This is a genomic window from Kitasatospora sp. NPDC048298, from assembly GCF_043201465.1.
In the GTDB taxonomy this organism is placed as follows: Bacteria; Actinomycetota; Actinomycetes; order Streptomycetales; family Streptomycetaceae; genus Kitasatospora.
Genome location: NZ_JBICYZ010000014.1, coordinates 54,806 through 110,692, shown reverse-complemented (window position 1 = coordinate 110,692; position 55,887 = coordinate 54,806). Strand labels below are relative to the sequence as shown.

General features: G+C 72.7%; 52 protein-coding genes (2 of these 52 only partly in view). 25 read left to right on the top strand and 27 right to left on the bottom strand.

Annotated elements, in window-relative coordinates:
• Positions 1-820, top strand: partial view of an ABC transporter substrate-binding protein gene (locus ACGF0D_RS14295; protein WP_392882357.1) — the 3' portion only. It extends 311 nt beyond the left edge of the window; 820 of the gene's 1,131 nt are visible here — the last part of the coding sequence; the start codon falls outside the window, past its left edge; the stop codon is at positions 818-820.
• A gap of 74 nt (positions 821-894) precedes the next feature.
• On the opposite strand, the gene ACGF0D_RS14290 is transcribed toward ACGF0D_RS14295, so the two are convergent.
• Together ACGF0D_RS14290 and ACGF0D_RS14285 are read right to left on the bottom strand one after the other, a co-directional pair.
• A complete protein-coding gene (locus ACGF0D_RS14290) occupies positions 895-2,067 on the bottom strand; it encodes a hypothetical protein (RefSeq protein WP_392915929.1) in 1,173 nt (390 codons plus the stop codon).
• A 229-nt stretch (positions 2,068-2,296) separates the two neighbouring features.
• Positions 2,297-3,673 (bottom strand): transcriptional regulator, encoded by a 1,377-nt coding sequence (locus ACGF0D_RS14285; RefSeq protein ID WP_392882361.1) that lies wholly within the window; start codon positions 3,671-3,673, stop codon positions 2,297-2,299.
• Between the two features lie 306 nt (positions 3,674-3,979).
• Here ACGF0D_RS14285 and ACGF0D_RS14280 point away from each other — a divergent pair, with 306 nt between their 5' ends.
• On the top strand, positions 3,980-4,693 hold the full coding sequence (locus tag ACGF0D_RS14280) for a bifunctional DNA primase/polymerase (RefSeq protein ID WP_392915927.1): 714 nt from the start codon (positions 3,980-3,982) through the stop codon (positions 4,691-4,693).
• 397 nt (positions 4,694-5,090) lie between these two features.
• Here the strand turns inward: ACGF0D_RS14280 and ACGF0D_RS14275 are convergent, their stop codons facing one another.
• Positions 5,091-5,783, bottom strand: coding sequence for a metal-dependent transcriptional regulator (locus ACGF0D_RS14275; RefSeq protein ID WP_392882365.1), 693 nt, complete (start codon positions 5,781-5,783; stop codon positions 5,091-5,093).
• A gap of 221 nt (positions 5,784-6,004) precedes the next feature.
• Between ACGF0D_RS14275 and ACGF0D_RS14270 the strand changes: the two genes are divergently transcribed.
• From ACGF0D_RS14270 to ACGF0D_RS14260, 3 genes are all read left to right on the top strand, one after another.
• Complete coding sequence (locus ACGF0D_RS14270) at positions 6,005-6,769, top strand: sugar isomerase domain-containing protein (protein ID WP_392882367.1); 765 nt, start codon at positions 6,005-6,007, stop codon at positions 6,767-6,769.
• A 243-nt stretch (positions 6,770-7,012) separates the two neighbouring features.
• Complete coding sequence (locus ACGF0D_RS14265; protein ID WP_392915924.1) at positions 7,013-7,960, top strand: DUF4231 domain-containing protein; 948 nt, start codon at positions 7,013-7,015, stop codon at positions 7,958-7,960.
• Between the two features lie 11 nt (positions 7,961-7,971).
• A complete protein-coding gene (locus ACGF0D_RS14260; RefSeq protein WP_392882372.1) occupies positions 7,972-8,838 on the top strand; it encodes an alpha/beta fold hydrolase in 867 nt (288 codons plus the stop codon).
• A 78-nt stretch (positions 8,839-8,916) separates the two neighbouring features.
• Here the strand turns inward: ACGF0D_RS14260 and ACGF0D_RS14255 are convergent, their stop codons facing one another.
• Genes ACGF0D_RS14255 through ACGF0D_RS14245 form a run of 3 tightly spaced genes read right to left on the bottom strand, consistent with a single transcriptional unit; the run spans position 8,917 to position 15,402 of the window.
• The gene (locus ACGF0D_RS14255; RefSeq protein ID WP_392915921.1) at positions 8,917-9,879 is read right to left on the bottom strand and encodes a 2-hydroxyacid dehydrogenase; all 963 of its coding nucleotides are present in this window, start codon (positions 9,877-9,879) and stop codon (positions 8,917-8,919) included.
• 40 nt (positions 9,880-9,919) lie between these two features.
• On the bottom strand, positions 9,920-13,930 hold the full coding sequence (gene fxsT, locus ACGF0D_RS14250; RefSeq protein WP_392915918.1) for an FxSxx-COOH system tetratricopeptide repeat protein: 4,011 nt from the start codon (positions 13,928-13,930) through the stop codon (positions 9,920-9,922).
• Positions 13,927-15,402 (bottom strand): TIR-like protein FxsC, encoded by a 1,476-nt coding sequence (locus ACGF0D_RS14245; RefSeq protein ID WP_392882378.1) that lies wholly within the window; start codon positions 15,400-15,402, stop codon positions 13,927-13,929. Before ACGF0D_RS14245 ends, fxsT (ACGF0D_RS14250) begins: the two co-directional genes overlap by 4 nt.
• A 201-nt stretch (positions 15,403-15,603) precedes the next feature.
• Between ACGF0D_RS14245 and ACGF0D_RS14240 the strand changes: the two genes are divergently transcribed.
• Positions 15,604-15,798, top strand: coding sequence for a DUF397 domain-containing protein (locus ACGF0D_RS14240; protein ID WP_392882380.1), 195 nt, complete (start codon positions 15,604-15,606; stop codon positions 15,796-15,798).
• A gap of 59 nt (positions 15,799-15,857) precedes the next feature.
• Here the strand turns inward: ACGF0D_RS14240 and ACGF0D_RS14235 are convergent, their stop codons facing one another.
• Positions 15,858-16,796, bottom strand: a complete 939-nt coding sequence (locus ACGF0D_RS14235) for a helix-turn-helix transcriptional regulator (RefSeq protein WP_392915915.1) — start codon at positions 16,794-16,796, stop codon at positions 15,858-15,860.
• 162 nt (positions 16,797-16,958) lie between these two features.
• On the opposite strand from ACGF0D_RS14235, the gene ACGF0D_RS14230 reads away from it, so the two are divergent.
• Complete coding sequence (locus ACGF0D_RS14230) at positions 16,959-17,513, top strand: NIPSNAP family protein (protein ID WP_392915913.1); 555 nt, start codon at positions 16,959-16,961, stop codon at positions 17,511-17,513.
• Between the two features lie 59 nt (positions 17,514-17,572).
• On the opposite strand, the gene ACGF0D_RS14225 is transcribed toward ACGF0D_RS14230, so the two are convergent.
• Entirely contained in the window at positions 17,573-19,066 is a 1,494-nt protein-coding gene (locus ACGF0D_RS14225; protein ID WP_392915911.1) for an MBL fold metallo-hydrolase, read from the bottom strand.
• 78 nt (positions 19,067-19,144) lie between these two features.
• On the opposite strand from ACGF0D_RS14225, the gene ACGF0D_RS14220 reads away from it, so the two are divergent.
• A complete protein-coding gene (locus tag ACGF0D_RS14220; RefSeq protein ID WP_392915908.1) occupies positions 19,145-19,717 on the top strand; it encodes a TetR/AcrR family transcriptional regulator in 573 nt (190 codons plus the stop codon).
• A 51-nt stretch (positions 19,718-19,768) separates the two neighbouring features.
• Here ACGF0D_RS14220 and ACGF0D_RS14215 read toward each other — a convergent pair whose 3' ends face one another.
• Positions 19,769-20,011 carry a hypothetical protein gene (locus ACGF0D_RS14215; RefSeq protein ID WP_392915905.1) on the bottom strand — a complete coding sequence of 81 codons (243 nt, stop codon included), beginning with the start codon at positions 20,009-20,011 and terminating at the stop codon, positions 19,769-19,771.
• Positions 20,012-20,050: 39 nt separating this feature from the next.
• Here ACGF0D_RS14215 and ACGF0D_RS14210 point away from each other — a divergent pair, with 39 nt between their 5' ends.
• The 3 genes from ACGF0D_RS14210 to ACGF0D_RS14200 all read left to right on the top strand — a co-directional run bounded on the left by ACGF0D_RS14210 (position 20,051) and on the right by ACGF0D_RS14200 (position 21,169).
• Positions 20,051-20,683: a DUF5753 domain-containing protein gene (locus tag ACGF0D_RS14210; protein WP_392915902.1), complete on the top strand. Its 633-nt coding sequence runs from the start codon at positions 20,051-20,053 to the stop codon at positions 20,681-20,683.
• A gap of 2 nt (positions 20,684-20,685) precedes the next feature.
• A complete protein-coding gene (locus tag ACGF0D_RS14205; protein ID WP_392915900.1) occupies positions 20,686-20,883 on the top strand; it encodes a DUF397 domain-containing protein in 198 nt (65 codons plus the stop codon).
• 88 nt (positions 20,884-20,971) lie between these two features.
• Positions 20,972-21,169, top strand: a complete 198-nt coding sequence (locus tag ACGF0D_RS14200; protein WP_392915897.1) for a DUF397 domain-containing protein — start codon at positions 20,972-20,974, stop codon at positions 21,167-21,169.
• 47 nt (positions 21,170-21,216) lie between these two features.
• Here the strand turns inward: ACGF0D_RS14200 and ACGF0D_RS14195 are convergent, their stop codons facing one another.
• Both ACGF0D_RS14195 and ACGF0D_RS14190 read right to left on the bottom strand, forming a co-directional pair.
• Positions 21,217-21,720, bottom strand: a complete 504-nt coding sequence (locus ACGF0D_RS14195) for an N-acetyltransferase (protein ID WP_392915895.1) — start codon at positions 21,718-21,720, stop codon at positions 21,217-21,219.
• A gap of 64 nt (positions 21,721-21,784) precedes the next feature.
• Positions 21,785-22,603, bottom strand: a complete 819-nt coding sequence (locus ACGF0D_RS14190; protein WP_392915893.1) for a GNAT family N-acetyltransferase — start codon at positions 22,601-22,603, stop codon at positions 21,785-21,787.
• Between the two features lie 292 nt (positions 22,604-22,895).
• On the opposite strand from ACGF0D_RS14190, the gene ACGF0D_RS14185 reads away from it, so the two are divergent.
• From ACGF0D_RS14185 to ACGF0D_RS14150, 8 genes are all read left to right on the top strand, one after another.
• Positions 22,896-23,090, top strand: coding sequence for a hypothetical protein (locus tag ACGF0D_RS14185; RefSeq protein ID WP_392915890.1), 195 nt, complete (start codon positions 22,896-22,898; stop codon positions 23,088-23,090).
• On the top strand, positions 23,087-23,608 hold the full coding sequence (locus tag ACGF0D_RS14180; RefSeq protein ID WP_392915887.1) for a DUF6879 family protein: 522 nt from the start codon (positions 23,087-23,089) through the stop codon (positions 23,606-23,608). The genes ACGF0D_RS14185 and ACGF0D_RS14180 overlap by 4 nt, the downstream gene beginning before the upstream one ends.
• Positions 23,605-24,438 (top strand): helix-turn-helix domain-containing protein, encoded by an 834-nt coding sequence (locus tag ACGF0D_RS14175; protein ID WP_392915884.1) that lies wholly within the window; start codon positions 23,605-23,607, stop codon positions 24,436-24,438. Before ACGF0D_RS14180 ends, ACGF0D_RS14175 begins: the two co-directional genes overlap by 4 nt.
• Positions 24,439-24,502: 64 nt before the next feature.
• Positions 24,503-25,405, top strand: a complete 903-nt coding sequence (locus ACGF0D_RS14170) for a phosphotransferase (RefSeq protein WP_392915881.1) — start codon at positions 24,503-24,505, stop codon at positions 25,403-25,405.
• 4 nt (positions 25,406-25,409) lie between these two features.
• Positions 25,410-26,435, top strand: coding sequence for a nucleotidyltransferase domain-containing protein (locus ACGF0D_RS14165; RefSeq protein ID WP_392915878.1), 1,026 nt, complete (start codon positions 25,410-25,412; stop codon positions 26,433-26,435).
• A 13-nt stretch (positions 26,436-26,448) separates the two neighbouring features.
• On the top strand, positions 26,449-27,120 hold the full coding sequence (locus ACGF0D_RS14160; RefSeq protein WP_392915876.1) for a histidine phosphatase family protein: 672 nt from the start codon (positions 26,449-26,451) through the stop codon (positions 27,118-27,120).
• Between the two features lie 9 nt (positions 27,121-27,129).
• Entirely contained in the window at positions 27,130-28,251 is a 1,122-nt protein-coding gene (locus ACGF0D_RS14155) for a hypothetical protein (protein WP_392915873.1), read from the top strand.
• A 231-nt stretch (positions 28,252-28,482) separates the two neighbouring features.
• Positions 28,483-28,998 carry a DUF6879 family protein gene (locus ACGF0D_RS14150; RefSeq protein WP_392915870.1) on the top strand — a complete coding sequence of 172 codons (516 nt, stop codon included), beginning with the start codon at positions 28,483-28,485 and terminating at the stop codon, positions 28,996-28,998.
• Positions 28,999-29,091: 93 nt separating this feature from the next.
• On the opposite strand, the gene ACGF0D_RS14145 is transcribed toward ACGF0D_RS14150, so the two are convergent.
• Entirely contained in the window at positions 29,092-29,877 is a 786-nt protein-coding gene (locus ACGF0D_RS14145; RefSeq protein ID WP_392915868.1) for a helix-turn-helix domain-containing protein, read from the bottom strand.
• A 320-nt stretch (positions 29,878-30,197) separates the two neighbouring features.
• Here ACGF0D_RS14145 and ACGF0D_RS14140 point away from each other — a divergent pair, with 320 nt between their 5' ends.
• Entirely contained in the window at positions 30,198-30,560 is a 363-nt protein-coding gene (locus ACGF0D_RS14140; RefSeq protein WP_392915865.1) for a hypothetical protein, read from the top strand.
• A 291-nt stretch (positions 30,561-30,851) separates the two neighbouring features.
• Here the strand turns inward: ACGF0D_RS14140 and ACGF0D_RS14135 are convergent, their stop codons facing one another.
• The 9 genes from ACGF0D_RS14135 to pdxH all read right to left on the bottom strand — a co-directional run bounded on the left by ACGF0D_RS14135 (position 30,852) and on the right by pdxH (position 43,988).
• Positions 30,852-31,565 carry an aminoglycoside N(3)-acetyltransferase gene (locus tag ACGF0D_RS14135; RefSeq protein ID WP_392915862.1) on the bottom strand — a complete coding sequence of 238 codons (714 nt, stop codon included), beginning with the start codon at positions 31,563-31,565 and terminating at the stop codon, positions 30,852-30,854.
• A 158-nt stretch (positions 31,566-31,723) separates the two neighbouring features.
• Positions 31,724-34,144: an FxsB family cyclophane-forming radical SAM/SPASM peptide maturase gene (locus ACGF0D_RS14130; RefSeq protein WP_392915860.1), complete on the bottom strand. Its 2,421-nt coding sequence runs from the start codon at positions 34,142-34,144 to the stop codon at positions 31,724-31,726.
• A 57-nt stretch (positions 34,145-34,201) separates the two neighbouring features.
• Complete coding sequence (locus tag ACGF0D_RS14125) at positions 34,202-34,387, bottom strand: hypothetical protein (RefSeq protein ID WP_359913873.1); 186 nt, start codon at positions 34,385-34,387, stop codon at positions 34,202-34,204.
• A 363-nt stretch (positions 34,388-34,750) separates the two neighbouring features.
• Positions 34,751-35,845, bottom strand: coding sequence for an aKG-HExxH-type peptide beta-hydroxylase (locus ACGF0D_RS14120; protein WP_392915858.1), 1,095 nt, complete (start codon positions 35,843-35,845; stop codon positions 34,751-34,753).
• Between the two features lie 173 nt (positions 35,846-36,018).
• Positions 36,019-37,242, bottom strand: a complete 1,224-nt coding sequence (locus ACGF0D_RS14115) for an FxsB family cyclophane-forming radical SAM/SPASM peptide maturase (RefSeq protein ID WP_392915856.1) — start codon at positions 37,240-37,242, stop codon at positions 36,019-36,021.
• Positions 37,243-37,302: 60 nt separating this feature from the next.
• Positions 37,303-41,316, bottom strand: coding sequence for an FxSxx-COOH system tetratricopeptide repeat protein (gene fxsT / locus ACGF0D_RS14110; protein WP_392915854.1), 4,014 nt, complete (start codon positions 41,314-41,316; stop codon positions 37,303-37,305).
• Positions 41,306-42,736: a TIR-like protein FxsC gene (locus ACGF0D_RS14105; RefSeq protein WP_392915852.1), complete on the bottom strand. Its 1,431-nt coding sequence runs from the start codon at positions 42,734-42,736 to the stop codon at positions 41,306-41,308. The genes fxsT (ACGF0D_RS14110) and ACGF0D_RS14105 overlap by 11 nt, the downstream gene beginning before the upstream one ends.
• 283 nt (positions 42,737-43,019) lie before the next feature.
• Entirely contained in the window at positions 43,020-43,211 is a 192-nt protein-coding gene (gene fxsA, locus ACGF0D_RS14100; protein ID WP_392882446.1) for an FxSxx-COOH cyclophane-containing RiPP peptide, read from the bottom strand.
• A 144-nt stretch (positions 43,212-43,355) separates the two neighbouring features.
• Positions 43,356-43,988 (bottom strand): pyridoxamine 5'-phosphate oxidase, encoded by a 633-nt coding sequence (gene pdxH, locus ACGF0D_RS14095; RefSeq protein ID WP_392882691.1) that lies wholly within the window; start codon positions 43,986-43,988, stop codon positions 43,356-43,358.
• 416 nt (positions 43,989-44,404) lie between these two features.
• On the opposite strand from pdxH, the gene ACGF0D_RS14090 reads away from it, so the two are divergent.
• Together ACGF0D_RS14090 and serC are read left to right on the top strand one after the other, a co-directional pair.
• Positions 44,405-45,505 (top strand): citrate synthase 2, encoded by a 1,101-nt coding sequence (locus ACGF0D_RS14090; RefSeq protein WP_360348291.1) that lies wholly within the window; start codon positions 44,405-44,407, stop codon positions 45,503-45,505.
• Positions 45,506-45,679: 174 nt separating this feature from the next.
• On the top strand, positions 45,680-46,798 hold the full coding sequence (serC, locus tag ACGF0D_RS14085) for a phosphoserine transaminase (protein ID WP_392882449.1): 1,119 nt from the start codon (positions 45,680-45,682) through the stop codon (positions 46,796-46,798).
• 244 nt (positions 46,799-47,042) lie between these two features.
• Here the strand turns inward: serC and thpR are convergent, their stop codons facing one another.
• Positions 47,043-47,630, bottom strand: a complete 588-nt coding sequence (gene thpR, locus ACGF0D_RS14080; RefSeq protein WP_392882451.1) for an RNA 2',3'-cyclic phosphodiesterase — start codon at positions 47,628-47,630, stop codon at positions 47,043-47,045.
• Between the two features lie 46 nt (positions 47,631-47,676).
• Between thpR and ACGF0D_RS14075 the strand changes: the two genes are divergently transcribed.
• Positions 47,677-48,195, top strand: coding sequence for a GNAT family N-acetyltransferase (locus tag ACGF0D_RS14075; protein ID WP_392915850.1), 519 nt, complete (start codon positions 47,677-47,679; stop codon positions 48,193-48,195).
• 43 nt (positions 48,196-48,238) lie between these two features.
• Here the strand turns inward: ACGF0D_RS14075 and ACGF0D_RS14070 are convergent, their stop codons facing one another.
• Positions 48,239-49,810 (bottom strand): MFS transporter, encoded by a 1,572-nt coding sequence (locus tag ACGF0D_RS14070; protein ID WP_392915848.1) that lies wholly within the window; start codon positions 49,808-49,810, stop codon positions 48,239-48,241.
• Positions 49,811-50,018: 208 nt separating this feature from the next.
• The gene (locus ACGF0D_RS14065; RefSeq protein ID WP_030235202.1) at positions 50,019-50,453 is read right to left on the bottom strand and encodes a MarR family winged helix-turn-helix transcriptional regulator; all 435 of its coding nucleotides are present in this window, start codon (positions 50,451-50,453) and stop codon (positions 50,019-50,021) included.
• A 120-nt stretch (positions 50,454-50,573) separates the two neighbouring features.
• Here ACGF0D_RS14065 and ACGF0D_RS14060 point away from each other — a divergent pair, with 120 nt between their 5' ends.
• Together ACGF0D_RS14060 and ACGF0D_RS14055 are read left to right on the top strand one after the other, a co-directional pair.
• Positions 50,574-51,041, top strand: a complete 468-nt coding sequence (locus ACGF0D_RS14060) for a VOC family protein (protein ID WP_392882458.1) — start codon at positions 50,574-50,576, stop codon at positions 51,039-51,041.
• 304 nt (positions 51,042-51,345) lie between these two features.
• Complete coding sequence (locus ACGF0D_RS14055; RefSeq protein WP_392915845.1) at positions 51,346-52,410, top strand: MHYT domain-containing protein; 1,065 nt, start codon at positions 51,346-51,348, stop codon at positions 52,408-52,410.
• Positions 52,411-52,506: 96 nt separating this feature from the next.
• On the opposite strand, the gene ACGF0D_RS14050 is transcribed toward ACGF0D_RS14055, so the two are convergent.
• The 3 genes from ACGF0D_RS14050 to ACGF0D_RS14040 all read right to left on the bottom strand — a co-directional run.
• On the bottom strand, positions 52,507-54,225 hold the full coding sequence (locus ACGF0D_RS14050; RefSeq protein ID WP_392915843.1) for a hydrogenase maturation protein: 1,719 nt from the start codon (positions 54,223-54,225) through the stop codon (positions 52,507-52,509).
• A 189-nt stretch (positions 54,226-54,414) separates the two neighbouring features.
• Positions 54,415-55,338 (bottom strand): DUF4231 domain-containing protein, encoded by a 924-nt coding sequence (locus ACGF0D_RS14045; protein ID WP_392915840.1) that lies wholly within the window; start codon positions 55,336-55,338, stop codon positions 54,415-54,417.
• Between the two features lie 220 nt (positions 55,339-55,558).
• A protein-coding gene (locus ACGF0D_RS14040; protein ID WP_392915838.1) for an NCS2 family permease crosses the window boundary here: on the bottom strand, positions 55,559-55,887 show its 3' portion. 1,132 nt of this gene lie beyond the right edge of the window; 329 of the gene's 1,461 nt are visible here — the last part of the coding sequence; its start codon lies beyond the right edge, outside the window; its stop codon occupies positions 55,559-55,561.

Sequence of the window (55,887 nt, the reverse complement as noted above, 5' to 3'; positions counted from 1 at the left end):
GTCCTACCCGGTGGACGGCGGCATGCCGGCGCTGATCGCGGGCAACGGCCGCCAGCTGGTCGACGCCGGCTGCAAGGCCGTCTCCCTGATCCGCCCGGACACCCCGGCCGGCGACAACCTGCTCGGCTACCTGGGCACCGCGCTGCGGCCGGCCGGGATCAAGCTGACGGACGTCAAGGCGCCCGAGCAGTCCTCCGACTACACCCCGGTGATCCGCAAGGCGATCGGCAAGGACGAACAGGGCAACTGCATCACCAGCGCCCTGGCCGCCGAACCGACCGGCAACCTGCTGGACGCCTACCGGCGGGTCAGCGTGAAGAACACCCGGATCGCCTCGGTGATCGGCAGCGTCCAGCAGTCGGTGGTGGACTCCACCGGCGGCGACACCGGCCCGCTCGGCGGCGCCTACGTCACCAGCTGGTACCCGCCGGAGTCCGCGAAGATCTGGGACGGGCTGCGCGCGGTGGTGCGCACCGACACCACCGGCGGGCACCCCATCGACGTCTCCGACCCCGGCGTGCAGACCACCTGGGTCGCGTACGAGGTGTTCCGGACGGCGGCGCAGAAGCTGGCGGAGGCCGGGAAGCCGGTCACCTCGAAGGCCGTCTCCTCGCTGCTGGACAGCGGCGAGGGCATCGACGTCGGGATCACCCCGCCGCTGAACTGGGGCACCACCAACATGCTGCCCAGCAGCGGGTCGCCGCGGCTGGTGAACACCTGGGTCACCTACCAGGTGGTCAAGAACGGCCGGATGACCCTGCAGCAGCCGGGCTTCGTGGACATCCGCTGGGCGCTCACCGGGGGCCGTCCGCCGGCCTGACGCGGACCGCGCCGGAGCGGGAGGGGGACGGGCCTTCGGGCCCGTCCCCCTCGTCGTTCACAGGCCCCGGTCGCTCACAGGTCCCCGTCGCTCCGGTTGGGCAGTCCGGTCTGGGCGGCGATCGCGTTCCAGAGCGTGGCGGCCTGCTTCTTCGCGGTGGTCGCGGTGCCGCTGGCCTGGACGGCGTTCTTGTAGTGCTGGTTGTCCTGCTTCTTCGCGTCGCAGGAGCCCTGCGCGTCCTGCGCCCAGGCCGCGTACTCGTCGTCGGCCTGGGCCGAGGCCGTCCAGGCCGCGTTGAGCTGGTCGGCCAGCTGCTGGCCGCCGGGCAGCTTGTCGGTCTTCAGCTGGCCGAGCTTGCTCTGCAGTTCGCGCCGCTTGCCGGCCGCGCCGGACAGCGCCTGCTGGGACTCGGGCAGCTTGTCGCACTTCTGCACCGAGGCGACCGCGGACACCACCGCGCTGCGGCTGTCGCTCGCGGTGCCCAGCAGGTCCGACAGCGGCTGCGCCTGGGCCTTGACGTCCGGGTCGACGGCCGCGCCGGAGCCGCTCGTGCTCGGCGTCCCGGCCGTGGGGGCGGTACTGGCGGTGGCGGCCACCGGGGTGGACTTCTTGTCGTCCTTGGCGTCGCCGTCGCCGCCGCCCATCAGCACCGCGACCAGGATGCCGGCCACCGCGCAGCCCGCCACCACGCCACCGATGATCAGCTTGTTGGACGGGCGGCCGCCGCGCCCCTGAGCGCCCGCCGGGGTCGCGTCGAAGCCCTGCTCGAAGCCCTGGCCGTAGCTCTGCCCCTGCTCGGGGGCGTAGCCCTGGTGGTAGTCCTGGGCCGGGTAGCCCGGCTGCGGCTGCGCGGCCGGCGGGTAGGCCTGGTAGCCGGGCGCGGGCTGCGGCTGCGGGTAGCCGGGCTGGGCCTGCGCCGCCGGGTAGCCGGCCTGCGGGTCGCCGGCCGGGTACGGCGGCAGGTACTGGGTCTCCGGGGCCGGATCGGGCTGCGGGGCACCGTAACCGGGCTGCTGCCCGCCCCACGAGGCACCCGGCCCGGGCATCGGCTGCGCGGGCATGGCCTGGGTCGGCAGCGCGTGCGCACCCTCGCCGAGGTACTCCGGCTGCCCGGAAGGCTGCCCCACCGGCGGCACGGCCGAGTGGGCCTGCGGCTGCCCCGGCTGCCCCGGCTGGCCGGGCTCGGGGCGGAACAGGTCGTCCAGGTTGAAGTCACCGGAGTTCGGGTACGAGCGGCGCTGACTCAACGCGATTCCTCACCTGTGCAGGACCGCGCACTGATGGCGGACCACATCTCGTCGGTTCTTGGGAGCATCACAGTTCCTTGGACGTCGCGCCCACGCTACCGGTTCGCCTCACCGGGTGACCACGTGGGCGGGACATCCATCACGCTCCCTGCACAGACGATCCGCGACCGCCCCGGGCACGGGCCGACGCCCGGGCCCCGGGGACGGGGAGGAGCCGCGGAGGCGGACGCTACGCCGCCTCGGCATCCGCCCGGGCGTGGAACTCGCGGACCACCCGCTGCTCCCGGTACGGCTCCAGCCGGCGCCGGAACTCGTCCAGGTACTCCACGCCCCGGTTGGAGCGCAGCCCGCTGAGCAGCCGGACCGCCTGGGCACCCGTCTCGCAGGCGCGTTCCAGGTCCCGCTGCTGGAGCTGGGCGGTGGCCAGCAGGACGAGATCCACCGCGCGGCGCCGGACCCTGGTCGGCGGGTGCAGGTCGAGCGCCCGGCGGGCGTAGTGCTCGGCCTGGCCCGCCTGCTCCAGGTCCCGGTGGCAGTGGGCCAGTTCGTCCGCGAGGTAGGCGTCGTCGAAGTGGGCGATCCAGTCCGGGTCGTCCTCCGGGCGGCGCTTCTCCATCATCTCCAGCGCCCTGGCCGACACCGCCTCGCAGGAGCGGGCGTCACCGAGCAGGGCGTGGCCGCGGGCCTCGGCAGCGTAGAACATCGCCATCGCCGTCGGGGTGGCCACCGAGCGGGCGCCCTCCTGTGCGGCGCGGGCGAGTTGGGCGATCTCCCGCGGGTTGCCGAGGGTCGCCGCCAGGTGGCTCATCGAGGCGGCCAGCACGTAGCCGCCGTAGCCGCGGTCGTCGGCGGCCTGGGCCAGCCGCAGCGCCTGGATGTAGTAGCGCTGGGCGAGCCCGGGCTGCCCGGTGTCCACCGCCATGTAGCCGGCCAGTTCGGTCAACCGGGCCACCGCGGCGAAGAGTTGGCGCCCGGTCTCCTCCCGGTAGGCGCCGCCGAGCAGGCCGGAGACCACCGAGTTGAGGTAGTGCACCACCACCGGGCGCACATGGCCGCTGCCGAAGCGGTGGTCGAGGTCGACCAGCATCGCGGTGGTCGCCTTGACCGCGGCCACGTCGGTCGGGCCGACCCGGGGGCCGCCGGCCCGCGCCACCACCGGGTCCGGCGGGGTGATCAGCCAGTCCCGGCTGGGCTCCACCAGCGCGGAGGCGGCGACCGTCGCACCGGTCAGGAAGTCCCGCCGGCCGACGTCGCTGCGCCACAGCTCGCAGACCTGCTCCAGGGCGGCACCGATGGTCGGCGCGAACTGGAGCCCGATGCCGGAGCTCAGGTTCTTGCCGTCCGCCATGCCGATCTCCTCGACCGACACGCTGCGGCCGAGCTTGCGGCCCAGGGCCTCGGCGATCACGGCCGGCGCCTGCCCGCGCGGCTGCTGGCCGCGCAGCCAGCGGGCCACGGAGGTCTTGTCGTACCGAAGGTCCAGCCCGTGTTCGGCGCCGCAGAGGTTGACCCTCCGGGCCAGGCCGGCGTTGGAACAGCTGGCCTCCTGGATCAGTTGCTGCAGACGCTCGTTGGGCTGTCGTGCGACGAGTGGTCTCGCGGCCATTGGGCTTCGCCTCCCCACACCCTCCGGTCCCGGCCGGCGGGCGACGCTTCTGCTGATCTGTTGCCGACTGTCCGACCATCCAAGGAATCTGACACAAGGTTAGCGATCAGCAACGCCAGCGGGATACCCACGGTGACGAACCGCACCCCCCTTGCGCCCCGGGAAATGCTCCTGTGCGCCCCCGCTGCGCCTGCCCTCAGCCCCTTCAACTCGGCCGACTAACCGGAACGGGTGACATTGCCGGGATACACCCAACCGGGCGCCATCGGGCCGTAACCAGCCTCACACACGGTAGTTGAGCACCCCGTGGAAGACATCCCCGACGCCCAGGACCGGAACGAGAGCACCGACCCGCCCCTCTTACTCGTGGAAGCCGTCGGCTACGCCGAGACCCGCCACTGGGAGGTGGCCCCGGGCGCCTGGCTGGTCGACGACGGCGACGGCGCAGTCCGCTGCTCCTGCGCCGACCGGCGCTGCACCCTGCCGGGCGCCCACCCGCTGGACCCGGACTGGGCGAGGCAGGCGAGCGCCGGCCCCGGTGCGGTGCGGAGCTGGTGGACCGAGCGGCCCGACGCGTCGGTCCTGCTGCCCACCGGGCGTTCCTTCGACGTCCTGGACGTCCCGGAGACGGCCGGCTGCCTGGCGCTCGCCCGGATGGAGCGGATGGACCTCCAGCTCGGCCCGGTGGTGGTCCAGCCCGCCGCGCCCGGGCGGATCGGGCGGCGGCTGCACTTCCTGGTGCTGCCCGGAGGCGCGGCCAGGCTCCCGGAGATGCTCCGCCGGCTCGGCTGGCCGCCCGGTCGGCTGGACCTGGTCGCCCGCGGCGAGGGGGACTGGACGGTCGCCCCGCCGTCCAGGATCGGCTCCCTGGGGTACGCCCAGTGGGCCCGCTCCCCCTCCGCGCTCAACCGCTGGCTGCCGGACGCCGCCGAACTGATCAGCCCGCTCGCGTACGCCTGCGGCCGCGAGACGCCCTCGGCCCGGACCGCCCGGGCCGCCCAGCCGGCGCCGGTGGGCTGAACACCGCTCACCCCGGAACGGCCGCCCTCTGCCGATCGGGTGAGGGCGCGCACCGCGCGACACAACGCGCGCACGTGACGGGCCTTGTCTCCCACCGGGGACGGGGCCCGTCATACGCATGTCCGGATAAGGCTTCCGTGTACCCGCTGGTCAACCCACGAAGCCCCTCGTACGAGTGACAGCGCTCAAGGATTGCCATGATCGGCCGAGGGGAGGAATTGCGATGTGTGGGGACGCCGGCAGGGGCGCTCGGACGGGGAAGCCGGGCGGCGGCGGTGGAGGTGGAGGGGAACGGGAGGGGCCGGGAGGGGCGGAGGGGAGAGGGAGGGAACGGGGAGGGCGAAGGGGCCCGCTGCCTGGAGAGCAGCGGGCCCCTTCTCGGTACGACGGATGCGGCTCAGGCCTGGGCGACGAAGACGTGCTGGGCGATCTCCTTGCCCAGCTCCGCCGCGTTGTCCCCGGTGCCGACCAGCACGCCGCCGACGCCGGCGCTCACCTTGACCGTGGAACCCGGCCGCACGCCGGCCCGGCGCAGGGTGCTCATCAGGGCGCTGTCGGTCTGGATCGGCTCGCCGATCCGACGGACCACCACGTCGGCCCCGGCCTCGCCCGGCTTGACGGTGTCCAGCGGGACGAGCCCGGCGTCGAAGCCCTCGCCCTCGGCCTTGGTGTCGCCCAGCTCGTCCAGGCCCGGGATCGGGTTGCCGTACGGGGACTGGGTGGGGTGGCCGAGCATGGCGAGCACCTTGCGCTCGACCGTCTCGCTCATCACGTGCTCCCAGCGGCAGGCCTCCTCGTGCACCTGCTCCCACTCCAGGCCGATCACGTCGACGAGCAGGCACTCGGCGATGCGGTGCTTGCGCATGACGCGCACCGCGAGCCGGCGCCCCTCCTCGGTCAGTTCGAGGTGGCGGTCCCCGGCGACCTGGAGCAGCCCGTCGCGCTCCATCCGGCCGACCGTCTGGCTGACCGTGGGGCCGCTCTGTTCCAGGCGCTCCGCGATCCGGGCGCGCATCGGGACGATGCCTTCCTCCTCCAGCTCCAGGATGGTGCGAAGGTACATCTCAGTGGTGTCGATCAGCCCAGACATCGCCGCTGGCTCCGTTCTTCGGTGTCCTCACCGCCAATTCTGACGTACGGGACCGACAACCGGGCCCGCCCCGGGGCTCCGGAGGCCCGTTTCGTTCCTGTTGACAACGGTGCCGCCGGGGCGCGACCGTGCTCGCCGAAGCTTTCTCCACCGGCGGTCTGGACCACCCGGACCACCCCACCCGGCCGGATCCCCCACCCGGCAGAGAGCGAAGGCACCAGATGAACGACCTGGTCGACCGGTACTTCGACGCCGCGATCGCCCACCTCCAGCGGGTCCGCGTGGAGGAGGCCGACACCATCGAGGCCGCCGCCGCGCTGCTGGCGGAGGCGATGACCGAGGGTCGCCGGGTCTTCACCTTCGGTGCCGGGCACTCCGCGCTGGCGGCCCAGGACGTGGTCTACCGGGCCGGCGGGCTGGTCCCGATGAACCTGCTGAACGTGCCCGGGATGGCCGGGGTGACGGTGATGCCCGCACCGCTGTCCAGCGCGCTGGAGCGGGTCTCCGGGCTGGCCACCGCCACCCTGGACCTCACCCCGGCCACCACCGGGGACCTGCTGTTCGTGATCTCGCTCTCCGGCCGCCAGGTGATGCCGGTCGAGCTGGCCCGGTACGCCCGGGACCGCGGCCTCAAGGTGGTCGGCGTGACCTCGCTGGCGTACCCGGCGGAGGTGTCCTCGGCGCACCCGACCGGCACCTACCTGAAGGACCACTGCGACGTGGTGCTGGACAGCAAGATCGCGGTCGGCGACGGCGAGCTGACCCACCCCGGCGCCGAGACCACCTTCGGCCCGGTGTCCACCATCGTGACCAGCGCGCTGATGCAGGCCGTGGTCGCCTCGGCGGTCGGCCGGCTGGCCGACCGGGCGGCCGCCGGGGAGTGCCCCGCGCCGCCGCTGTTCCGCTCCGGCAACGTCCCCGGCGGCACCGAGTGGAACGCCAAGCAGATGGCCGAGAACGCCGACCGGGTCTTCTACACCTACTGAGCCCCTCCCGCACCCGCCGGACCGCCCCGCCCACCCCCGGCCGGTCGCCCGCGCACGCCCGCCGACCGCCGCGCGCCCCCACCACCTCCCCGCACGCTGGGTGCAGGACCGAACACGAGGAGTACCGGACAAAGCAGCGGGCCTTCCCGGCCACATCCGGCCGCACCGGCCGTCACCAGGCGTACCGGTCGGCCCCCCGGGGCAGGAGAGCGGTGCGACCGGAGCGACTGGTGGGGGCCGAACATGGCGTCTGTTGCGGGACGGACCGGGTGGGTGCGCGAGCGGGACCTGCTACCCGAGTTCTTCTGGGCCGCCGACGCGGCCTCGCTGCGCGGGCAGCGGCGTTCGGTGCTGCTCTGCGCCTGGGAGCTGGTCCTGCTGGTGGCCGCCGCGGCGACCGGCTCGGCCGACGGCGAGCCCTGGGCGTGGCCGGCGGCGGCGGCCTACCTCGGCGCGATCGCGCTGGCGGTGGTGGTCAGCCGGCAGAACCCCCAGGGCCTCTGGTACGAGGGCCGGGCGGCCGCCGAGTCGGTGAAGACGCTGGCCTGGAAGTACGCCGTCCGGGCCGACGCCTACCAGCCCCCGCCGCGCGCCCTGCCGGACGCCGAGGGCCTGTACCGCTTCCAGCTCGCCCGGGTGCTCGGCGCGTTCCGGGACAGCCCGGTCGCCGTCCCGGACGGCGGGGCGGAGATCACCCCGGCGATGCACGACCTGCGCGGACAGCCGCTGGCGGTACGCCGCGAGGTGTACCTGGCCGAGCGGATCCAGCTGCAGCACGACTGGTACCGCGCCAAGGCCCGCTACTGCGCCCGCGCCGGGCACTGGGCCGGGGTGCTGGGCGTGCTGCTGCCCGCGCTCGGCCTGGTGCTCGCCCTGCTGCGGGCGCTCGGCGCCTTCAGCTACGACGCGCTGGGCACGGTCTCGGCGGTGGCCGCCTCGGTCGCCGCCTGGGCGCAGCTGCGCCAGTACCGGCCGCTCGCGGCCGCGTACGCCCTGGCCGCCGAGGAGCTGGCGCAGATCCAGCGCCAACTCGCCGAGCTGGACCTGGAGTCGATGGAGGCCGAGGAGGTCTGGGCCCGCCTGGCCCGGGACGCCGAGGACGCGATCTCCCGCGAGCACACCACCTGGCAGGCCCGCCGGGAGGTGCGCACCACCACCGACCGGGAGCACGCAACCGACCCGGAGCACTGAGGAGGCCGCAGGTGTCGTTACGGACGGTCAAAACGGCGGACGACCGCGCCCTCGCCGTCGAGTCCCTCGGCGACCCGCGCGGCCGTCCGGTGTTCCTGCTGCACGGCATGCCCGGCAGCCGGGTCGGCCCGCACCCGCGCAGCACCGTGCTGTACCGGCTGGGCGTCCGGCTGATCTCGTTCGACCGGCCCGGCTACGGCGACTCGACCCGGCTGTTCGGCCGCCGGGTGAGCGCGGCGGCCACCGACGTGCGCACCATCGCGGACGAGTTCGGGCTGGACCGCTTCGCGGTGCTCGGCCGCTCCGGCGGCGGTCCGCACGCGCTGGCCTGCGCGGCGCTGCTGCCGGACCGGGTCAGCCGGGCCGCGGTGCTGGTCGGCTTGGCCCCGCGCACCGCGGCCGGCCTGGACTGGTACGCGGGGATGACCCCGTCCAACGTCCGCGCCTACAAGGAGGCCGAGCGCGGACACGGCCGGATCGCCGACGCGATGGAGTTCCGCTCCCGGCAGATCAAGGACGACCCGGTCCGGCTGCTGAACGGGCTGCGCACCGAACTCTCCGCCGCCGACCGGGAGGTGGTGGCCGACAGCGGGCTGCGCCGGATGCTCCAGAGCAACTACCGGGAGGCGTTCCGGCACGGCGCGGACGGCTGGATCGACGACGTGCTGGCCTTCACCGCCGACTGGGGGTTCGAGGTCGGGTCGATCCGGGTGCCGACCTGGCTCTGGCACGGCGCGGACGACCAGTTCTCGCCGGTCGAACACTCCCGCTGGCTGGCCGACCACATCCCGGACGCCCAACTGTTCCTGGAGCCCGGCGCCGCCCACTTCGGGGCGTTCCGGGTGATGACCACCGCCCTGGCCTGGGCGGCGGGCTAGGAACCAGGGCTCAGGCCCGCACCGACGTCAGGCCCGCACCGACGTCAGGCCCGCACCGACGTCAGGGGCGCACCGACGTCAGCCCCGCACCGGCGTCAGGGGCGCCGAACCGCCGAGCACCGCCAGCACGTTGTCCACCGCCAGGCCGCCCATCGCCTGGCGGGTACGGACGGTGGCGCTTCCCAGGTGCGGGGCGAGCACCGCGCGCTCCTGGGCGAGCAGCGCGGACGGGACGGCCGGCTCGCGCTCGAAGTTGTCCACGGCGGCGGCGAACAGCGCGCCGGACTCCAGCGCGGCGGCCAGCGCCTCCTCGTCCACCACCCCGGCGGTCATGCTGACCACCACCGCGCCGCGCGGCAGCAGGGCGAGCCGGCGGGCGTCCAGCAGGTGCCGGGTCGCGGCGGTGAACGGGCAGGTGACGACCAGCACGGTGGAGGTGGCGAGCAGGTCCTCCAGCGGCTTCCAGTCGGCGCCCTCGGCCTGCTCGGGGGGCAGTTCGCGGCGGTTGTGGTAGCTGACGGGCATGTCGAAGGCGCGGGCCCGGCGGGCCACCGCCTGCCCGATCCGGCCCATGCCGAGCACACCCAGCGGGGTGCCGGCCAGCTCCAGGCCGAGCAGGAAGTTCGGCGCCCAGGTCCAGGGCGCGCCGGAGCGCAGCAGCCGCTCGCCCTCGCCGAGGCGGCGGGTGGCGGCCAGCAGCAGCGCCCAGGCCATGTCGGCGGTGGCGGTGGTGAGCACGCCGGGGGTGTTGGTGACCAGCACGCCGCGTTCGGCGCAGGCGGCCACGTCCACGTTGTGGTAGCCGACGGCGTGGTTGGCGACGACGGCCAGCCGCGGGCCGGCCGCGTCGAGGAACTCGGCGTCCACCCGGTCGTCCAGGGTGGTGATCACGGCCCGGCGCCCGCGGACGGCGGCCAGCAGTGCGGCCCGGTCCATCGCCAGGTCGGAGTCGTGGCAGGTGACGGCGTGGTGCGCGGTGAGCCGCTCGACGACGCCGGGGGCGAGGCGCCGGGTGACCAGGACCGGGGGCGGGGTGCTCATGATCTGGGAGCGTACCCCGCCCCCTTCCCGGTCCTCCCGATCAGACCGGCTGCGGCTCCAGGTCCCGGTTGATCCGCTTCCAGCCGCGCGCGGAGACCGTGTTGGGGTGCTCCTCGCCGACCTGCCGGATCAGCTCGGAGATCGCCCGCGCCCGCAGCTCGGCCGCCTGGGTGTGCCGGCCGCCCGCCCGCAGGGTGATCGCCAGGTTGGCCTCGCAGGCCACCGCGTCCGGGTGCTGGGCGCTGTAGCGGTCGCACAGCCCCTGGTACGCGGCCCGGCCGAGCCGCTCGGCGCGATCCAGCTGCCCGTCGTCGCCGTAGGCGTTGGCCAGGTTGATCATCGCGTTGAGGGTGTACGGGTGCTCCGGTCCGACCGAGCGGGTCAGCCCCTCGACGGTGAGCCGGCCGCGCTCGATGGCGCCCTGGACGTCGCCGCTGCCCCGCAGGTAGATGCCGAGGTTGTTGGCGCAGGCCAGGGTGAACGGGTGCTCGTCGCCGAACAGCCGCCGGTGGCCCTCGAAGACGGTGGAGCAGAGGTCGCGGGCGGCCTCCTTGTCGCCGGAGGCGCTGTGGTCGGCGGCCAGGTTGAGCGCGCAGGCGAGCGCGTCGGGGGCGTCGGCGCCGTAGCGCTCCAGGTAGCGCTCGTAGGTCTCCTTGGTGATCCGGCGGGCCTCGGCGAGTTGGCCGATCCGGCGCAGCGAGACGGCCAGCGACTTGGCGTTGCGCAGGTTCTCCGGCAGGTCCGGGTCGAGCACGTCGCCGAGGTCGGAGGTGACCTCCTGGAGCAGGTCCACCGAGCCGCGGTAGTCGCCGAGTTCGCGCAGGTCGCGGGCCAGGTTGGACTTGGTGGACAGGGTGTAGGGGTGCTTGGGGCCGAGGACGGCGGTGCGCCGGTCGAGGGTCTCCTGGTCGAGTTCGCGGGCCGCCTCGCTGTCGCCGACCAGCCGGTAGTCGATCGCCAGGTTGTTCGCCATGGAGAGCGTGCGCGGGTTGTCGTCGCCGAACAACTCGCGGAACTGGTCGAGGATCTCACGGTCGAGGTCGAGGGCGGCCTGGAACCGGCCGAGCGCCCTGCGGTCGGCGCCGAGCGAGCCGGCCGTCATCAGGGTGTACGGGTGGTGCTCGCCGAGCAGGGCCCGCTGGCGCTCCAGGGTGTCCTCGTCCAGGGCCAGCGCCTCGCCGTAGTTGCCCTGGGAGCGCAGCACGTTGGCGAGCTGGAAGCGCAGCAGCAGGGTCTGCCGGTCGTCCTCGCCGAGCTTGCCGGTCCACTCCACGTCCAGGGCGTGGCCAAGGTCGCGGGCGCGGTCGAGTTCGCCGCGCTTCCACAGGTAGCGGACCCGGTCGATGAGCAGCTGGCGGGTGTCCGCCTCGTCGCAGTTGTGCGCCTTGGACGGCGACAGGTGCGGCCAGATCTCGTCGAAGGCGGGCCAGTTGGCCGGGTCGTCGGTGTCGCCGAGGACGGGCCGGGCGCCGGTGAGGATGCGGTGCACCTCGTGGACGGCGATCTCCTGCTCGTCGGCGGTCATCCCGGCCCGGATCACCGCCTGGACGAGCCGGTGCACCTGGAAGCTGTTGCTGCCGGCGTCGACCTTGGCCAGCGCGTACCGGCCGATCGCCTGGATCACCTTGCCCAGCATGAACTTGTCGCTGAGGTCGGCGTCGAACTTCACCAGCGCCCGGATCATCTGGTCGCTGTAGAAGAGGTTCATCGAGATCGGCTCGGGCGCGAAGAACGCGCAGAGCTGGAGCAGCCGGACGGCCGCCGGGGACTGCTGGCGCAGCCGTCCGATCGACACGTTCCAGGTCGCGGCGACCGGGGTCGGGTAGTCGGCCGGGCGGCCGACGGCCAGGGCGCGGGCGGCCTCGGCGTGCAGCTGGGAGACGTAGGTGTCGACCGGGGTGCCGGTGGTGTCCAGCCAGGCGGCGGCCACCTCGACGGCCAGCGGCAGGTCTCCGACCGCCTCGGCGACCCGGTCGGCGTCCGGGCGGGAGAGGCTGCGGGCGCGCCGGCACAGGTGCTCGACGCTCTCGCCGCGGGTGAAGACGTCGACCTCCAGCGCCTCGGCGTGCCCGGTCCAGGCCTGGTTGCGGGAGGTGACCAGGATGTGGCCGGAGCCGCCGGGGAAGAACCGGCGGATCTCGGCGGGCTCGTCGGCGTTGTCGAAGATCAGCAGCCAGCGCGAGGTGGGCACGCCGCGCCGCAGCGCCTCCCTGGCCGCCTCGGCGGCCTCGGTCACCGAGTCGCCGACCCGCAGCCCCAGCCGGCGGGCGAGTTCGGCGAGCGCCGGGGCGACCAGCTCGGTCTGCTCGGCGTCGATCCACCAGACCAGGTCGTAGTCGGACATGAAGCGGTGGGCGTACTCCAGCGCCACCTGGGTCTTGCCGACACCGCCGAGCCCGTACAGCGTCTGCGGGGTGGGCAGCACGGCCGCCATGCCGCCGCGCAGCTGGTTGCGCAGCTGCTCCAGCACGGCGGCGCGGCCGGTGAAGGACGGGTTGCGCGGCGGGACGTCCCACACCGAGGGCTTGCTGCCGGGGAAGCGCGGCCCGCCGCTGGGCGCGTCGCCGAGCGGGGTGTCGCCGCGGCCGAGCGCGCGCAGCAGGCTCTGGATCGACTGCATCTCGTCGCGGCCGACCAGGTCGACCGGGTTGCGGTTGCTGAACGGCGCGGTGAGCCGGACGTCGCCGACGCGGACCGGCAGCAGCTGGCGCCGGGTGCCGGAGGGGTCGGAGCTGACCACCGACTCCCACAGCGCCCGCGCCTGCGGGGATCGCTGGTAGGCGGGCGAGAGCACCGCGACCGTCCGGTACGCGGAGTCGATGCCGCGCTCGGTCTCCTCGCGCGGGTCGGTGCCGGCGCTGAGGTCGCGCGGCAGCACCCGGAAGCCGGCCCTGGTCAGGACGGACTCGATCCAGTCCGCCCACATCCGGTCCTCGGGGACGTAGGAGAGGTAGAGGTCGGCGGGCACGGACGGGCGGCGGCGGGTGAACGCGTCCACGTAGCGCAGCCGCACCTCCTCGTCCATCGGCGGCAGGCCGGCCGCCCGCCCCTCGGTGATCATGGAGGTGAGCCGCTCGCAGGCGGCCAGCATCGAGGTGGGCGTGCCGGTCTGGTCGCCGAAGGTGGCGAGGATCTCCTCGTAGGCGTAGAACGGCCGGTACGGGATCTCCACCGAGCCCCAGTACTGGGCGAGTTCCTCGCCGTCCAGGCCGACCGGCAGTCCGTCGAAGCGGACCCGGGCGAGGGCGCGGCCGGCGTCCGCCTTCTCCTTCTCGCCCTCGTCGATGCGCATCGGGACGGGCAGGATGCGGATGCCGCGCTCGCGGTAGCGGTCGTGGATGTGCTGGGCGATCCGGGAGGCGCCGTCGATGGACTGGTCGCTGAGGGTGAAGCAGACCACCAGGTCGTCGGGCATCTGGACGGTGCAGATCTCGGCGATGTCGGACAGGCCGGTGCGGGAGTCGATCAGCACGTAGTCGTAGCGCTTGGCCATGTCGGCCTTGAGGGCGTCGAAGAACTGCCCGCCGTCGAACCGGTCGTAGAAGATGTCCCAGTCGAGGTGGGTGACGGCCTCGGAGTAGTCGCGGTTGAACTGGCCCGCGGAGAGGAAGTCCAGGCTGCCGCCGCCCGGGAAGTGCGGCCAGGTGAGCGAGAGCGCGTGCGGGTGCACCCGGGCGAAGTCCAGGTGCCAGCCCTCGGCGTGCTCGACCGGGCGCAACGCCTCCTCGCGGTACTCCGCGATCAGGTCCATCATGCCGGTGGTGCCGGCCAGCGAGGCCTGGTCGAGGAACGGGTGGAAGAACTTGGCGAGGCCGGGCGCCTCCAGGTCCCAGTCCACGGTGAGGACGCGGAAGCCGTTGGCGGCCAGGATCCAGGCGGTGTTGGCGAGCGCCATGGTGCGCCCGGTGCCGCCCTTGTACGAGTAGAAGGTGATGATCCGGCCGTTGCGGTCCCGTTCCGCCGCCTGCCGCTCGGCCTCCCGCTGGGCGGCCAGGTCGGCGGCGGTGAGCCCGCCGAGGCGGAGGTTCCTGGTGCGGTTGTCGTCGTTCATCGCGGTCCTCGTCCTCCCAAGGGCGCCATCCCGTCATCGGGTTCATCGCCGTCGTCGCGGTACGGGTCGTGCGCGCGGTGCGGGTCGTTGCCGTTGGTCCGACTTCGACGGGTGGTGCGGCCGTTGCCGCGGTCGTTGCCGTTGCCGTAGTTGGTGCTGTCGTCGTCGCCCTGGTCCTCCTCGAAGGGGTCCACCGGGGACCCGTCCGGTCCGTACCCGCCTCCCCCGCGCCGGAACGCGTCCCGCAGGCTCGGCCGGGGCGGCGGCGGTTCCTCCGGTTCGGCCCGGGTGCGGCCCTCGAACGCGTACTTGGCCTTCATCGCCGCCCGGGGCAGGGCGTCGTCGAAGTCCTCCAGGGTGTGCAGCCCGGTCGGGCCGGTCGCGCCGAGGAAGCTCGGCCGGCTCGCCCGCCGGGTGATGCGCAGCGTCTCGTCGCTGAGGTCGCCGAGTTCCTCCGCGCGGTCGGCGCACTCCGGGTCGTCGCCGTTGAACGGCTCCAGGATGCTCACCCAGGCGGCGTCCGAGCGGTCGAAGCGCCGGACCAGTTCGCGCCGGCGCGGGTCGCGCAGCGCCCAGCGGTCGAGCAGCAGCAGGCCGGGCGCCTCGGCGTTGCCCTCGATGATCGACTCGACCTCGTCGTCGAACTCGTGCACGGTCGGCTGGAACCCCAACTGCCTGGCCAGCCGGGCCGCGTGCTGCGCGATCGGCGAGCCGACCGGTCGGTACGGGTGCCAGTCGGTGCGCCGCTCGCCGTAGTAGTCGGAGCTGCGGTCGGCGGGCAACTCGTTCTGGTGGTAGGCGAGCACGGAGATCCGCAGCTGCTTGGTCGGGGCGGTGACGTTGAAGGCGCTCGGGAGGCCGTTGAACTCCAGCCGCCGACCGACCGGGATCACCGTCTCCTCCGCGACCTGGACGATCCGGGCCGCCAGCCGGTGCACGGCCAGCTCGTAGGCGGAGCGGAAGTAGCTGAGCTTCATGAGCGCGTAGAGGCCCTCGGTGGCGTACTCGGGGCCGAAACTCGCGTGGTTGAACTGGAGTTCACTGGCCACGTTCGGCAGCCGGTAGCGGCTCATCGGGGCCCACAGCACCGGCACGATGCCGCTGGTGCGCTCGGAGTCGAGGTTCGCCGGATAGACCGGCCGGCGAGTGAAGGCGTGCCATTCCTGGCCGCACGGAACGCTGTTGAAGTACCTCGGGGAGTAGAGGGGCACGAAGACCCGGCACGTCGCCAACTCGTCGGACAGCCGTTCGGCCCACAACTCGCCCTGGTGCATGGACTCGTCCATGAAGCCCACCGCGGCTCCGTCCGGGACGGTGGTCAGCTGGAGCACAGCCTCGCAGAGATCCCGGTACAACTGCCTGACCCAGTGGTTCGGGTCGCTCGCGCCCCGCGCACCGGCCTTGGGGGTGTGCGCGTAGGAGAGGAAGAAGTACGGCCGGGCGTCGTCCTCGTCCCAGCCCCGGTCAGTCACACGCGCCTCCCCCGGGCCCGTCGGCAAACCTGCCTCCCGCAGCCCCCGTGCGGCGGGGCTTCAGTGTAGGAACGACTGACACCCCAATGGAATAGCACAACGTCTCGCACGAATTGACATGACCGAAACGATGCCGCCACCCGTGCACTGGGAGCAGTACCCTCGTTCCGGCCGTCGCGCACCACCACCAGGAGGGAACTCGTGGAACACCTCGACTGGCAGAGGGCCAGCACCAGCATCGGCAAGGACGAGTGGATCGAGATCGCCTCCGAGGGCGACCACGTCTACATCCGGCAGTCCGACGACCCCACCCTCGTCGTCACCACCACCCGCATCAAGTTCAACGCCTGGGTCCGCGGCGCCAAGGCCGGCGAGTTCGACCACTTCGTCGCCTGATCCTCTCGGGCCGGGCTGACGCCGACGGCCTGCCTGGCCTGCTCTGCAGGCCGTCGGCGTCAGCCCGGGTAGCGGGCGGCCAGGGTCCGTACCGTCGCGGCGATGCGGTCGCGGAGTTCGGCCGGTTCCAGCACCTCGACGTCGGCGCCGAGCCGCAGGAACTCCCCGTGGGCGTGGTCGATCGACTCGATCGGCACCCGGGCCTCCGTCCAGCCGTCGCCCCCGGCGGCCACACCGAGGCGTCGGGCGCCCTCCGGGGTGAGCCGGACCAGCGCCTCGCCGGTGTGCAGCCGGGCCCGGAAGTCGGCGAGGTAGCCGGTCCAGTACGTGCCCAGGTCGAAGTCGGCCGGCACGGCGAACTCCGTTGCCTCGACTGCCGGATCGCACAGTCCGATGATCTGATCGACCCGGTACGTACGCATCCCGGTCGGTCCGGCGGCGACCAGGTACCAACGTCCGGCCTTGAGCACCAGCCCGTACGGCTCCACCCGCCGCTCGATCTCCTCCGGCGCCCGCCAGCGCCGGTAGCGCAGCACCAGCGGCCGCCGCTCCCACACCGCGGCGGCGACGGCGGCCAGGTGCGGGGTGTCGTCCGGGGCGCCGTACCAGCCGGGCGCGTCGAGCAGGAAGCGCTCCTGGATCCGCCCGGCCCGCTCGCGCAGCTCCGCCGGAAGGGCCGCCCGCAACTTCAGCCGGGCGGCGGCCAGCGCACCGCCGAGGCCCAACTGGTCGGCGGCGCCCGGGAGCGCGGCGAGGAATGCGGCCTGGGCCTCGTCGGCGGTCAGCCCGGTGAGGCGGGTCCGGTAGCCGTCGACCAGCCGGTAACCACCGTCGTGCCCGGCGTCGCCGTACAGCGGGACACCGGCGGCGGCGAGCGCCTGAACGTCCCGGTAGACGGTGCGGACGGAGACCTCCAGCTCCCCCGCCAGCTGCTCGGCGGTCATCCGGCCCCGGTTCTGGAGCAGCAGGAGCAGGGTGACCAGCCGACTCGCGCGCATGCCGGCCAGTATCCCGGTCGTCCCTGCCTTCTTGGCCTTCCCGGTCGTCCCGGTCGTCCCGGTCGTCCCGGCCTTCCCGGTCTCCACTGACAGGAGGTGTCAGGGGAACACCCCTAACCTGCGGCACATGACGCACTTCACCCGCCCCGGAGCAGCCGCCGCATGAGCCTCGTCGTCGAACTCCGCCGGTACACCCTGCACCCCGGCACCCGCGAGACCCTGATCGAGCTGTTCGAGCGCGAGTTCGTGACCGGGCAGGAGGCGGTCGGCATCACCCTCGGCGGGCGCTTCCGCGACCTGGACGATCCGAACCGCTTCGTCTGGCTGCGCGCCTTCCCCTCGATGCCCGAGCGCCGCCGCGCCCTGGAGGCCTTCTACGGTGGCCCGGTCTGGCGGGAACACCGCGACGCGGCCAACGCCACCATGGTCGACTGCGACGACGTCCTGCTGCTGCGCGGCCCCGGCTTCACCCCGCCCGCGGGCAGCCGCGAGGTGCTCGCCACCGTCTGCCGCCCCGCCGACCCGGCCGCCTTCGACGCCCACGCCGCCCGCCACCTGGGCCCGGAGCACGCGCTGCACCGCACCGAGCACGCCGAGAACGACTTCCCTCAGCTCCCCGTCCGCACCGGCGAGGACCTCCGCGTCTGGTTCGGCCCCGGCGAGCCGCCGCCCTGGCCGTTCCGGCGGCTCCGGCTGGAGCCGGTGACGAGCCGGTGACGGCGTAGCCGCGGCCGTGCCCGGGAAGTCGGCCGGGCCGACTTCCCGGGCGGGCACGCTTACGCTTCCGCCCCGGCGAGCCAGCCGTCCAGCGGGACCCGGCAGGAGTTGAGGATGCCCGCGACCATCCCGTAGGTCCCGACCAGGGCCATGAGTTCCAGCATCTGCGCCTCGGAGTGCCGTTCGATCAGCGCCTGCCAGGTGTCCGGAGCGAGCGCGTGCCCGTCGTGCAGTTCGTCGACGGCCCGCAGCAGCGCGCGGTCCGCCTCCGACCAGTCCGGGTGCTCCGGGCCGTCCTGGACACGGGCGATCTCCGGCCCGGCCAGCCCGGCCGCGGCGCCGAGGCGGGCGTGGTGCTCCCACTCGTACGCCGAGCCGGTGCGGTGCGCGGTGCGCAGGACGGCCAGTTCGCGCTCGCGGAACGGGAGCAGGCCTTGGTTGAGCTGGGCGAGCAGGGGCGCGAGGGCGACCAGCAGGTCCGGGTGGTGGCCGATGGTGGCCAGGACGTTGAGCACCGGGCGGCCCGCCAGCGGACCGGCGCCGTCGGCGAGCAGCCGGGCGGCGGGGCCCTCCAGGCGCCCGGCGAGGGCCGCGATCTCGGCGGCCGGCCGCGGCGCCAGCCGGGGGGCCTCGACGGTGAACTCGTCGAGCCTGACCAGCAGTTCCTCTTCCCCCGGGGTCCCGTCGCCGTTCAGTTCGCGGTACACGGCACCGATGTTGAGCAGCAGCCGCTCACGGTCGCCCCAGTCCTCGAAGCCGTCCAGGTCCATCTCCTGCGCCGCCCGCAGCACCGGGATGCCCGCCCGGTGGGCGCGCCCGGCGTGGTCGCGGACCCGCTCCAGGTAGCCGCGGAAGGTGCGGACCTCCGGCTTGCCGACGACCGGCCCGTGCCCGGGCACGATCGTCTCGACGTCCAGGCCGAGGATCAGGTCGCAGGCGGCGATCCAGCGCTCCACCGGCCCGCTGTGGATCACCGGGTGGCCGCCGACGAACAGGATGTCCCCGGCGAACAGCACGCCGGCGTCGGGGACGTGGACCAGCACGTCGCCCCAGGTGTGGGCGGGCCCGACCTCGATCAGCCGCACGGTCCGCCGCCCGACGGCGACGTCCAGCTCGCCGCTGAAGGTCCGGTTCGGCAGGGTCGGCGCGATGCCGGTGAAGTCGAAGGCCCGCCGCATGTCCTGGACGACGCGCGGGAGCGGCAGGTCGCCGGGGTCGGCGAGGAGTTCGTGGAGGTGGTCGCGCCCCATGTCGATCGCGGCGGCCTCGGAGGCGATCACCGTGGCGTCGGGCAGCAGCTGGTTGCCCCACCAGTGGTCGCCGTCGCTGTGGCTGTTGACCAGGGTGCCAATGGTGGCGCCGGGCAGGGCCCGCGCGATCGCGGCCAGCAGCTCCCGGGTCTGCGGGACGGTGAACAGGGTGTCGACCAGCAGCGCCTCACCGTCCGAGACGATCAGCCCGGCGTTGCTGAGGCCCCAGGAGCCGTTCGGCTGGAGGTAGGCGTAGGTGTCGGCGGCGATTTCGTGCAGGCCGAGGGTGTACGGGACGGCCATCGGTTGACCTCCTCGCTAGGTGGACTGGAGTACTAATATGTACTCCAGTCCATATTTGGATTCAAGTACACTTATCGCATGACCTCGACGCCCCGCCGCGACCAGCGCCGCACCGAGACCCGGGAACGGCTGCTGACCGCAGCACTGGAGCTGTTCGCCACCCAGGGGTACGCGGCCACCACCTACGACCACATCGCCGAACGCGCGGACGTGGGACGCCAGACGGCCTTCAACCACTTCCGCCGCAAGGAGGACTTCGTCACCGCCTGGGTGCAGCGACGACACGAGGCCCTGGACCGGCTGGACGAAGCTCACGCCTCCGCCACCGAGTCGCTCGCGGGCGCACTGCGCGCCCTCGCGAAACTCAACGAGCGGGAGTACGCGCTGGCGAAGGAGCTCCACGACAGCGGAGTGCTCCACGCCGCCTTCGGCCTCGGCGCCACGACCCCCCTGGCGTTCGTCACGGCCGCCACCCGGGGCCGCGAACAGGGCGAGATCCGCCCGGAGTTGGATCCGACGGACGTCGCCGACCTGCTGTTCGACACGTACATCACGACCCTCGGCCGCTGGCTGGCCGCCGACGCTTCCTACCTGCTCGCCGACGCCCTACTCGCCCGCCTCAGCCTCCTCGCGGCCGGCTTCAGGGCCTGAACACACGGGCGCGGGCCCCGTTCGACGAACGGGGCCCGCGTGCGCCGCCTGTCACCGATGGCGCTTGAACTCGCGCAGGAGTGCGAGGAGGTTGATCACGGTACTGGCCGGAACGTTGCCGAGGGAGACGAGGACCCGGCCGTTCATGACGGTCTCGCCCGGCTTGGCGGAGGGCCAGAGCAGGCCGAACTCCCGCCCCTCGGTGCGGAGTTCAACGAGCAGCTTGGTGAGCTCGCGGCCGGTGAGGTGATGGATGGCCGGATCGGCGGGGTGGATGGGGTGGAGGGCGTTCACGCGACGCAGTCCAGCTCGAACCAGACCCGCTTCGCGGCTATGAGCAAGGGCTCCAAGACGGCGTGGTGGAACGACTACAAGCCTCACGTGCATCCCACCGCGATCGATCTCGCCGAAGCCGCGGCAAGCGCGACGGCCCTGGACAGCTATCAGACATTCCTGATTCCCGGCCTGCTCCAGACCAAGGCCTACAGCGAGATCATCCACGACTACGCGGAGAAGAGGGTCGAGTTCCGTCAGCGTCGCCAGGTGCTGCTGACCGTCGAAGACGCCCCGCCATTCCACGCTGTCATCCATGAAGCAGTTCTGCGCATGATGTACGGCGGACCGACCATCATGCGCGACCAACTGAACCACCTCATTGAGGTCAGCAGGCTGCCCCATGTGACGGTCCAGATCCTCTCGTTCGACTGCACCACCTACTCGCGGAGCGAGACCCCGTTCGTCCTGATGCACGGGGCCCACGCACGCCTTGACTCAGTTCTGCTGGAACATCCACATGATTCAGACTTCTTGGGAGATCCTGAGGACGTGGCCGCATTCCGACGTAGGTTCGCGCGACTCAGGGGACTGGCGCTGCCACCTCTGAACACGGCCACTCCCGCGTCGCCGCCCCATCGCGACTCGTGGGGCTTGATCCAGCACGTTCGGTACACGATCCAGGGTAGGTAGCCATGAGCCAGCTCAACTGGCAGAAGTCGAGCTTCAGCGGTGACAGGGCAGACTGCGTCGAAATCGCGTCCGACGGCGACCGCGTCTACATCCGCGAGTCCGACGACCCCACCACCATCGTCACCACCACCCGCACCAAACTCCACACCTGGATCCACGGCGCCAAGGCCGGCGAGTTCGACCACCTCACCGAAGCCTGACCCTCGCCCTCGTGCCCCGGTCGGCAACCGGGGCACGAGGAGATCAGCTCAACCAGCACACCCGTGACGCGCGACAGGGCAGGTAAGCATGACGCACCTCAACTGGCAGAAGTCCAGCTTCAGCAGCGACCAGGCCAACTGCGTCGAGATCGCTTCCGCCAACGAGCTGATCTACATCCGTGAGTCCGACGACCCCGCCACCATCGTCACCACCACCCCCACCAAGCTCCGCACCTGGATCCACGGCGCCAAGGCCGGCGAGTTCGACCACCTCACCGAAGCCTGACCTCATCCCCGTCCCCCCGTGTCAGGGCATGGGGGGACGAGGGTCACTCACATGCCGGGGTGCTCAGGCAGGGCGATCCAGTCCTCCCAGGAGACCCCACGGCCGAGGAAGCGCGGCTGCTCGAACGGCCACTCAGTGGCGATCCACTGCGGCACCAAGGCGTCCAGCGCCCGCTCGATCTTGCTGCCCGCCAGCCGGTCCACCACCCACCAGGCGATCTCGCCGTCCGCGCCGGCCTTCGCGGGCGGGTCGATGTAGACGCAGCCGAGCAGGGACGTCTCCTCCGCGTCGAGCAGCGCGTAGTTGAAGGACTGGTGTGCGGCGATCTCCTTCTCGTGCCGCAACAGATCGGCCTGGTTGGCCTCGTAGCTCATGGTCGCCGCCGGCCAGCCCCAGGCCGGACCGAACATGCTCCACAGCCGCTCGCGCGAGCCCATCACGGCCGGATAGTCGAGCGGGGCGTCCGCCTCCCGGACCGGCCGTAGGTGATGGGCCCCGCCCGGCAGCGGCACCTGGACGGGATGGACGAAGTCATCGGGAAGCCAGCTCATGGCGCCCGACCGTAGCACCGCGCCTCAACTCACTCCCCTGCATTTCCGGCACCCGGTGTCGCTCTCAAAAACCTTCCCTGTTCGGGACCGAACGCCCCTGACCCAGCGGGACGGCGTAGACGGGCTCAGGGCCGAAGGGCGTAAAGCCCGCCTTCCGCAGGATCGGGCCCGACGTTGCCTCGTTGGCCTTGACCAGGGCCATCGTCGCGCCACCCGCCACCGCGCAGGACAGCCGGGCGTCGAGCACCGCCCGGTACACCCCCTGGCCCCGCCAGGACGGCGCCACGACCCCGCCCGTCAACCGCGCGACGCCGTCCACCAACGTCACACTGCCGGTTCCGGCGGCCTCACCGTCCACGTAGGCGACGACCATGCCGCCCTCCCCGGCCGCGACAGCTCTCGCGCACTTGGCCGCGATCTCCTCGATCCGCTCGTCGGGCGGGAGTTCACCTCGGAAACCGGTGATCTCGACTGCCGCCCCGTCCCTGGCCGTCGCGAAGTCCGTTGCCCAGCGCAGCGATACGTCCACCGCCGGCGGCGGCAGCCGGGGCGCGCCCCGGCTCAGGTCCATGGCCAGGGCCTCCAGCCCGAGCTTCACCTGCCCACCGCGCGCGGACAACTCCTCCGCCAGCCCCGCCGGGGAGCCGAGCAGCACCTGCCAGTCCAGCACCGGCGGCCCGAACGCCCGTGCCCGCTCCACCACCGCGTCGACGGCCGCCCCGAGCGGTCCGGCCGGCGTGAAGGAGACCACCGAGAGGTCGAAGTCGAAGTAGTCGGGCAGCCGCAGGATCGTGTACTCGTCGCCCTCCACGACCTCGGCATCGTCCGGCCTCCACACCCAGGCCTGACTGGCAGCGGCAACGGCAGTGGCAGAAAGTCCCATCCCATCAACCTAGAGGTCACCTCACGCCAACTCGGCGGACGGCCGCGGCACTGTTGCAAGATCACTACCTGGCGATCGGCATGTGGTCCCCGAGGGCCAGGTTCCCCGTGAACGTCACAGCTCCAGCGCCCTCCCGGCGGCCTCTTGCCCTCCGCAAGAGGCCGCCGAAGAACCACCCGATCCGGTGATCTCGGAGCAGTTTCCCGTTCTCTCAACTGCCATGCCTTGACCCGCGAGTCATGACTTCGCCAGCATCGGACACGACGTGGGCCCGCCAAGGAAGGAGGCAGCCATGAAGCTGACACGCCTTGCTGGAGAGTGCGAGAAGGGCACGTGCCCGACGGTGTACGCCGTGGATGGCACGGAAGACCTCATCATCCAGGGATATGTCGTGAACGACGTCGAGGCGCTGACGACCATCCAGCTCCCCGACGGGGAGACCGCGGTTCGCATTCCGGCTTCGCTGATTCGGAGGATTGTTCCGTGAGCATCTCGGGCGACGACTTCGAGAACCTCTTCTCGACGTTCCAGCGGGAGGCCTTCCGGCTGGAGACGCTGGACGACTACAGCGGATCGTCGAACGCCGCAAACATCCGTGCCTTCCTCGACGGAGAGCCGCAGCCGGCCGACTACAACCAGGACTGGGTGGAGGAGGTCCGAGCGAACACCGACAACGGAAAGCGCATGTACCGGGTCCACATCCTGTCGCGCCCGCTGACCCCGTACCTCCGGTTCGAGCTCGGTTGGGGATACACCAAGAACGCCACCGCCGGGGAGGAGTTCTTCATCCTCGACACCACCGAACAGCCGAACCCGCTCGACGGCGTGCCCGACTTCTGGGCCTTCGACGAGTCCACCGTCGTCACGATGCGCTACGGCGACGGCGGAGCGTTCCTCGACGCCGACAAGGAGTCGACGGTCGAGAAGTGGCTGGGGTACCGCGACCTCGCCCTGAGTCACGCCGTGCCCTTCGCCGAGTGGTGGGAGCGGCACGGAAGCAAGTGAAAGGAACGGATCTCGGAAGAGCGCTGCGGGAGCTGCGACTGGCCGGCGGGAAGGAGGCCAAGGCGGTTGCCCGCAGCGCCGCCATGTCTCCGAGCAAACTGAGCAAGATCGAGAACGGACGTCTCACCCCCAGCGTCATCGACGTGGAGCGCATCCTCACGGCCCTCTCCGTACCCGAGAGTGTCAAGTCCCGCTTGACCGAGGCTGCTCGCGCAGTCGCCACGGAGGCTACCGCTTGGCGCATCTACCGCCGCGCCGGCCTGCACAAGCACCAGGAAGAGATCCGCGCGATCGAGGCGCAGACACAGGAGCTCCGCGTCTTCCAACACTCCTGTGTTCCCGGTCTGCTCCAGTCGCCGGAGTACGTGCGAGCGGTCCAACGGCACTCCGAACTCACCGATGACGCGCTGGAGAAGATGATCAGCGCCCGGATTCGCCGCCAGGAGGTCCTCTTCGATCAGTCCCGGCGCTTCCGCTTTCTGATCACTGAACCCGTACTGAGATGGGAACTCGTCCCGCCTCTCATGATGGCCGCGCAGCTGGACAGGATCGTGGCAATTTCGCGCTTGCCCAACGTCACTCTCGGCGTCGTTCCCCTTCCCGCGCCGAAGACCCACCTTCCGACGTGCTCGTTCGTCATGTTCGATACCCGCCTGGTCATCGTGGAGATTCCACATGCCGAGGTCACCACGAGCGAACCAAAGGACATCGAACAGTACACGGCCAAGTTCCAAGGCTTCGAACGAACAGCCGTCACGGGGGAAAAGATGCGAAGCCTGATCGAGAACATCCGGAACGAGTTCTTGAGAGAACAGGAAATCGCCCCCTGAAAATCCGCGGCCGAAGCTATGTTGCTCGTCGGACATCGCAGGAGCACGACGAGAGGCCGGCCTGGTGAACGACTGGGAATTCGTCAAGCACAGAACGGCGACCCAGGGCACGGTGTGGAGGTCCGCCGACGGGTTGCTCTACAAGCGGACCGGCGACGAGGACCTTCGGGCGGAGACCGAGTTCCAGCGGCTGGCCGCCACCCTCGGCTACCCGGTTCCCGAGATCGTCGACAGCGGGTCCGAGAACGGACATTACTTCGCCGTCGAGCGAGCCATCGGCACTACCTCGCTGCACGAGGAAGCGCTGGCCGACGCCAGGCGGGACGGTCAGGTCAGCCACCATGTGGTCGGTACTGCGGCCGCCGTCGCGTCGAAGCTCCTGCGGGCCCAAGCAAGGCACCCCCTGCAGGCCAGGCCGTGGTTCGAGAAGGCGGCGTTCGCAGCCGAAGTCTTCGAGGAGAACCCGGACTTCGACACCACTCGCGTGCACGAGGTGGTCGACCGCGCCCTGGACCGGCTGGCCCAACTGCCGGTGGTCCAGGGGCACCTGGATTTCGGGCTGCCCAACGTCCTTCGAGCCGGAGTCATCGACTGGCAGCACCACGGACCGGTCCCGCTCGGCTACGACGTCTACCCCGCACTCGACATCGTGGCCTTCAAGGGTGGAGGCAAGGGCTACACGATCACCCCGGAACAGCGCGCCGCCTACACCGCCGCACTCGACGAGACCACCACGTCCCTGATCGGGCAGCGGGTGAGCGAGCACCTAGGCGGCTTCCTGCTCGTCAAGTGCTTCTTCTTCCTCGCCCTCATGCGGCCCGCCGATCCCGCACGGCACGACAAGCACATCAAGTGGCAGTACCGCCGTGCCCTCTTCACGATGGGACTCGATCAGTATGAGTCGTCCGGCTCGATCGACACCGGAACCTTCCCCACCCTGGAACGGTTCACCGCTGAGCACCGGTAGCCCCTTGCCCTTCGTTCGGGACCGCGACTACCTGATGGACCACCACGGAGTCGTCTTCAAGGTCATCGGCGACAGCCACCCCGGCAGCCACTACCTCGGCTACGTGAAGTACCACCCCGACGAGAAGGGCGACCGGCGACTGTTCGGTCGGACCTACCGGCAGAACGGCATCGTCTCGAAGTCCTTCGGCATCCTGGCCGGCAGGCCGGAGTGCTACGTCTACTCCGACACCCTCGGCTGCGTCATCACCGGCATCCCGCGCGAGGACGTCGCCGTCCACTACGCCTGCCGCCGAGCCCTCGCCGCCATCCACGAAGCCCCCGGCGCGGTCGCCGACAACCCGGCCGGCCAGGACCTCCTGACGATCACCGAGTGGATCAACGCGAACGAGGCCGAGGGCCTGATCGGCGTCACCGGCTCCTTCCTCGTCGGCTGCTTCAACGAGCGCTCCGACATCGACCTCGTCTGCTACGGGCCGGAGGGCTACCAGGCCGCCCAGGAGCTGTTCCAACAGGCCGACTTGATCCGGCCGTACGACGGGGACGACCTCACCCGGCTGTACATCCGCAGGGCCAAGTACATGGAGGGCAGTTCCTTCGACGCCCTGATCAAGCAGGAACGCCGCAAGCTCCAAGGACTCACCGCAGGGGCCGGCGCGCACATCAACTGCGAGCCCATCCGCTCCGACCGCGACAGGACCTTCGCCCGTGTCTCCTCCAAGGAGATCGGCGAGATCTCCCTCCTTGCGAAGATCACCGACCACGCCGAAGGCCTCACCACCCCGGCCGTCTACGGGATCAAGGTCAGGACCATCCTCAGCTCGACCATCGACGAAGCCGACTCCTTCGCCCGTCGGATCACCCACATGCGCTCCTACCTCGGCGCCTACACCGGGGCGTTCAGGGCCGGCGACACCGTGCACCTGTCCGGCAAGCTCGTTCACACCCAGGACGGCGAACGCAGCGGCTTTGGCGTGGAACTGACCCCTTGGGCCGTCAACGGCTCCTACGTCGCCAACCTTGCCGGATAGGAGCCGCAGCACAATGCCCCTGCTCGTCATCCGGCACGCCGAGTCCGTCGAGAACGCCGACAAGTACCGAGGCTTCTACCAGGACCCCCGCCCCTATAGCGGAGCCGCCGCCCACGCCATCTCCCGAAGCGTCGTCGGTCTGACCCCGCGCGGCTTCCAGCAGGCCCAATGGCTCGCCGGAATCCTGCCGGAACTCGTCGGCTCCGAACCGCACGTCTACACCTCCACCTACCGCAGGGCAATCGACACCGCCGCGATCGCCCTGCCCGACCTCCCCGACGGGTGGCCCCGGCAGACAGTGCTTCTGGACGAACAGCACTACGGCGACGCCACCTACATGACCAAGCGCGAGCTGTACGACAGCTTCCCCGAGTCCGCCGAGGACCGCCGCCTGCGCAAGCACATCTGGACCGCGCCGGGCGGCGAGTCACTTGCCGAGGGAGTAACGAACCGGGCCGCCGAGTTCGCTGCCCTCACCTGGGTCGAGCTCCAGGAATCCCGCGCCGTCGTCTCCTTCACCCACCAGACCGCCGCGGTGGCGCTCCGCTCCCTACTCGAAGCCCGCACCCTGCCCGAGATCCTCGCCGAGGAGCGGAAGGGCAAGATACCCAACGCCACGATCCTCCACTACGAGCTGCACTATGGCCGGTTCACCCGGACGGGAACCACCACCCCGCCTATCTAGGAGGAGCCCGTGCAGCCCCTATTTCTCAACGGGCCGGTTCAGAACGGTGACTTCACCTTCGACGACCTCCCCGGCAAGGCCGTCGGCATTCGCCTCGCCGCCGTCCTCAACGCCATCCTGGGCTCGCCGCCCGCACCCCACCTGTGGAACACCGTCACCCTCGCCGGAGACCGCCGCCACCGCCGGACAGCAGGACCACGGATCCCCCGCCAACACTTCGAAGCCGATCTGATCGAAGGCAAGTACGGGCCCGGTCAGCACCCGGTCGGCGGCGTCATGACCGACACCGATCCCGAGGCTGCCGGCCTTGCCCTTGAGATGATCGAGAACAACCTCCGCGTCGGCGCGCTGGCCATCAGCCGCGAGACCGTTCCCACCTGCCGCACCTGTGGACACATGACCGGCCTCGGTGACCACCCGTGCAACGCCTGTGGCAGCAGCGACATCCAGGGCCACACCGGCCTCCACCTCATCGCCGAACCCTTGAAGGGCCGTCCCGTACTCGACCGCTCGGACATCCACGCCAGCCGCCGCCAACAACCCAGACACCTCCAGCACACAGCCGCCGACACCCCTGATCGCCTGGTCCTCTCCCGAACCCGCGACCACGGCATCGACCTCGCACCCTTCGGCCTCGACGGCCTCGTCCTCGACCCCCGCGCCGGCATCCACGCCACCGTCCTCAGCGCAGCCCGACGGCACCACGCGGAAGCCGCCGTCATGACCATCACCCCCAACGCGGCCCGCCACATCGCCGCCCACGGACACCACTTCCGCGAACACGACGGCATCCGCCTCCGGTACGCCCTGCACGGCAAACTCCCGTACGACCATGTGGCAAGCCTCCAACCGCTGTACGAGGCCTACCGAGTCTCCCGGACGATGAGGGCCGGCTTCGAACAGTGGTTCCTCCCGCTCTTCTCCCTCAAGGCCAAGAGCGCGACCCGGCCGGACCAACTCGCGGCGCTCTTCAAGCACTATGCGCGGGCCTACCTGGCTCGACCTGTCGAGGTTGACGAAGGCGTCCTCGCGGCCGTGCGGCACTCGGTCTCCAACGGCGACACGGAATGGATCACTCGCAGACCCACGTTGGCCGGCGCGATGGCTGCCTGCGAGGGCAGCACCTGGTAGGGCGTGCCCCTCCTCAGAGCGACAGAGCGGTCACATTCCCGAGACCGATCAAATCCCCGGAATGCGCCCGGTGGCATGTAGACGTGTGTCCCGCGTGGCCCCTAGCGTCGTTGGCCGGTTGTGGGTTACCGACCCTGGAAGGATCCGATATGGCCAGACACCAGCAACTGAGCCTCCCCACGTGCGGGTTCGCCGCCGACATCTCCCAGCACATCCTGAAGGAGGCCGTCCGTGCTCTTGGACGGTGAGCAGTGGCGCGCCCACTTCGACGGCTACCAGCGCGAAGCCTTCCGCTTCGAGGCGCAGCCCACCTACACCATGCCCAAGGAAGCCGAAAGTCTGGCCCGCTTCCTACGCGGAGAGCCGAAGCCGGCGGAACACAATGCCGCATGGCACCAGCGGGTGCGCGGCTTCGTGTCCTCCGGGCGCGTGATCGGCCGTGTGCGTGTGATGCGTCGGCCTCTCACCGACTACCAGAGGTACCAGCTCGCATGGGGCATCCCGGGCAACATCGCGGCAGGAGAAGACATTCGGATCCTCGACCTCACCGAGCGGGACCTCGGGATCCCGGACCAGGACTGGTGGCTGTTCGACGACTCGTCGGTGGTCCACCTGAACTTCCGACCTGATGGCACCCAGATCAACCGCGAATTGATCACTGGCGACATGCGCCAGCACCAGGAATGGAAGAAGGTCGCCCTGGCTCATTCCGTGCCACTTTCCGAATACCTGAAAGTGTTCGGGTGACGCTCGACCGGACCAACACGGCAGACCGAAGCCGGACCTCGCAGACACTCTGCGGAGTCTCGACTGGAAGCCGGTCTCGTCCACGACGTCTACTCACCGGTTCGGACAGCCGACACCGACTGCGCTGAGTCCGGCACCAAGCACTTCCCGGCCCAGCTGCCCGGCCGGCAGCCCGGTGGGGGTGCAGCCCATCATGGCCTTGAAGACCCGGTTGAAGTGCGACTGGTCGTAGAACCCGGCGGCGGCCGCCACTTCGGCCAGCGGCAGGCCCGCCGCCATCCCGCGCACCGCTGCCTGCAGCCGCAGCACCTGGGCGATCGCCTTCGGGGAACGGCCCACTTCCTCGGCGAAACGCTGCTCCAGGTACCGGCGGCTCCAGCCGGCGTCGGCGGCCAGGTGCTCGATCGGCACCCGCCCGCCGCTGCGCCGCAGCGCGTGCCAGGCCCGGTCGACCTGCGGATGGCCGACCGGGCCGCTGTGCAGCCGACTCCGGAACAGGCTGTCGAGCAGGCGGAAGCGCTCGGTCCAGCCTCGGCAGCAGGCAAGTCGCCTGCCCAGTAGCGACGGTGGCATGCCCAGCAACCCGGACGGTTCCAGACCACGGTCATTCCAAACGGTCATCGGGATCCCAGACAGCCGGTACGCGGTAGGCGGGGTCACCAGTGCCACAACCCCCTGCGCCTGCGGCGGCAACCACACCTCCACAGCCGTCAGTTGAACCGGGCGAACCAGTGAGACCGCCTCCACCGCCGGCTCCCGCCCGGTGGCGTCGGCGATCCGGATCGGCGCCCCGAAGCCGAACACCATCCAGATCACACCGTCGGGCACCACCAGGTGACGCCCACGTCCGCCCGCGCGGAAGCCGTAGTAGCCGACCACCCGGCCTCCCAGCCCCTCCCCGGGTCGGCCGACCGTCAACTCACTTTCCACGCATGCCAAAGACACTCTCGTCTCCCCCGTGTGAGTCGAACGCATTTGCCCAGGACATCGACTGCCCTGCCACGTCAGCCCGGCAAGAAAGGAACCCGATCTCCGCAGTCACCGAACGGGAATCACCGCGCTCCGCGACACCACCGCCAGCCGGTGCCGGCTGTCGCCCTGAGCTGGCCCGCGCGCATTCGTCCAAGACCCCGTGTAACCGGCCGGTCACCCTGGACCCGCACGGCGCCCACTGACGTTACACCACAAGGGAGCACAGCATGCACATGTCACGCATTGCCAAGCGCGTCGCCGTCCTGGCCGCGCTCCCGGTCCTCACTGTCACGATCGCCGCCGGCACCGCCTCGGCGACCAACGCCAACTACGTGGTCTCGAACACCAACGCCTGCGTGGTCACCGAGCAGATCACGGTGATGTCCGGCCACGACTACATGCAGGCCGACCCCAACCGCAACGACTCGACCTGTGCCTTCGGCATCTGGGACAACAATGCCGGCCGCTGGGCCTGGTACAGCACCGCCGGCAACCTCTCCGGCTGGATCTACGACGGCCCCGGCCAGTCCCTGAAGGTGGGCGTCTACTCCTCCACCACCGGCTACTGGAACTGGGGCCCGTCCAACTGACTCGGCACCCCCTGACACCAAGGGCTCCCCGGCGACACCTCCTCGGCCCGTGCCTCAGGTGTCCTGAGGCACGGGCCGACAGCGTCCCGTCGGCTTCAGGGAGAAGGCCTCGTGCGTGAGAAGTCGGCCTGGCCGACTTCCCACGCACGCGAGGGGGCCCGGAGCGCCGTTGCCGCTCCGGCGGAGCCGGAGCGGCAACGGGCGGGCGGGGTGGGGCGGCGGGGTGGGTGTGGGGGCGGGGGGTGGGAAACGGCGGGATAGGGCAGCAGGGGTGGGAACAAGGGGCGGGTTTCAGGGGCGGCCGCGGCGCAGGACGGCCTCGGCGAGGTCGACGGCCTCCCGGACCGGCACGAGGCGGCAGTCGGCGGCGCCGATGCGCGCGGTGGTGATGCCGCGGGCGGTGCGCAGGACCTCGGCGCCGAGGCGGCCGAAGTGGAGGTCGTCCAGGTCGGCGGCCCGGAAGGCCGTCCAGCCGTCCTCCCCGACGCAGCGGTACTCGCGCACCGGCACGTCGGGCATGCGGAGGTCGGCGAGGTGGAACGCGGTGAAGCGGTCCATCGGGACGCCGAGCATCAGCACCCGGGCGTCCAGTTCGTAGAGCCGCCCGAGCGGCGTCTGCGGGCCGAGGTGGGAGGTCAGCGGATGGTGGGCGGTGATCTCCCGGGCGAGCCGGCCGACGGCCGCCCAGGAGGTCTGCGGGTGGCGGCTGCGCAGCGCGCCCGGCCACGAGCGGATCGTTTCCGACAGCGCCCCCATGGAGGGCGAGGCCGGGGTGGTGGCCGGATCGAAGCGGGGCATCCGGTCCTGGTAGTCGGCCACCTCCGCCGGGGAGAGACCGGCGGTGGCGGACTGGTGGATGCGGGAGGTGGCGGAGTTCTCGGGCGTGGCGGTGTAGGCGACCAGGGTGCCGTCGGGGCTCAGGGCTTCGAGCAGGGCCTCGACCACACCGGCCGCCCCGCCCGGCACCGGTCCGAGGGCGCGCAGGGACGCCTGGACGTGCAGCACCGTGCCCGGACGGACCCCGAGTTCGACGAGGTCGCGGACGAGGGGGTGGACGGAGGTGGCGACGGCGACGCCGCCGCCGCGGGGTTCGGTGAGGATGGCGTTTCCCCGGGGTTGAGGGCCCCGGGCGAGGGAGGTCCCGGGGCGGCGCGGGTGGGAGGTCAGACCCCGGCCCGTTCCCGCCGTACCCGGTCGGCCGCCTGCTCGGCGGCTGCGGGCAGCGGCAGGGCGAGCCAGGGTGCCACGGTGGCACGCATGCCGTCGGCGAAGCGCAGGCCGGTCCCGGTCAGGGACCCGGACGACGCCAGCCGCTCCACGGCGTCGGCGGTGTACCGCCGCCAGAGCGCGAACTGTTCGCGCGCCCGGTCGGCGGCCGCGCCCGGCAGTCCGTCGTACGCGAGGGTGCGGGTGCCCCAGTACTCGGTGACGGCCAGGTGGGCGTATGTGCCCTGAAACAGCCCTTCGAGCGGCCGGGGGTCGGGCCGCCAGGGGGCGAAGTACAGCGCGGTGTCGCCGCGGTCGTACAGGTCGGTCAGGTCCAGCACCGCGCCGAGCTTGACGTGCTGGAACTCGTGGGCGAGCAGCAGGGCGAGGGTCGGCGCGGTGGCGGGCCGGGCGATGCCGACGGCGCCGTACGCCTGCCGGGCCGCCGAGCTGACGTCCCGGCCGGTCGGGCCGGGCCGCAACGGGGTGACCGTCGTCAGGCCGGCCCGGATGCCTTCCGCGTACCCGGGCAGGTCCCGCCCGAGCAGTTCCCAGGCCTCGCGCAACGCGCCCGTCCAGTCGAGCAGTTCGCTCTCGGAGAGGCGGTCCGCGACGGGGTGGTCGTGGCTGTCCCGCAGCGGGTCGGTGTCCTCCAGGGCGACCGTCCAGCCGTCGGCCAGCCGGATCCGCCACCGCGGCTCGTCCAGCACGGTGTGCACCGATCCGTCGGACGCCCGCACTTCGAGGCCGTCCGCCCGTCCGGTGACCACGGCCTCGCCGTCGGGTACGGCGAGGCTGCCGAGCGTCGGCAGGTGCAGCCGGCCGCCCCGGACGGGCACGGCGACCGTGTCGCCCCGCCCGGCCCGCACCGCGGCCGCCGCGGCGAGCGCGACCAGCGGGCCGAGCCCGACCGGGAGGTCCCCGGCGAGCCGGCGGGCCGCCCAGGCGCGGGCGTACGGGTGGGCGAGCACGGCGTCCACGGCGGCGGGGGCCGCCGCGTCGAGCTCGGCCAGCAGGGCCCACGCCTCGGCCCGCCCCTGTCCGGAGGCGTCCCAGGCGGCGGCCAGCATCGCCCGGGTGAGGGCGAGTTGGGAGCGGCCGAGCGCGGCGATGGTGTCCGCGCCCCCGTATCCGGCGGCGAGCTCGTCGAGTTGGGGCGGGGTGAGCGTGCCGGGCAGCAGTTGCTCGGCGCCGGGCCGCGACGAACCGGCCGCCTGCACCGGAACACCGACCGCCGGAGTTCCGGCAGAACTCCCGCTCCCCGCGATGCCGTTGATGAACGTCATGAGATCACCGCAGTAGACGGAGGGATGGTCGAAGCTGCCTCCTCCATCGTCGCTCCGATAGCGGTGGGCGTACAGCCCGCCACCGCAGGAGCGCACCACGGAGCAGGAACGGCAGGCCTCGCTCAGTCCGGCCAGGCCGGACTGGCGGGCGGCGATGCCGGGGTGGCGGGCGAGGTCGTCGAGGCTGTGCGCGAAGACGTTCAGCCCGGTGGCGGGCGCGCCGTCGTACGCCGTCTTCAGGCTGTCGGCCTGCTCGAAGGTCCCGTCCGTCTCCAGGACCGCGAGGTCGGAGGGCTCCAGGCCGAGTGACTCGGTGAGGCTGGAGAACCCCCGCAGGGTCCGGTGCACGGACTCGAAGGTCCGTACGGCGAACGGCCGCCCGTCCGTTTCCCACAGCCTGTGGACGGTCAGCAGCCAGTCGGCGTACGGGGCGGCGCCGAGCGCGTCGGGGCGCTTGGGCGGTTCGTCCCAGGTGGCGTGCGGGAGCAGGAAGTCCACGGCGGGCGGCCGGAGTTCGGCCAGCGCCCGGTACACGGCCACCGGGTCGTTCTCGACGTCCATCGTGCACAGCAGCCCGACGAAGAGGTGCCGGTACTCGGGCTCGTTCAGCAGCGCGACGGCCCGCAGCACCTGCGGGTGGCTGCTGCGTCCGTCGGCGAACCGCCGGTGGCGGTCGTTGGCGGCCTTGTCACCGTCCAGCGAGATGCCGACCTTGATCTCCTGCTCCGCGAACAGCGCGCAGAAGTCCCGGCTCAGCAGCACGCCGTTGGTGTGGATGCGCAGGTCGAGCGCGCAGCCGGGCGGGAGCGCCGCCCGGAGCGCCTCGGCGGCGCGGCGCAAGCGGTCCGGGCCGGCGAGCAGGGGTTCTCCCCCGTGCAGGACGACCCGGACGGCGGGCAGCCGGTGGGCGGCCGCGTGCTCGCCGATGCGCTCGGCGGCCTTGGCCAGGATCCCGTCCGCGATGACCTTCGGCCGGGAGCGCCAGCTGCTGTCCGCGTGCTCGTAGACGTAGCAGTGGTCGCAGGCCAGATCGCACCTGCTGTGCATCTTGACCACGAACTGCGTCAGCGGCAGCGGAGTCGACGTCGTCATGGAGCTGGACTGTTCGGTTCGGCTCGGTCTGGGTTCCGCTCGGTGTTCCGGGCCGGGTCAGATCGAGGAGTTGAAGGCAGCGACCGGCACGAGGCCGGATTCCGCGCCGGGGAGCGCGCGCTGGAGCCGGGAGGCGAGTTCTTCCGCGCCGAGCGCGGCGAGATCGGCGAGCGAGGGGCGTTCCGGCGTCTCCTGAGGGTCAGTGAGCTTGCCGGCCGGCCTGATGCTGGTTACCGGAGTCATATTCGTTTCCTTAGGCGCGGTTAGGACCTGCCGAGGGTGGGTAGGCCCACCCGGTTGCGACCAATGTAGTGCCCTCGAAGACTCCGCGCGGCACGTTCGGAGTCACCTTGAGCTCCCCAGGCGGCCGACGCCGCACCACAGCCCGCGCCGTACCACCAGAATTCACCTGTTCAGCCGCCGCGCGCTTCGCCGTGGCGCACGCCGAAGCGTGTCGCCGGGGCGAAAACATGGACCGCCGCCAGGGCGAAATTGTGGCCCGCCGCCAGGACGAACATGTGGACCGCCGCCTGGGCACACCCCGGGAGTGCCCGGCAGAGAACCCCCACAAGCGCGCCATCCGGTCAAGCCTCCGCCTCACCGGATTCATTCCCCCGGATTCACTCCCCCCGGCTCGCCGAGCTCCCCCACGGCCCGCACCAACTCCCTGGCGAACTCCAGCCCGTCCGGCGTGAGTTCGCCGCAGCCCAGGAGCGTCTGCCCGGCCGCCAGGGTGTGCGTCCGCCAGCGCGCGAACTCCCCGTGCGCACGGGCCGCGCGCGCCGCGTCACCGGCACTCGCGCCCACCGCCTCCGCCCGCCAGAAGTCCGCCACGCCCAGATGCGCGTACGCCCCCTGGAGCAGCGCCCCGGCCGGACGCGGGTCGGGCCGCCAGGGAGCGTGGTGGACGGCCGGACCGTTGGGGCGGTGCAGCGGCACCAGGTCCATCAGCGCGCCGAGTTGGACGTGCAGGAACTCGTGCACCAGGGCGAGCGCCAGCAGCACCGGATCGTCCGGCAGCGAGGCCGCCACCGCACCGTAAGCCCGCCGGGCGGCGGCGCTGACGACCTCCCCGCCGGGGGCGGGCCGCAGCGGCACGACGGTGGCCACGCAGGCCGCGAGGGCCCGCGCATGGCGGCGGTGGCGGCGCACCAGGATCTCCCAGGCCTCGGCCAACCGCCGCTCCCAACCGGCGAGTTCGTCGCCCGTGAGCGGCCCGGCGGGCGGGCGCCCGTAGTCCACCCGGCGCGGACCGGCGTGGTCGATCGACGGCGTCCAGCGCAGCCCGTCGCACTCCAGCACGAGGGCCGGCCCCGGGCCCGACCGGAGGAACTCGCCCAGCCCGTCGAGCGGAACGGCCTCCCCCGCCGCCGCGCCGCGCAGGCAGTCGGCCGCCCAGGCGTCCAACTCCGGCCGCAGCAGCACCTCCTCCCAGCCGTCCCGGTCGTCCCGCTGCAGCGCCCGCACCCGGGCGTACGCCTCCCGGTAGCCGTCGTGCTCCGGTGCCGACCGGCGCAGCGCCAGCAGCAGCAGCGCCCGCTTGCTCAACTGCCCCGCGCGCAGCAGCCGGACGGCCTCCGGCCCGCCGCGCGCGCCCGCGATCGCCCGGAACGTCGCCCGGTCCACCCCGTGCCGGGGCAGTCCGTCCGCCCCGCGCGCGCCCGGCACCCCGGCCGCCACCACCTCGCCCGTACCCGTCACCGGTCCTCCTCCTCGTGTGTGCGGCTGCCGGCCAGGTCGGCCGGCCCCTCGCCCAACCCGCCGGATCCGCCCGCGGTCTCCCCGCGCGGGTGCGGATCAGCCGGACGGCGGCCGGGCATGACCCGGACGGGTGAACCGACGCCCCGCCCCCGCCTCCGATGCCGCCCCCGCCGTCACCTCGGCCCCACCCGCGCCTCCGATGCCGCCCCCGCCGAACCTGCCACCCCCGTCGCGCCCGCCGCCCCCGCCAGTCCCGCCACCCCCGCCCGCAGCCGCCCCGCGATGTGCCGGATCAGCCGGTCCAGATCCGCGCAGTACACCGACGGGTGCCCGAAGCCGTCCCCCGCGTACCGGTGCGCGTACAGGCCCCCGCCGCAGACCCTGGCCAGCGGGCACCCGGCGCAGACCGCCCCGAGGCCCGCGAGGCCGCGCTGGCGGGCCCGGAAGGCCGGGTGCGCGCCCGCCTCCCCGAAGCCGTGCCGCCACACGTCCAGGCCGGTCCCGGGGGCGCCGTCGTAGGCCGCCTTGAGGCTGTCCGCCTGCTCGATCGCCCCGTCCGTCTCGACCACCACCAGGTCGACGGGCGCCAGCCCGACCGCCTCGCTGGCCGCCCGCCCGCCCAGCAGCAGCACCGCCAGCTCCTCGAACAGCCGCACCCCGGTCTCCCGGCGCGGCGCGCCGTACCAGCGGTCGAAGGCGGCGATCAGCCACTCCCCGTACGGCGCGGGCCCCCCGCCCGGCGGCGGCGCGTCCGGCACCGGCCGCGGCGGGACGCCCGGCGGGGGCTCGCGCCAGGTGGCGTGCGGCAGCAGCAGGTCGATCCTGGGCGGCGCGAACTCCAGCAGCGCCTCGTAGGTGGCCACCGGGTCCGACGCCAGGTCGACGACGCACAGCAGCCCGGCGAACAGCTCCCGGTGCCGCTCCGAGCCGAGCAGCCGCACCGCCTCGGCGGTGCGCGCCCAGCTGCCCGCGCCGGAGGGCAGCCGCCGGTGCCGGTCGTGGCCGGCCCGGGTGCCGTCCAGCGAGACCCCGACCGCGACCCGGTGGCGGTGCAGCACCTCGAGCAGCGCAGGTTCGTCCAGCAGCCGCAGCCCGTTGGTCTGCACGGTGAACCGCACCCTGGGCCGGACGGCCGCCAACTCGCCGAGCAGCGCGTCCAGATGGGCCGCGCCGACGAGCAGCGGCTCGCCGCCGTGCAGCACCACGGACACCTCGTCCAGCCCGTGCTCGGCCGCGTGCTCGTCGATCCGCCGGGCGGTGCGGCGGACGGTCGCGAGCTCCATGCGCCGCGGCCGTCCGCGCCAGCTCTGGTCCGCGCCCTCGTACACGTAGCAGTAGTCGCAGGCCAGGTTGCACCGACTGTGGATCTTCAGCAGGAACTGCCGGAACGGCACCATGCCCGTGAGCCTAAGGCCTGGCCGCCACGCCGCCCGACCACCAGGCGGCCTGACGGTCCGTCACACGTGCGGCGGCTCCACGTCCGAGTCCAGCCGCGTCCCGGCCCGCACCGCGATCGTCGTCGGGTGCTCCTCCCCCAGGGTCGACCGCGCCCGCCGGATGCAGTCCGCCCGCAGCTCCGCGGCCCGCTCGGCGTACCCGAGGGCGGCCAGCGACAGCGCGAGGTTGGAGTTGATGCCGATCGAGTCGTAGTGGTCCTGGCCGAGGGCGTCGGTCATCAACGGCTCGGCCTCCAGCTCCAGTTCGAGCGCGGCCCGGAGCTCCCCGGCCAGCGCCAGGTCGTTGGCGTGGTTCATCATCGCGATCGGGATGTAGAGGTGGTGCGCGCCGAGGACGGTGCGGAACTGCGCCAGCGTACGGCCGGACAGCTCGCGCGCCTCCGCCGCGCGCCCCGCCAGCCGCAGGTACACCGAGAGGTTGTTGGCGCCGGCCAGCGTCACCGGGTGGTTCTCGCCCAGGTAGTCGCGGTACCGCGCCAGCGCCCGCTCGGCCAGCGGGATCGCCCGCCCGGTGTCGCCGAGCGCGTTGAGGTCGCTGGCCAGGTTGGTGGCGGCCGCCAGGGTGTCGGGGTGCTCGGGGCCGTTGATGTCCAGGTAGCGCTGGTAGATGTCCTCGTCGATCTCCAGGGCCTCGTGGTACCGGCCGGCCCGGCGCAGCGCCACGGCCAGGTTCTTGCGGGCGCGCAGGGTGTCGGTGTGGCTGTCGCCGATGGTCTGCTGGTAGATGCGGACGGTCTCCTCCAGCAGGTCCAGGGCCTCCCGCAGCCGCCCGGTCTCGCGCAGGTCGCGGGCGTAGTTGGAGGCCGAGGAGAGCGCGTAGAGGCTGTGCGCGCCGAGCGCGTCGCGCTGCTGGAGGTAGTTGCTGCGGTGCCGTTCCAGGGCGGCCCGGCGGTCGCCGGCCAGGTAGTCGGAGACGGCGAGGTTGTTGGTGATCATCAGGGTGCGCGGGTGGTCCGGGCCGAGGGTGCGCCGGGCGGCGTCCAGGGTGCGGCGGTCGAGCGCCCTGGCCTCGTCGTAGCGGCCGAGGAAGCGCAGGTCGGCGCCGAGGCTGTTGGCGACGGCGAGGGTGTGCGAGTGCTCCGGGCCCAGGGTCGCGGTGAAGCGCTCCAGGATGTCCCGGTCCATCTCGTACGCCTCCTGGAGGGCGCCCTGGGAGCGGCGGATGTTGCTCAGCTGGGTGCGCAGCATGAGCGTCTGGGCGTCGTTGTCGACGTCGAAGCCGGGCCCGCCGTAGCCGTCCTGGCGCCAGTGCTCCAGGGTCCGCTCGGCGAGTTCCCGGCCGGACTCGTGCAGGCTGCGCTTCCACTGGTAGCGCACCGAGTCGATGATCCACTGCCGGACGTCCTCGTCGGCGCTGTCGAGCGCCCCGGACGGCCAGAGGTGGGGCAGGAGTTCGGCATACTCGGCCCAGTTCGCGGGCACGTCCGGGTCGCCGGGGTTGGCGGTGGCGAGCGCGGCGTGGACGACGCCGCTCAGTTCGGCCCGCCGCTCCTCCTCGACCTGGTCCCGCAGCACCGCCTGGACCAGCCGGTGCACGGTGATGGTCTCGCTGCCCTGGTCGGTGCGGGCGAGCCCGAACCGGTTGATGGCGCGCAGGAACTCGCCGATCGCGAGCTTGTCGCGGGGCGCGCGCGGGGGCAGCCGCAGGGCGCGGGTGACGGCCCGGCTGTAGAGCAGCCGCATCGGGATGGCGTCCGGGCCGAAGAAGGCGCAGATCTCCAGGATCTGGGCGGCCGGGGCGTTCATCCGGCGCAGCTCCTCGACCGAGATGCGCCAGGTCGCGGCGGCCGAGTGCGGGTAGTCGGCGGCCCGCAGCCGGGTGCGTTCCAGCATCTCGGTGAGCTCTTCGTCGAGCAGTTCGAGGTAGGTGGCGATCGGCATCGACGTCTCCTGGAGCCAGACGGCGGCCTGGCCGACGGCGAGCGGCAGGTCGCCGAGGCGGTGCGCGACCTGGTCGGCGTCCTCCGCGGAGAGGCCGCCGTTGAAGCGGCGCAGCAGTCGCACGCTCTCCTCGCGGAGGAAGACGTCGACCTCCACCAGGCCGGCGTGCCGGGCCCAGCCCTGGTTGCGGGAGGTGATCAGCACGTGCCCGCCGGAGGAGCCGGCCGGTTGCCAGGGGGCGAGTTCCTCGGGGGTGCCGGCGTTGTCGAAGACGAGCAGCCAGCGGCGGTACGGCTGGCCGCGGCGCAGCGCGTCGAGCACGGCGGCGGCGGTGTGGGCGACGTCGTCGCTGGTGGGCACGCCGAGCCGGGGCGCGAGTTCGGCGAGCTTCTGCGGGATGTTGGCGGGCTCCTCGGCGGGCACCCACCAGATCACGTCGTAGGCGGCCTTGAAGCGGTGCGCGTACTCGGCGGCGATCTGGGACTTGCCGGCGCCGCCGAAGCCGTAGAGCACCTGGCTGAGCACGGCGGCGGGGCCGCCGGTGAAGCGGTTGCGGAGCAGTTCCAGGAGCTTGCCGCGGCCGATGAAGGCGGCGTTGCGCGAGGGCGCGTCCTGGACCTGCGGGGCGGTGCCGGGGAACCGCGCGGGGGCGGCGAACTCACCGCTGTCGGTGTCGAGTTGCCGGTTGCTGCCGGGCGGCGGGCCGAGTTCGGCGTAGAGCTGGGACTCGGCGCCGACCGCGGAGGAGCGGACCAGGTCGGGCACCGGCTGCCCGGCGAACGGGCGGGGCACCGGCTCGTCCGAGTCCTGGAGCCGGAAGGGGACCAACGCCGGCGATCCGGAGGCGAGTTCGCGCCCCTGGAGGAGCTGCCAGACCTCGGCGGCCCGGGGCAGCGCGGTGTACTCGGGCGAGAGCAGCGCGAGCAGCCGGCCCTGGCCGTCGACCGGCCCGGCGACCTCGGGCGGCCGGGGGCCCGTGTACGGTTCGGCGGCGCTGTGCAGGGAGGCCTGGTAGCCGAAGCGGGTGAGCGTCCCGGCGGCCCACTCGGCCCACATCCGGTCCTCGGGCGCGTAGCTGACGAACACCTGGCGCGGCACCGCGCGGGCGGAGCGCAGGTAGGCGCCGTAGAGCCGGCGGCGGGTCTCGGCGGTGAGCGGGCGCAGGGTGCGGACCCGGCCGTCGGTGATCCAACCGGCCAGCCGTTCGAAGGCGTTGAGCAGGCTGCGGGCCTCCTGCGGCCGGTCGGCGACGGTGGCGGGCACCTCCTCGTACGCGTAGAAGGGCTTGTACGGCACCTCGACGTCGGCCCAGTAGCCGGCCCGGCGGTCGCCGGCCAGCCAGCGGCCGAGGTAGGGGGCGAAGGCCTCGCGGGCGTAGTCCCGGCCGGCCTCCAGGCGCTCCTGCTCGGCGTCCTCGACCCGCATCGGCACCGGCAGGACCCGGATCGCCCGCTCCTCGGCCTCGGTGATGTCGCGGGCGGCGTCGACGCCGCCGCGGATGTTCTGGGCGCTGAAGGTGAAGCAGTCCACCACGGTGTCGGGCATCAGGACGGTGCAGATGCCGGAGGTGTCGCTGACGCCGGTGCGGCTGTCGATGAGCACGTAGTCGTAGCCGCGGGCCCAGCGTTCGCGCAGCTCGCGCAGGAACTCGCCGCCGCGGATGTCCCGGCCGTGGTAGAAGCTGCGCCAGTTGAAGCTGGTGACGGCGGCGGCGTAGGCGGCGTTCTGCCGGCCGGCGGGCAGGAAGTCGAGCCGGCCGCCGGGCGGCAGGTCGAGGGCGAGACCGCAGACGTAGCCCTCCAGGCGGCCGGGCTCGTCCAGCCAGGCGGCCGGGGACTGCCCGACCGGCCCGCTGGCGGAGGGCAGCGCCTGCTTGACGTAGGAGCGCAGCAGGTCGATCAGGCCTTCGGTGGAGTGGAGTTCCGGGTCGACCAGCAGCGGGTGGTAGTAGCGGTGGAGGCCGGGCGCCTCCAGGTCCCAGTCGACGACCAGGACGCGCAGGCCGCGGCTGGCGAGGATCCAGCCGACGTTGGCGAGCGCCATGGTGCGGCCGGTGCCGCCCTTGAAGGAGTAGAACGTGACGACCGATCCCGGTCCGCCGCGCTCCAGCTCTGCGCCGGGCTCAGTGGTCATCGTCCTGGTCTCCCCTCAGCGGGACGGCATCGTCCTGGCCCCGGCGCTGGCCGGGCAGTTCCGGTGGAGCGGGATCGGGGTGGTGCTGCGCGGGCGGTCGGCCCCGGCGCGGACCCGACGGGCCGGGCCGCCCGGACGGACCGGCCGGGATGGTCAGCCCGGGCATGTCCGGGCCGTCGCCGAAGCCGAAGGCGTCGCCTTCCGGGCCGAGGCCGAAGGCGTCCCCGCCATCGTCTCCCCAATCGAGGTTGTCGTCCATGAGCTTGTTCTGGGCGACCGTCACCATGATGGTGAGGTCGTTGTCGAAGCTCTCCTGGTTCACGCGCACCCGGAACAAGTGCTCCAGGTCGCTCCGGCGCAACCAGTTGCGGCGGAACACGCCGCGCACGCCGGTCCACGGCGCTTCGCGCTCCCCGTCCGGGTCGTTGCTGCCGATCGGCACCACCACGCCGGTGACCGGGTGGTTCTGGTCGTCGTACTCGCTCAGCGCGGCCCGGTAGCGGCCGTTGCCGGCCACCCACGGGTCGACCAGCAACACGCTGACCTGGCTGTCCTCCCGGGCCTGGTCGAGCTTGTCGCCGAGGCCCGGACCGATCTCCTCCAGCGTGGTGGTGTGCCCGGCCGCGGTGATCACCTGCTGGGCGCGGGCCGCCAGGGACGGCCGGGCGGGCGGGTAGTAGGGCGCCCAGTGCCAGGGCTTGGCCCCGTACCAGCCGCCCGTGTACGAGCCGCCCTGCGCGGCGGCCTCCGGGGCGCTCCCGGCGGCGATGAACAGCCGCACCATCCCGGGGCTGGGGGCCGGCTCCGGCGCCGCCGGGGGCGGGAAGTAGCCGCGCACCGCGCCCAGGTCGAACTCGGGCAGCTCGCCGAGCCGCCGCGCGGCCGCGTCCCGCACCCGCTCCGCGACCACCCGGACGACCTGCTCGTACGCCCCGCTCTGCGCGGTGCGCAGCAGGGCCCGCAGACCGTGCCGGGCGTAGGCCTCGCCCATGTCCGGCTGGACCCACTGGACCTTGGTCACCTCGGCGGCCAGTTCGCCCGAGCCGACGGGCTCCCAGAGCACCGGGATCAGCGCCGGGACGAGCTCCCCGGTGTCCTCGTGGTGGCGCCGCACCCGGCCGCGGAAGGCGGTCCACTCCTTGCCGCAGTAGAGGCTGGCGAAGTAGGCCGGGGAGTAGAGCGCGATCATGGTCCGGCTGCGGCCCAGCATCGTCGCCAGCCGCTCGGCCCAGTCGTCGCCGAGGCGCAGCTGCTCGGTGTCGCGGAAGGCGAGCTCCTCGGCCCGGACGGCCACCCCGAGCACTCGGCCGAGTTCGTCCCGCAGGTCGTTGAAGAACTGGTTGACGAAGGCGTCCTCGGCCTCGAAGTCCCGACGCGCGTAGCTGAAGAAGAAGTACGGCCTCTGCTGTTCCTGCCCCATCACCTGTTCCCCCCGTGCCCGACGGTCCGCGACGGCGCTGGTTTCATACCCCAGCATGTCGCGAACTCCCCCGGCCCCGCTGGCGAGTTGGCGGATTCGGCGCCTCGGGTGGTTTAGCCGGTGGTCAGGCGCACACGGACGGCCCGCGGTACTCCGGCGCCCGGGGGCGCGCGGACGGGATCGCGGGGCGCACCGGCGGGATCGGCGAGTGCCACCGGTCGAGCGCCGCCGGCGGGGTGCGTCCGGCGGGGTGCCGCGGGCCGGATGCCGGCGGCGAGGCGGCCTACCGGTCGAGTGCCGACTGGAAGGCGGCGAGCGGCTCGGCGCCGGGGGTCAGGGCGTCCGCGACCACCCGGCGCAGCAGGTCGCCGAGGACGGTGTCGGGCAGGGCTTCGAGTTCGTCGAGCGACAGGGCGGCGACGTCGACCAGGTCAGAGCCGAGTCCAGCGGCGGTTTCCGCACCGGTGACGCCCATCAGTCCCTCACTCGATCGTGTCGGCACAGCGGGCTGTTGGCCGAAGGTGCATCGACCCAGGTCCGCGACGGGCATCCTACACCCGGGGAGTGACGTACCATCAGCTCCGCGCGGGCGCCGCGCGGAGCTGATGGGCCGAACGGATCACGGGCAGAGCCGCTCCACCCGCCAGCCCGTCGGGGCGGCGGGGTCGGCGACGTAGCGGAGCCGGTCGTGCAGCCGGTTCTCCCGGCCCTGCCAGAACTCGACGCTCTGCGGGACCACCCGGTACCCGCCCCAGAACGGCGGGACGGGCACGCCCTCGCCCTCCGGGTAGCGGCGCTCCAGCTCGGCGTAGCGCCGTTCGAGCACCTCCCGGCCGTCGACCGGGCTGGACTGCTCGCTGGCCCAGGCGCCCAGCTGGGAGCCGTGCGGGCGGGTGCGGAAGTAGGCGGCGGTCTCGTCCCGGCCGACCTTCTCCACCCGGCCCTGGACGATCACCTGGCGGGCCAGCGCGATCCACGGGAACAGCAGCCCCGCGTACGGGTTGGCGGCCAGCTCGGAGCCCTTGCGGGAGCCGTAGTTGGTGAAGAACACGAAGCCGCGCAGGTCGTAGCCCTTGAGCAGGACGGTGCGGGAGCTGGGCCGCCCCTGGGCGTCGGCGGTGGAGAGCACCATCGCGTTGGGCTCCACCACGCCGGCGTCGTCCGCCTCGTGGAACCATCGGGTGAACTGGCCGATCGGCTCGGGCGCGAGCTGCTCCTCGACCAGGCCCTCGTGACTGTAGTGCTTGCGCATCACGGTGAGGTCCGGGCCTGGGCGGGCCTCGTCGGCCAGGGTCCGGTTGGCGGGGCTCAGGGGCGTCGACTGGGCGCGATCCGGGGTCTGCACGGCAACATCATCCCGTACGACAAGCAACGGACACCGCTACCTCCGGACAAACCTCGGTGGGAGATGAGGTGACCCGCCACCGGTCGGCCGCCCACCCTGCGGGAATTGTCCGGAACCAGGCGTTTGGTTCCGCGGCCTCCCCGGGCGGGCCGGCCCGTCCGAGGGAAGGTCAAGCGGGACGACGGGAAACATCACCACGGTGGTGTATGGCGCAATGCACCCCGTGCCTGTCACTCTGGCACCGAGTGCCAAACACCATTCGGTCACTGGTGCGCCGCCCCACCACGGCGGAGCGCCGATCGCAGAACTGAAGGAGCCGTCGCATGTCCGATTTCGTACCCGGGCTTGAGGGAGTCGTCGCGTTCGAGAGCGAGATCGCCGAACCCGACCGCGAGGGCGGCGCCCTGCGGTACCGCGGTGTCGACATCGACGACCTGGTCGGCAACGTCTCCTTCGGCCACGTCTGGGGCCTGCTGGTGGACGGCAAGTTCAACCCCGGCCTGCCGGCCGCGGAGCCGTTCCCGATCCCGGTGCACTCCGGCGACATCCGCGTCGACGTGCAGTCCGCCCTCGCCATGCTCGCCCCGGTCTGGGGCCTCAAGCCGCTGCTGGACATCGACGCCGAGCAGGCCCGCGACGACCTCGCCCGGGCCGCCGTGATGGCCCTGTCCTACGTCGCCCAGTCGGCCCGCGGCCAGGGCCTGCCGATGGTCCCGCAGAGCGAGATCGACAAGGCCGAGACGGTCGTCGAGCGGTTCATGATCCGCTGGCGCGGCGAGCCGGACCCGAAGCACGTCAAGGCCGTCGACGCCTACTGGACCTCGGCCGCCGAGCACGGCATGAACGCCTCCACCTTCACCGCCCGGGTCATCGCCTCCACCGGCGCCGACGTCGCGGCCGCCCTCTCCGGCGCGGTCGGCGCGATGTCCGGCCCGCTGCACGGCGGCGCCCCGTCCCGCGTGCTCGGCATGATCGAGGAGATCGAGCGCACCGGCGACGCGACCGCCTGGGTCAAGAACGCGCTGGACAAGGGCGAGCGCCTGATGGGCTTCGGCCACCGCGTCTACCGCGCCGAGGACCCGCGCGCCCGGGTGCTGCGCCGCACCGCCAAGGAGCTCGGCGCGCCGCGCTTCGAGGTCGCCGAGGCCCTGGAGAAGGCCGCGCTGGAGGAGCTGCACAACCGCCGCCCCGACCGCGTGCTGGCCACCAACGTCGAGTTCTGGGCCGCCATCATGCTGGACTTCGCCGAGGTCCCGGCGCACATGTTCACCTCGATGTTCACCTGCGCGCGCACGGCGGGCTGGTCGGCGCACATCCTGGAGCAGAAGCGCACGGGCCGGCTCGTGCGCCCCTCCGCGCGCTACGTCGGCCCCGGCCCGCGCCGCCCCGAGGAGATCGAGGGCTGGGACGCCATCGCCCACTGATCCCCCGCGGCGCGATACCGGACGAGCGTCCGGTCAGTGCCCCTGAGCAGCGGGTCCGGCTCCGTCCGGGCCCGCTGCCGCGCGTCCCCGGGCGGCTCCCGGACGGCCGGGACCCCAGTCTCAGCGGGCGGACGGCCGTACATCCGCCGGGCCCCCGGCCGGTAGGCTGCGCCCGTGGCTCAGATCCAGATCCCCGCTGACATCAAGCCCGCAGACGGCCGTTTCGGCTGCGGACCGTCCAAGGTGCGCCCCGAGGCCCTGAGTGCCCTCGCCGCCACCCAGACCTCCCTGCTCGGCACCTCCCACCGCCAGGCCCCGGTCAAGAACGTGGTCAAGCGCGTGCGCGAGGGCGTGAGCAGCCTCTTCTCGCTGCCGGACGGCTACCAGGTCGTCCTCGGCAACGGCGGCTCCACCGCCTTCTGGGACATCGCCGCCTTCGGCCTGGTCCGGGCAAAGTCCCAGCACCTCGACTTCGGCGAGTTCTCCTCGAAGTTCGCCTCCTCGGTCGAGGCCGCGCCCTGGCTCGGCGAGCCGAGCGTGATCAAGACCGCCCCGGGCACCCACCCGCTGCCGGTCGCCGAGGCCGGCGTGGACGTCTACGCGCTCACCCACAACGAGACCTCGACCGGCGTCGCGATGCCGATCCGGCGCCCGGCCGGCGCGGACGAGGGCTCGCTGGTGCTGGTGGACGCCACCTCGGGCGCCGGCGGCCTGCCGGTGGACATCACCGAGACGGACGTCTACTACTTCGCCCCGCAGAAGTCCTTCGCCTCCGAGGGCGGCCTGTGGCTGGCCACCTTCTCCCCGGCCGCCCTGGAGCGCGCCGCCGAGATCGCCGCCTCCGGCCGCTACATCCCGCCGTTCTTCTCGCTGCCGACGGCCATCGACAACTCGTCGAAGGACCAGACGTACAACACCCCGTCGCTCTCCACCCTCTTCCTGCTGGCCGACCAGCTGGAGTGGATGAACGGCAACGGCGGGCTGGACTGGGCGGTCGCCCGCACCGCCGACTCCTCGTCCCGGCTGTACTCCTGGGCCGAGAAGTCCTCCTACGCCACCCCCTTCGTGGCGAACCCGGCCGAGCGCTCCCAGGTGGTCGGCACCATCGACTTCGACGAGTCGGTGGACGCCGCGGCGGTCGCCAAGGCACTGCGTGCCAACGGCATCGTGGACACCGAGCCCTACCGCAAGCTGGGCCGCAACCAGCTGCGCATCGCGATGTTCCCGGCGATCGACCCGGCGGACGTCGAGGCGCTCACCCACTGCATCGACTACGTGGTCGAGCAGCTCTGACCCCGTCCCCCGAGGACACGGCCGAGGGCCACCGCCGACGGGCGGTGGCCCTCTCGCCGTTCCGGGGCCGGGAGGCCGGAGGTGCCTATCGGCCGACCAGCGAGCTGATCAGCACGACGACCAGCATCAGCACCAGGGTGCCGGAGACGATGCGCATACGAGTCTTGGGATCCACGGTCAACGAGCGTACCTCCGGCTCACCCCGTACTCCGCCCGGGCCCCTTGCCGGGCCCTCCCGGGGAGCTCAGCTCCAGTCCGCCAGCGCCCAGGAGCGCAGCGTCTCGTAGTGCGCGAAGCCGCCGCCCAGGTCGCTGCGCACCAGGCGCAGCTCGACCGCGTCCCACTCCGACCCCCGGTAGTCGGCCAGCGCCGCCACCAGGCCGTCCAGCTCGGCCGCCGCGACCCGCTGCACGGCCCGCCGGTGGCCGCGCGAGGAGCCGGCCCGGGCGAGGGTGAGGTGCGGGTGGAAGGCGAAGTCGTCGGTCGCCCCGGTGACCTCGGCGGTGGCCTCGGTGACGGCGTCGGCCAGCCGCCGCAGCGCCCAGGTCTGGCCCTCGACCCCGGCCCAGAGCACCCGGTCGCCGAACCGGCCCGCGCCCGCGATCCGCAGCCGGTGCACCGGGTGGACCTCGGCGACCGCGGCCAGGCCCGCCTCCAGCTCCGGCAGGCTCCCGGCCGGCACCTCGCCCAGGAAGGCCAGGGTCAGGTGCCAGCCCTCGACGCCGGTCCAGCGCAGCCGCTCCGCCCCGGGCAGCTCCCGCACCGGCGCGACCGCGTCGGCGAGCCCCTGCAACGCCTCGACCGGCGGCAGCACCGCCACGAACAACCTCATGGGCCCATCTTCCCGCGCCCGGCCGGCTGGGGTAGAACGTTCTCCCATGAAGATCCGCAACGGGGGGTCCGCGGACGTCCCCGACATCCTGTCCCTGCTCGACGACGCCATCTCCTGGCTGACCGCCCAGGGCCGCACCGGCCAGTGGGGCGACCAGCCGTTCAGCACCATCCAGGCCCGGATCGACCAGGTCTCCTCGTACGCCGAGGAACCGTTCCTGATCCGCCTCGCCGTGGACGAGGACGGCCGTACGGTCGGCTGCTGCGTGCTCTCCGAGGACCGCGGCCGGTGGATCCCCGCCGTGGACGAGCGCGAGCTGTACGTCCGCAACCTGGTCACCGACCGCGACCGCAAGGGCTCCGGCGTCGGCGCCGCGCTGATCGCCGACGCGATCGAGGAGGCCCGCCGACGCGGCATCGGCCTGCTGCGGGTGGACTGCTACGGCGGCGCCGACCGCAAGCTGGTCGGCCGGTACCGGGCGCTCGGCTTCACCGAGACCGTGGCGTTCGAGGTCGACCAGCCGAACGGCGTCTGGCCCGGCCAGGTGCTGGAGATCCGCCTCTGAACCACCGCGGGCCCCCGGACACGTCCGGGGGCCCGACGTTCCGTCAGCAGGCTGGGGCCAGCTCCGACTTGCTCGTCGCGCCGGTTCGCGGCACGACGGCCACCACCCGGCCGCCGCGGCCCGGGTGCAGGTCGAAGCGCACCCGCAGGTCCGCGCTGCGGGCCAGCACCAGGCCCACCACGCCGGCCGCCGCCGCGGACACCAGTCCGCAGGCCAGCAGGCCGAGCCGGGGCCCGTACGAGGCGGTCACCCAGCCGACGATCGGGGCGCCGATCGGCGTGCCGCCGGTGAAGACCAGCACCAGCAGGCCCATCACCCGGCCGCGCATCTCGGGGTCGGTGGCCAGCTGCAGCGAGGAGTTGACCGAGGTGTTGAAGCTCAGCCCGAACACCCCGATCAGCATCAGCAGCAGCGCGAAGGTCCAGTAGTCGGGCGCGAACGCGGCGACCACCTCCAGCGCGCCGAAGGCCAGCGCCGCACCGACCAGCCGGCGCAGCCGCGGCACGCCCCGGCGGGCGGCGAGCAGCGCGCCGGTCAGCGAACCGATCGCCATCGCGGTGTTCAGCAGGCCGTACTGGCCGGCGCCCACCTCGAAGGTGTCGTACGCGAAACCGGAGAGCAGCGTCGGGAAGTTGAAGCCGAAGGTGCCGATGAACCCGGCCAGCACCATCGGCCAGAGCAGCTCGGGCCGCTCCCTCACGTACCGCAGGCCCTCGCGCAACTGCCCCTTCTCGCGGGCGATCGGCTCGGTCGGGCGCAGTTCGCTCTCCCGCATCGCGAGCAGCCCGCCGATCACGGCGGCGAAGGACAGCGCGTTGACGGCGAACGCCCAGCCGCTGCCGACCGCGGCGATCAGCAGGCCCGCGACGGCGGGGCCGACCAGCCGGGCGGTCTGGAAGTTGGCGGCGTTCAGGCTGACGGCGTTGGCGAGGTCCTTGGGCCCGACCATCTCGGAGACGAAGGCCTGCCGGGTCGGGTTGTCCACCACGGTGACCAGGCCGAGCAGCAGCGCGAAGAAGTACACGTAGTACGGCGTCACCACGCCGCCGACGGTCAGCACCGCGAGGCCGGCGGCCAGCAGACCCATCGCGCCCTGGGTGTAGATCAGCAGCCGGCGCTTGGGCATCCGGTCCGCGAGCACGCCGCCGAACAGGCCGAGCAGCAGCATCGGCAGGAACTGCATGGCGGTGGTGATGCCGACCGCGAGCGGACTGCCGGTGAGGCTCAGCACCAGCCAGTCCTGGGCGATCCGCTGCATCCAGGTGCCGGTGTTGGACACCACCTGGCCGGCGAAGTAGTAGCGGTAGTTGCGAACGCGCAGTGAGGAGAACATCCCCCCGGGCCGGGTGAATTCGGCACCTGTGGGAGATGAGAGGGGCCGAGCGGAGCTCGTCGCCGGAAGGGTGGTGGCGGGCGACGGGCGGGCCGAGTGGGGGCGGCCCTGAGCGGCGGGGTCCGCCGCGGTGCGTTCGTCGGGGTCGTCGTCGCCGTTGCCGGGCAGCCCCGTGGGGGCGGGTGCCTGGGTGTCGGCGGCCGCGGCGCTCGCCGCGGCGGGGTCGGTGGTCGGGTCGTCGGTACGGAAGGCGGCGGCGCTGGCTGCGGCCGGCGGTGTCACGGTGGTCTCCCCTCGTGGCGGGGGGGGGGGGGGGGGGGGGGGGGGGGGGGGGGGGGGGGGGGGGGGGGGGGGGGGGGGGGGGTGGGGGGGGCCCCCCGGGGGGGCGCGCGGGCCGGGGGGGGGCCCGCCCCGCTCCTGGTGTCAGTGGTCGGTCCTGCGGTGATGCAGTACTCCTCGTTCTTCCGGCGGCTGGCCGGATTCGGTGTGCCTAGAGGTGTGCGAGCTTGTAGAGCACGGGCGCGGCCTCCCTGAGGACGGCCCACTCCTCCTCGTCGAGTCCCTGGGCGAGCTCGGCGAGCCAGACGTTCCGGCGTCGACGACTCTCCGCGAGGATCGTCTCGGCCTGCTCGGTGCTGCTGACGACCACCTGGCGGCGGTCCTCGGGGTGCGGCTCGCGCCGCACCAGCCCCTTCTCCTCCAGCATCGCGACGATCCTGGTCATCGAGGGAGGCTGCACGTGCTCCTTCCGGGCGAGCTCACCCGGCGTCGCCTTCCCGCACCGGGCGAGGGTGCCCAGTACTCCCATCTCGGTGGGACTCAGCGACTCCTCCACCCGTTGGTGTTTGAGTCGTCGGGAGAGGCGCATCGTGGACGATCGCAGCTGACTGATCGCTGCGAGGTCCTGCTCGGACATCTCGGGCATCTCTTTAGACTACGTCATTACTCTCGCTAAGGAAAATGAGATCCGCCGCGCCGGAGGGTCACCCCGGTGCGATATTGGTCATGGGCCCCAGCTCTCGACTCCCAGAAGGGCCGACCTGCCATGTCCGACCTCGCCACCGAGCCGTCCGGGCGGTCCGAACGGCCGCAGCCGTCCGAGCAGTCGCAGCCGTCCGTGCCGTCCACCAGGACCGAGCCCGACGACACCGGCTTCGCCCGGCTCGCCATGGTCACCATCGACTGCGCCGACCCGGTCGCACTGGCCTCGTTCTACGGCGAGCTGCTGGGGTGGGAGACCAGGCACGCGGACGAGCACTTCGCGATCCTGGACAACCCCGAGGGCGGCAGCCCGATCGGCTTCGGGCGGGTGACCGGGTACCGGCCGGAGCCGTGGAAGGAACCGGACGGCAGCAAGCACTTCCACCTCGACTTCTACGTCGACGACCTGGACGAGGCCACCGAGAAGGCCCTCGCGCTCGGCGCCACCGAGCCCGCCTACCAGCACGGCCGCACGCTGCGGGTGCTGATCGACCCGGCCGGCCACCCGTTCGGACTAGCCCCCCTGGAGTGAGCGCCGACCGCCGGAGTGGGCGCCGACCGCGACCCGGGGGCGGTGCGCAGGCGGTGTCAGGGGTTGGTGCCGGGATCATGCAGACCGCGTAAAGGTCCATCCTGACCTGGGACTTCACGAAAAACGCGAACATTGTGCGATCCGCCGAACAGTGACTACTCTCCCGGTTTGTCAGGGGCACCACATACCAGGCTCCTCCCCGCGGGACCGCGTTCCCGCTCCGGTGCCCGCTGCCGCGCGCCTTCCCCGGCCAGCCGCGTCCGCCCGTCTCCCGGTGCCCGCAACCCTCGTCCAGGGAGCTCTGTTGGGTGAGATCCACCATGCCGACCACGGCTGGGTGACACCGGCGGTCTCGTACTTCGTCGCCTGCCTCGGCGCCTTCGTCGCGCTGCGCAGCGCCCGCTGGGCACTCGTCTCCCGGGGCCGCACCCGGGCCGTCTGGCTGCTGTTCGCCTCGACCTCGCTCGGGGCCGGAATCTGGTCCATGCACTTCATCGCGATGCTCGGCTTCTCCGTGACCGGCGTCGAGATCAGCTACCGGCCCGGGCTCACCGTCCTCAGCCTGCTGGTCGCCGTCGCCGTGGTCGGCGTCGGGCTCTTCACCGTCGGGTACTGGCGGCGCCGCGGCCCGGCCCTGCTGGTCGGCGGGCTGACCACCGGCCTCGGGGTCGCCGCGATGCACTACCTGGGCATGGCCGCGATGGTCCTGCCCGGCCGGCTCGACTACGACCGGCCCACCGTGGCGGCCTCGGTGGCGATCGCCGTGGTCGCGGCCACGGCCGCGCTCTGGGCCGCGCTGAACATCCAGGGCACGCTCGCCGTACTGGCGGCGGCCCCGGTGATGGGCGTGGCGGTCTGCGCGATGCACTACACCGGCATGGCGGCGCTCTCCGTCCGGCTGGACTTCTCGCGCTCCACCGCGGACGGCGTGATGGCGCTCCAGTTCATCTTCCCGCTCGGGGTCGGGCTCGGCTGCTACGTGTTCTTCGGCTCGCTGGCCTTCGCCGTCTCACCGAGCCGACCCGACTCCCGGCCCCTGCTGGCCGGTCCGGCCGCCCCGCTGCCCCCGCGTGCTCCCGCCACCGAGCGGGCCGGGTGGGCCGCGCGCACCCCGGGCGGCCCGGACGACCCGCCGCGGGGGCCCCCCCCCCCCGCGGCGCCGCCCCCGGGGGGGGGGGGCCGGCCGGGGGGGCGGGGGCGGGGGCGGGGCCCCCCCCCGCGGCCGGCCGCGCCCCCCCCCCCCCCCCCGCGGCCCCCCCCCCCCGCGGGGGCGGGGGGGGCCGCGCCCCCCCGGGGGGGCCGGGCCCCCCCGCCGCGGCCCCCGCCCCCGGGGGGCCCGCGGCCACTGGGCGGGGCGGCCCGGCGCTGAGGCCGGGCGCGGGAGCGGAGCCCGAGCGGGCGTCCGGCCGGGCCCCCCACCCCGGCCGGGCGTCCGCCCGGTCCCGTTCCGACGGGTACCGCCGCGTCAGGCCTGCGAGGGACGCCCGAGGAGCCCCGCCACGTGCTCCGGCGTGGCCACCGGGCAGACCTTGTGCACGAAGTCCCGCCGCAGCGCGTGGTACGGCTCGCCCGCCCGGTAGAAGTTGGCGTGCATCCGGCGCAGTTCCTCCGCCCGGTACTCGGCCAGCGGCTTGGCCTCCTCGTCGACCGCGCGGCGGCGCTTCTTGTCCACCAGCCGCCCCGTGAGGTCCGGGGCGGCGGCGATCCGGGCGGCCTCGCGGGCCACCCAGCGGCGGAACCCGGCCGCGTCCCCGCCGACCGTACGGTCCACCAGGCCGATCCGGCGGGCGTGGTCGGCACCGACCGGCAGCGCCTCGGCGGTCAGCCGCTCGGCCTGCTCGGCGCCGACCCGCCGGGGCAGGGTGTACGTCCAGTACTCGGAGCCGTACAGGCCCATCAGCCGGTAGTGCGGGTTGAGCACCGCCGACTCCCGGCACCACACCTCGTCGGCGGCGAGCGCCGCCATCAGCCCCCCGGCCGCCGCGTTCCCGGCCAGGGCCGCCACCGTCACCTTGTCCGTCGTGGTCAGCACCGCCTCGACGAAGTCGTCCATCGCGTTGATGTTCTCCCAGGACTCCAGTGCCGGGAAGGCCGCGCCCTGGATGACGTTGAGGTGGATCCCGTTGGAGTAGAAGTCCCGGGGCGCGCCGAGCACCAGCACCGAGGTCGGCCGCTCGGCCGCCTCCCGGTAGGCGGCGAGCAGCCGGCGGCACTGCCCGGTGCTCATCGCCCCGCCCGTGTAGGCGAATTCGAGGAAGCCGACCTCGCCCTCCTCGCGGTAGCGCAGCTCCGACCAGGTGTCCCGGCGGCTCGCCGCCTCCGGGCGCACCGGCACCTCGCGGACCCGGTACAGCTCGTCGGCGAGCGCGGTGGCCGCCGGCAGCTTGAAGGTGGCCGGCCCGCCGGGGGTGCGGCGCGGGCGCAGCTGCGGTATCCACACCGCGCCGTCCACGGTGGCCCGGCAGATCGCGCCGTCCCGAGTGGCCAGCACGGCGCCGGGCACCGGTCCGCGCAGCTCGTCCTCGGGGTGGCCGCCGTGCAGGAAGAACTCCCGCCCGTACAGCTCGTCCAGCACGCCGGGCTGGGAGTCGGCGGCGCGCAGCTTGCGCAGCACGGTGGCGGTGTCGTCCCGCGACCAGTCGATCCGGCGCGCCTCCTGTCGCAGGAAGGGCCGCGGTTCGCCCTGCACGTCCGGCCGGGCGTAGTCCAGCGGCTCGGGGGTGAACAGCCCACCCTCGTACCGCTGGACGGCCAGCAGGACGGCCTCGACGGCGGCGTCGGCGAGCTCGCCCCGGTACAACTCGCTCTTGCCGCAGGCGGGGACTGGGAACTCGACGGAGGCCCAGATGTCCCCGGCGTCCATCTCCTCGACGGCCTGCAGCACGGTGACGCCCCAGTGCTCCGCCCCCTCGGTGATCGCCCAGTCGAGCGAGGAGGGGCCGCGGTCGCCCTTGGGCCCCGGGTGCACGATCAGGACGGTCCGGGTGGACCAGATGTCCTGCGGGACGGCCCTGGTGAGCATCGGGCAGATGATCAGCTCGGGATCGGTGCGGGCCACCGCCTCCCTCATCCCCTCTTCTCCGAGGGCGAGTTGGACGGCGACCCGGTGGCCGCGCTCGCGCAGTCCGGTGTGGACGCGCTGGGTCAGGCTGTTGAACGCGCTGGCGATCAGGAGAATGCGCAAGGAGGGCCTCCGGCGGGAACTGGGGTCGCGCGCAGGCGATGAAACCACGGCATGGACACGTAATGATTACGGTCCGTGTCTCGGCGCTCTACTCTCACGCACCCCGCACACCTGTGCCCCGCGTTTCGCCGGATCTCCCCAACTCCCCGTTCCCACCGGGTACTCTCCGCCGCCGGCGGACACGCGCCCCTAACGCGGGAACGCCCGGCGGGCCCGCCAGGTGGTGTGCTCCCGGGAGACCGCGTCCTCCGCCTCGGCGGCCAACCGGGCCCAGCGCGCCTCGGCATCCGGCGCCCGGAGGTCGAGGTCGGACAGCTGGTTGCCGACGTTCTCCAGCTCACGCGCGGCCAGCTGGTAGGCGGCGGCCAGCGGGCCGAGCTGCTTGAGCTGCGTCCAGGCGATGATCGCCGCCGCCGCGGCCGAGGTGGCGCCGAAGACGTGCACCGGCAGCGCGCCGGTGGCCTGGGCGACGGCCGCCGCGGCACCGACGATGATCAGCACCGCGACGCCGAGCCCCCAGGAGACCGCCTGCGAGTCGCAGGCCTCGGCCCGGGAGCGGTACCAGGTGCGCTGGCCCTCGACCCGGGTGCGCAGGTAGAGGGTGCGCCGGGCGGTCAGGCTCTCGGCGCGCTGCCGGCGCATCTCCGGGGTGATCTCGGCGACGCTGCCGGGCGGCACGATCTCCGGGTCCTCGAAGGCCCGCAGCACGTCCTCGACCTGGAGCAGGTAGCCGCGGTCGACGTCCACGGACTCGGCCTCGCCGTCGAACGGCGTGGCCCGGACGGTGTACTTCCAGGCCAGCGTCTTGACCGACTCGGCCGCCGCCCTGGCCTGGTACCAGCGGCCCTGCGGGTTGCTCCGGCGCAGCCGGGACCAGAAGTAGCCGGCCACCAGGAAGGCGGCGACCGAGAACAGCGGCCAGACGTCGAAGTCGCCCTTGTCGTCCGGGCCCGGGAACGACCCGATCACCGCGGCGACCACCAGCATCGCGATCAGGCCGCGGTACCAGCGCAGCGTCTCCCGCTGGCCGTCCAGCGATGCCTTGTCCGTCGTCCAGAACAGCTCCGGCAGAAGCTGTGCCTCGACGCCCCCCGGCGGATCCTGTTGCACCATCGGTCGAGTCCCCTCCCCCTTCTCCGTCCAGCCAGTATTCCCATCGCCAACTCGCCTACACGGGCGCATTCTTGACAACTTCCGACCGTTGGTGACGGGTGCGGCCAAAGGGGCGCCCCGCGGAAGCGCCGGGCGGCCGGAGAGGCGCCCCGCGGAAACGCCGCGGCCCCGTCCTCCCGAGGTGAAGCCGGGGGGACGGGGCCGCGTGGGCCGTACGGCGTCAGAGCAGGTCGAGGGCCGGCATCAGGTAGTAGAAGGCGAACACCGCCGCCACCACGTACATCGGGACCGGGACCCCGCGGCCGCGGCCGGCGGCCAGGCGCATCACGCAGAAGACGATGAAGCCCATGCCGATGCCGTTGGTGATGCTGTAGGTGAACGGCATCATCACGATGGTCACGAAGGCCGGGATCGCGATCGTGTAGTCGGCCCAGTCGATCTCCTTGATCGAGTTGGCCAGGATCAGGAAGCCGACGGTGACCAGGGCCGGGGTGGCGGCCTGGGCCGGGACCATGGTGGCGAGCGGGGTGAGGAAGAGCGCCACCACGA

What these genes read in the sequence shown, in the direction of transcription:
- ACGF0D_RS14285 (WP_392882361.1), bottom strand. Translation starts at nt 3,673, where the DNA reads ATGGCCGCGAGACCACTCGTCGCACGACAGCCCAACGAGCGTCTGCAG.
- ACGF0D_RS14275 (WP_392882365.1), bottom strand. Translation starts at nt 5,783, where the DNA reads ATGTCTGGGCTGATCGACACCACTGAGATGTACCTTCGCACCATCCTG.
- ACGF0D_RS14270 (WP_392882367.1), top strand. Translation starts at nt 6,005, where the DNA reads ATGAACGACCTGGTCGACCGGTACTTCGACGCCGCGATCGCCCACCTC.
- ACGF0D_RS14265 (WP_392915924.1), top strand. Translation starts at nt 7,013, where the DNA reads ATGGCGTCTGTTGCGGGACGGACCGGGTGGGTGCGCGAGCGGGACCTG.
- ACGF0D_RS14255 (WP_392915921.1), bottom strand. Translation starts at nt 9,879, where the DNA reads ATGAGCACCCCGCCCCCGGTCCTGGTCACCCGGCGCCTCGCCCCCGGC.
- fxsT (WP_392915918.1), bottom strand. Translation starts at nt 13,930, where the DNA reads ATGAACGACGACAACCGCACCAGGAACCTCCGCCTCGGCGGGCTCACC.
- ACGF0D_RS14235 (WP_392915915.1), bottom strand. Translation starts at nt 16,796, where the DNA reads ATGCGCGCGAGTCGGCTGGTCACCCTGCTCCTGCTGCTCCAGAACCGG.
- ACGF0D_RS14230 (WP_392915913.1), top strand. Translation starts at nt 16,959, where the DNA reads ATGAGCCTCGTCGTCGAACTCCGCCGGTACACCCTGCACCCCGGCACC.
- ACGF0D_RS14225 (WP_392915911.1), bottom strand. Translation starts at nt 19,066, where the DNA reads ATGGCCGTCCCGTACACCCTCGGCCTGCACGAAATCGCCGCCGACACC.
- ACGF0D_RS14220 (WP_392915908.1), top strand. Translation starts at nt 19,145, where the DNA reads ATGACCTCGACGCCCCGCCGCGACCAGCGCCGCACCGAGACCCGGGAA.
- ACGF0D_RS14210 (WP_392915902.1), top strand. Translation starts at nt 20,051, where the DNA reads ATGAGCAAGGGCTCCAAGACGGCGTGGTGGAACGACTACAAGCCTCAC.
- ACGF0D_RS14205 (WP_392915900.1), top strand. Translation starts at nt 20,686, where the DNA reads ATGAGCCAGCTCAACTGGCAGAAGTCGAGCTTCAGCGGTGACAGGGCA.
- ACGF0D_RS14200 (WP_392915897.1), top strand. Translation starts at nt 20,972, where the DNA reads ATGACGCACCTCAACTGGCAGAAGTCCAGCTTCAGCAGCGACCAGGCC.
- ACGF0D_RS14195 (WP_392915895.1), bottom strand. Translation starts at nt 21,720, where the DNA reads ATGAGCTGGCTTCCCGATGACTTCGTCCATCCCGTCCAGGTGCCGCTG.
- ACGF0D_RS14190 (WP_392915893.1), bottom strand. Translation starts at nt 22,603, where the DNA reads ATGGGACTTTCTGCCACTGCCGTTGCCGCTGCCAGTCAGGCCTGGGTG.
- ACGF0D_RS14185 (WP_392915890.1), top strand. Translation starts at nt 22,896, where the DNA reads ATGAAGCTGACACGCCTTGCTGGAGAGTGCGAGAAGGGCACGTGCCCG.
- ACGF0D_RS14160 (WP_392915876.1), top strand. Translation starts at nt 26,449, where the DNA reads ATGCCCCTGCTCGTCATCCGGCACGCCGAGTCCGTCGAGAACGCCGAC.
- ACGF0D_RS14140 (WP_392915865.1), top strand. Translation starts at nt 30,198, where the DNA reads ATGCACATGTCACGCATTGCCAAGCGCGTCGCCGTCCTGGCCGCGCTC.
- ACGF0D_RS14130 (WP_392915860.1), bottom strand. Translation starts at nt 34,144, where the DNA reads ATGACGACGTCGACTCCGCTGCCGCTGACGCAGTTCGTGGTCAAGATG.
- ACGF0D_RS14125 (WP_359913873.1), bottom strand. Translation starts at nt 34,387, where the DNA reads ATGACTCCGGTAACCAGCATCAGGCCGGCCGGCAAGCTCACTGACCCT.
- ACGF0D_RS14115 (WP_392915856.1), bottom strand. Translation starts at nt 37,242, where the DNA reads ATGGTGCCGTTCCGGCAGTTCCTGCTGAAGATCCACAGTCGGTGCAAC.
- fxsT (WP_392915854.1), bottom strand. Translation starts at nt 41,316, where the DNA reads ATGACCACTGAGCCCGGCGCAGAGCTGGAGCGCGGCGGACCGGGATCG.
- ACGF0D_RS14105 (WP_392915852.1), bottom strand. Translation starts at nt 42,736, where the DNA reads ATGGGGCAGGAACAGCAGAGGCCGTACTTCTTCTTCAGCTACGCGCGT.
- fxsA (WP_392882446.1), bottom strand. Translation starts at nt 43,211, where the DNA reads ATGGGCGTCACCGGTGCGGAAACCGCCGCTGGACTCGGCTCTGACCTG.
- pdxH (WP_392882691.1), bottom strand. Translation starts at nt 43,988, where the DNA reads ATGCGCAAGCACTACAGTCACGAGGGCCTGGTCGAGGAGCAGCTCGCG.
- ACGF0D_RS14090 (WP_360348291.1), top strand. Translation starts at nt 44,405, where the DNA reads ATGTCCGATTTCGTACCCGGGCTTGAGGGAGTCGTCGCGTTCGAGAGC.
- thpR (WP_392882451.1), bottom strand. Translation starts at nt 47,630, where the DNA reads ATGAGGTTGTTCGTGGCGGTGCTGCCGCCGGTCGAGGCGTTGCAGGGG.
- ACGF0D_RS14075 (WP_392915850.1), top strand. Translation starts at nt 47,677, where the DNA reads ATGAAGATCCGCAACGGGGGGTCCGCGGACGTCCCCGACATCCTGTCC.
- ACGF0D_RS14065 (WP_030235202.1), bottom strand. Translation starts at nt 50,453, where the DNA reads ATGCCCGAGATGTCCGAGCAGGACCTCGCAGCGATCAGTCAGCTGCGA.
- ACGF0D_RS14060 (WP_392882458.1), top strand. Translation starts at nt 50,574, where the DNA reads ATGTCCGACCTCGCCACCGAGCCGTCCGGGCGGTCCGAACGGCCGCAG.
- ACGF0D_RS14045 (WP_392915840.1), bottom strand. Translation starts at nt 55,338, where the DNA reads ATGGTGCAACAGGATCCGCCGGGGGGCGTCGAGGCACAGCTTCTGCCG.